Source organism: Corynebacterium maris DSM 45190, assembly GCF_000442645.1.
GTDB lineage: Bacteria > Actinomycetota > Actinomycetes > Mycobacteriales > Mycobacteriaceae > Corynebacterium > Corynebacterium maris.
The window spans coordinates 55,437-111,835 of sequence record NC_021915.1 but is presented as its reverse complement, the minus strand read 5'-3'; the positions used below and the strand labels follow the sequence as shown (position 1 = coordinate 111,835).

52 protein-coding genes and 1 pseudogene (1 of these 53 only partly in view) are annotated in these 56,399 nt (G+C 67.0%); 21 read left to right on the top strand and 32 right to left on the bottom strand.

Features of this window, described 5'->3' with window-relative positions:
• Positions 1–117: 117 nt before the first annotated feature.
• Positions 118–1,041 carry an alpha/beta hydrolase family esterase gene (locus B841_RS00555; protein WP_020933526.1) on the top strand — a complete coding sequence of 308 codons (924 nt, stop codon included), beginning with the start codon at positions 118–120 and terminating at the stop codon, positions 1,039–1,041.
• Positions 1,042–1,119: 78 nt separating this feature from the next.
• Here B841_RS00555 and B841_RS00550 read toward each other — a convergent pair whose 3' ends face one another.
• The 3 genes from B841_RS00550 to B841_RS00540 form a co-directional block, all read right to left on the bottom strand.
• On the bottom strand, positions 1,120–1,353 hold the full coding sequence (locus tag B841_RS00550; protein ID WP_020933525.1) for a heavy-metal-associated domain-containing protein: 234 nt from the start codon (positions 1,351–1,353) through the stop codon (positions 1,120–1,122).
• A gap of 106 nt (positions 1,354–1,459) precedes the next feature.
• A complete protein-coding gene (locus tag B841_RS00545; protein WP_020933524.1) occupies positions 1,460–2,716 on the bottom strand; it encodes a cytochrome P450 in 1,257 nt (418 codons plus the stop codon).
• A gap of 55 nt (positions 2,717–2,771) precedes the next feature.
• On the bottom strand, positions 2,772–3,707 hold the full coding sequence (locus B841_RS00540) for a Sir2 family NAD-dependent protein deacetylase (protein WP_020933523.1): 936 nt from the start codon (positions 3,705–3,707) through the stop codon (positions 2,772–2,774).
• A gap of 89 nt (positions 3,708–3,796) precedes the next feature.
• Between B841_RS00540 and B841_RS00535 the strand changes: the two genes are divergently transcribed.
• Positions 3,797–4,858 carry an NAD(P)-dependent alcohol dehydrogenase gene (locus B841_RS00535; protein WP_020933522.1) on the top strand — a complete coding sequence of 354 codons (1,062 nt, stop codon included), beginning with the start codon at positions 3,797–3,799 and terminating at the stop codon, positions 4,856–4,858.
• Between the two features lie 32 nt (positions 4,859–4,890).
• On the opposite strand, the gene B841_RS00530 is transcribed toward B841_RS00535, so the two are convergent.
• Genes B841_RS00530 through B841_RS00510 form a run of 5 tightly spaced genes read right to left on the bottom strand, consistent with a single transcriptional unit; the run spans position 4,891 to position 9,206 of the window.
• The gene (locus tag B841_RS00530) at positions 4,891–5,574 is read right to left on the bottom strand and encodes a hypothetical protein (protein ID WP_020933521.1); all 684 of its coding nucleotides are present in this window, start codon (positions 5,572–5,574) and stop codon (positions 4,891–4,893) included.
• On the bottom strand, positions 5,571–6,191 hold the full coding sequence (locus B841_RS00525; protein ID WP_020933520.1) for a hypothetical protein: 621 nt from the start codon (positions 6,189–6,191) through the stop codon (positions 5,571–5,573). Before B841_RS00525 ends, B841_RS00530 begins: the two co-directional genes overlap by 4 nt.
• Positions 6,188–6,946: an ABC transporter ATP-binding protein gene (locus B841_RS00520; RefSeq protein ID WP_020933519.1), complete on the bottom strand. Its 759-nt coding sequence runs from the start codon at positions 6,944–6,946 to the stop codon at positions 6,188–6,190. The genes B841_RS00525 and B841_RS00520 overlap by 4 nt, the downstream gene beginning before the upstream one ends.
• On the bottom strand, positions 6,939–8,081 hold the full coding sequence (locus tag B841_RS00515; protein WP_020933518.1) for a FecCD family ABC transporter permease: 1,143 nt from the start codon (positions 8,079–8,081) through the stop codon (positions 6,939–6,941). The genes B841_RS00520 and B841_RS00515 overlap by 8 nt, the downstream gene beginning before the upstream one ends.
• A gap of 9 nt (positions 8,082–8,090) precedes the next feature.
• The gene (locus tag B841_RS00510) at positions 8,091–9,206 is read right to left on the bottom strand and encodes an ABC transporter substrate-binding protein (RefSeq protein ID WP_020933517.1); all 1,116 of its coding nucleotides are present in this window, start codon (positions 9,204–9,206) and stop codon (positions 8,091–8,093) included.
• A gap of 375 nt (positions 9,207–9,581) precedes the next feature.
• On the opposite strand from B841_RS00510, the gene B841_RS00505 reads away from it, so the two are divergent.
• Positions 9,582–10,154 (top strand): TetR/AcrR family transcriptional regulator, encoded by a 573-nt coding sequence (locus B841_RS00505; RefSeq protein ID WP_020933516.1) that lies wholly within the window; start codon positions 9,582–9,584, stop codon positions 10,152–10,154.
• Between the two features lie 60 nt (positions 10,155–10,214).
• Here B841_RS00505 and B841_RS00500 read toward each other — a convergent pair whose 3' ends face one another.
• The 5 genes from B841_RS00500 to B841_RS00480 form a co-directional block, all read right to left on the bottom strand.
• Positions 10,215–11,348, bottom strand: coding sequence for an SMP-30/gluconolactonase/LRE family protein (locus B841_RS00500; RefSeq protein ID WP_020933515.1), 1,134 nt, complete (start codon positions 11,346–11,348; stop codon positions 10,215–10,217).
• A 156-nt stretch (positions 11,349–11,504) separates the two neighbouring features.
• Positions 11,505–13,757 (bottom strand): cytochrome P450, encoded by a 2,253-nt coding sequence (locus B841_RS00495; protein WP_020933514.1) that lies wholly within the window; start codon positions 13,755–13,757, stop codon positions 11,505–11,507.
• A 51-nt stretch (positions 13,758–13,808) separates the two neighbouring features.
• On the bottom strand, positions 13,809–16,055 hold the full coding sequence (locus B841_RS00490) for a cytochrome P450 (protein WP_020933513.1): 2,247 nt from the start codon (positions 16,053–16,055) through the stop codon (positions 13,809–13,811).
• Between the two features lie 43 nt (positions 16,056–16,098).
• The gene (locus B841_RS00485) at positions 16,099–17,253 is read right to left on the bottom strand and encodes a serine hydrolase domain-containing protein (RefSeq protein ID WP_020933512.1); all 1,155 of its coding nucleotides are present in this window, start codon (positions 17,251–17,253) and stop codon (positions 16,099–16,101) included.
• Between the two features lie 42 nt (positions 17,254–17,295).
• Positions 17,296–18,126 (bottom strand): SDR family NAD(P)-dependent oxidoreductase, encoded by an 831-nt coding sequence (locus B841_RS00480; RefSeq protein WP_020933511.1) that lies wholly within the window; start codon positions 18,124–18,126, stop codon positions 17,296–17,298.
• 238 nt (positions 18,127–18,364) lie between these two features.
• On the opposite strand from B841_RS00480, the gene B841_RS00475 reads away from it, so the two are divergent.
• The 4 genes from B841_RS00475 to B841_RS00460 all read left to right on the top strand — a co-directional run bounded on the left by B841_RS00475 (position 18,365) and on the right by B841_RS00460 (position 25,453).
• Positions 18,365–19,843 (top strand): peptide MFS transporter, encoded by a 1,479-nt coding sequence (locus B841_RS00475; RefSeq protein WP_041631668.1) that lies wholly within the window; start codon positions 18,365–18,367, stop codon positions 19,841–19,843.
• Between the two features lie 372 nt (positions 19,844–20,215).
• Positions 20,216–21,217: a pyridoxal-phosphate dependent enzyme gene (locus B841_RS00470; protein ID WP_041631667.1), complete on the top strand. Its 1,002-nt coding sequence runs from the start codon at positions 20,216–20,218 to the stop codon at positions 21,215–21,217.
• On the top strand, positions 21,214–23,970 hold the full coding sequence (locus B841_RS13505; RefSeq protein WP_020933508.1) for an FAD/NAD(P)-binding protein: 2,757 nt from the start codon (positions 21,214–21,216) through the stop codon (positions 23,968–23,970). The genes B841_RS00470 and B841_RS13505 overlap by 4 nt, the downstream gene beginning before the upstream one ends.
• 76 nt (positions 23,971–24,046) lie before the next feature.
• Positions 24,047–25,453 carry an NAD-dependent succinate-semialdehyde dehydrogenase gene (locus B841_RS00460; RefSeq protein ID WP_020933507.1) on the top strand — a complete coding sequence of 469 codons (1,407 nt, stop codon included), beginning with the start codon at positions 24,047–24,049 and terminating at the stop codon, positions 25,451–25,453.
• A 31-nt stretch (positions 25,454–25,484) separates the two neighbouring features.
• On the opposite strand, the gene B841_RS00455 is transcribed toward B841_RS00460, so the two are convergent.
• Together B841_RS00455 and B841_RS13760 are read right to left on the bottom strand one after the other, a co-directional pair.
• Positions 25,485–26,561, bottom strand: a complete 1,077-nt coding sequence (locus B841_RS00455) for a Fic family protein (protein WP_404825454.1) — start codon at positions 26,559–26,561, stop codon at positions 25,485–25,487.
• A 355-nt stretch (positions 26,562–26,916) separates the two neighbouring features.
• Positions 26,917–27,141 (bottom strand): hypothetical protein, encoded by a 225-nt coding sequence (locus tag B841_RS13760; RefSeq protein ID WP_156844646.1) that lies wholly within the window; start codon positions 27,139–27,141, stop codon positions 26,917–26,919.
• A gap of 191 nt (positions 27,142–27,332) precedes the next feature.
• Between B841_RS13760 and B841_RS00450 the strand changes: the two genes are divergently transcribed.
• Positions 27,333–27,986: a GntR family transcriptional regulator gene (locus B841_RS00450; protein ID WP_020933505.1), complete on the top strand. Its 654-nt coding sequence runs from the start codon at positions 27,333–27,335 to the stop codon at positions 27,984–27,986.
• Between the two features lie 137 nt (positions 27,987–28,123).
• Here the strand turns inward: B841_RS00450 and B841_RS00445 are convergent, their stop codons facing one another.
• Entirely contained in the window at positions 28,124–28,675 is a 552-nt protein-coding gene (locus B841_RS00445; protein ID WP_020933504.1) for a MaoC family dehydratase, read from the bottom strand.
• A gap of 36 nt (positions 28,676–28,711) precedes the next feature.
• Entirely contained in the window at positions 28,712–29,959 is a 1,248-nt protein-coding gene (locus tag B841_RS00440; RefSeq protein ID WP_020933503.1) for an acyl-CoA dehydrogenase family protein, read from the bottom strand.
• 146 nt (positions 29,960–30,105) lie between these two features.
• Between B841_RS00440 and B841_RS00435 the strand changes: the two genes are divergently transcribed.
• From B841_RS00435 to B841_RS00425, 3 genes and pseudogenes are all read left to right on the top strand, one after another.
• Positions 30,106–30,969: an HpcH/HpaI aldolase/citrate lyase family protein gene (locus tag B841_RS00435; RefSeq protein ID WP_020933502.1), complete on the top strand. Its 864-nt coding sequence runs from the start codon at positions 30,106–30,108 to the stop codon at positions 30,967–30,969.
• A 132-nt stretch (positions 30,970–31,101) separates the two neighbouring features.
• Positions 31,102–32,172 (top strand): maleylacetate reductase, encoded by a 1,071-nt coding sequence (locus B841_RS00430; protein WP_020933501.1) that lies wholly within the window; start codon positions 31,102–31,104, stop codon positions 32,170–32,172.
• 34 nt (positions 32,173–32,206) lie between these two features.
• Positions 32,207–33,119, top strand: a pseudogene (locus tag B841_RS00425) (dioxygenase family protein).
• 3 nt (positions 33,120–33,122) lie between these two features.
• On the opposite strand, the gene B841_RS00420 reads toward B841_RS00425, so the two are convergent.
• Positions 33,123–33,872: an SDR family oxidoreductase gene (locus tag B841_RS00420; protein ID WP_020933499.1), complete on the bottom strand. Its 750-nt coding sequence runs from the start codon at positions 33,870–33,872 to the stop codon at positions 33,123–33,125.
• Positions 33,873–33,884: 12 nt separating this feature from the next.
• On the opposite strand from B841_RS00420, the gene B841_RS00415 reads away from it, so the two are divergent.
• Together B841_RS00415 and B841_RS00410 are read left to right on the top strand one after the other, a co-directional pair.
• A complete protein-coding gene (locus tag B841_RS00415; RefSeq protein ID WP_020933498.1) occupies positions 33,885–35,363 on the top strand; it encodes a succinic semialdehyde dehydrogenase in 1,479 nt (492 codons plus the stop codon).
• 133 nt (positions 35,364–35,496) lie between these two features.
• Positions 35,497–36,378 (top strand): LysR family transcriptional regulator, encoded by an 882-nt coding sequence (locus tag B841_RS00410; RefSeq protein ID WP_020933497.1) that lies wholly within the window; start codon positions 35,497–35,499, stop codon positions 36,376–36,378.
• An 832-nt stretch (positions 36,379–37,210) separates the two neighbouring features.
• Here the strand turns inward: B841_RS00410 and B841_RS00405 are convergent.
• The 10 genes from B841_RS00405 to B841_RS00360 form a co-directional block, all read right to left on the bottom strand.
• A complete protein-coding gene (locus B841_RS00405; protein WP_020933496.1) occupies positions 37,211–37,510 on the bottom strand; it encodes a muconolactone Delta-isomerase family protein in 300 nt (99 codons plus the stop codon).
• Between the two features lie 85 nt (positions 37,511–37,595).
• Complete coding sequence (locus tag B841_RS00400) at positions 37,596–38,810, bottom strand: acetyl-CoA C-acetyltransferase (protein WP_020933495.1); 1,215 nt, start codon at positions 38,808–38,810, stop codon at positions 37,596–37,598.
• A 35-nt stretch (positions 38,811–38,845) separates the two neighbouring features.
• Positions 38,846–40,213 (bottom strand): MFS transporter, encoded by a 1,368-nt coding sequence (locus tag B841_RS00395; protein WP_020933494.1) that lies wholly within the window; start codon positions 40,211–40,213, stop codon positions 38,846–38,848.
• Between the two features lie 261 nt (positions 40,214–40,474).
• The gene (gene pcaD, locus B841_RS00390; RefSeq protein WP_020933493.1) at positions 40,475–41,272 is read right to left on the bottom strand and encodes a 3-oxoadipate enol-lactonase; all 798 of its coding nucleotides are present in this window, start codon (positions 41,270–41,272) and stop codon (positions 40,475–40,477) included.
• Positions 41,273–41,300: 28 nt separating this feature from the next.
• On the bottom strand, positions 41,301–42,080 hold the full coding sequence (locus B841_RS00385) for a CoA-transferase subunit beta (protein WP_020933492.1): 780 nt from the start codon (positions 42,078–42,080) through the stop codon (positions 41,301–41,303).
• Positions 42,077–43,000 (bottom strand): CoA transferase subunit A, encoded by a 924-nt coding sequence (locus tag B841_RS00380; RefSeq protein WP_020933491.1) that lies wholly within the window; start codon positions 42,998–43,000, stop codon positions 42,077–42,079. The genes B841_RS00385 and B841_RS00380 overlap by 4 nt, the downstream gene beginning before the upstream one ends.
• 101 nt (positions 43,001–43,101) lie before the next feature.
• The gene (locus B841_RS00375; protein WP_020933490.1) at positions 43,102–43,647 is read right to left on the bottom strand and encodes a DUF4334 domain-containing protein; all 546 of its coding nucleotides are present in this window, start codon (positions 43,645–43,647) and stop codon (positions 43,102–43,104) included.
• A gap of 9 nt (positions 43,648–43,656) precedes the next feature.
• Positions 43,657–43,965, bottom strand: coding sequence for a monooxygenase (locus tag B841_RS00370; protein WP_020933489.1), 309 nt, complete (start codon positions 43,963–43,965; stop codon positions 43,657–43,659).
• 2 nt (positions 43,966–43,967) lie between these two features.
• Positions 43,968–44,474 (bottom strand): DinB family protein, encoded by a 507-nt coding sequence (locus tag B841_RS00365; protein WP_020933488.1) that lies wholly within the window; start codon positions 44,472–44,474, stop codon positions 43,968–43,970.
• 9 nt (positions 44,475–44,483) lie between these two features.
• On the bottom strand, positions 44,484–44,993 hold the full coding sequence (locus B841_RS00360; protein ID WP_020933487.1) for a DinB family protein: 510 nt from the start codon (positions 44,991–44,993) through the stop codon (positions 44,484–44,486).
• Positions 44,994–45,120: 127 nt separating this feature from the next.
• On the opposite strand from B841_RS00360, the gene B841_RS00355 reads away from it, so the two are divergent.
• The 5 genes from B841_RS00355 to B841_RS00335 all read left to right on the top strand — a co-directional run bounded on the left by B841_RS00355 (position 45,121) and on the right by B841_RS00335 (position 49,765).
• On the top strand, positions 45,121–45,966 hold the full coding sequence (locus tag B841_RS00355) for a MetQ/NlpA family ABC transporter substrate-binding protein (protein WP_020933486.1): 846 nt from the start codon (positions 45,121–45,123) through the stop codon (positions 45,964–45,966).
• 13 nt (positions 45,967–45,979) lie between these two features.
• Positions 45,980–47,014 (top strand): methionine ABC transporter ATP-binding protein, encoded by a 1,035-nt coding sequence (locus B841_RS00350; protein ID WP_020933485.1) that lies wholly within the window; start codon positions 45,980–45,982, stop codon positions 47,012–47,014.
• Positions 47,011–47,688, top strand: coding sequence for a methionine ABC transporter permease (locus tag B841_RS00345; protein ID WP_020933484.1), 678 nt, complete (start codon positions 47,011–47,013; stop codon positions 47,686–47,688). Before B841_RS00350 ends, B841_RS00345 begins: the two co-directional genes overlap by 4 nt.
• 9 nt (positions 47,689–47,697) lie before the next feature.
• On the top strand, positions 47,698–49,017 hold the full coding sequence (locus B841_RS00340) for a M20/M25/M40 family metallo-hydrolase (RefSeq protein WP_020933483.1): 1,320 nt from the start codon (positions 47,698–47,700) through the stop codon (positions 49,015–49,017).
• 169 nt (positions 49,018–49,186) lie between these two features.
• Complete coding sequence (locus B841_RS00335; RefSeq protein ID WP_020933482.1) at positions 49,187–49,765, top strand: hypothetical protein; 579 nt, start codon at positions 49,187–49,189, stop codon at positions 49,763–49,765.
• Between the two features lie 220 nt (positions 49,766–49,985).
• Here B841_RS00335 and B841_RS00330 read toward each other — a convergent pair whose 3' ends face one another.
• Both B841_RS00330 and B841_RS00325 read right to left on the bottom strand, forming a co-directional pair.
• On the bottom strand, positions 49,986–51,044 hold the full coding sequence (locus B841_RS00330; RefSeq protein WP_020933481.1) for an acyl-CoA dehydrogenase family protein: 1,059 nt from the start codon (positions 51,042–51,044) through the stop codon (positions 49,986–49,988).
• Between the two features lie 36 nt (positions 51,045–51,080).
• Positions 51,081–51,626 (bottom strand): OsmC family protein, encoded by a 546-nt coding sequence (locus B841_RS00325; RefSeq protein WP_020933480.1) that lies wholly within the window; start codon positions 51,624–51,626, stop codon positions 51,081–51,083.
• A gap of 281 nt (positions 51,627–51,907) precedes the next feature.
• On the opposite strand from B841_RS00325, the gene B841_RS00320 reads away from it, so the two are divergent.
• Genes B841_RS00320 through B841_RS00310 form a run of 3 tightly spaced genes read left to right on the top strand, consistent with a single transcriptional unit; the run spans position 51,908 to position 54,575 of the window.
• Positions 51,908–53,071 (top strand): ABC transporter substrate-binding protein, encoded by a 1,164-nt coding sequence (locus B841_RS00320; RefSeq protein ID WP_020933479.1) that lies wholly within the window; start codon positions 51,908–51,910, stop codon positions 53,069–53,071.
• On the top strand, positions 53,072–53,845 hold the full coding sequence (locus tag B841_RS00315; protein WP_020933478.1) for an ABC transporter permease: 774 nt from the start codon (positions 53,072–53,074) through the stop codon (positions 53,843–53,845).
• Positions 53,838–54,575 carry an ABC transporter ATP-binding protein gene (locus tag B841_RS00310; protein WP_020933477.1) on the top strand — a complete coding sequence of 246 codons (738 nt, stop codon included), beginning with the start codon at positions 53,838–53,840 and terminating at the stop codon, positions 54,573–54,575. Before B841_RS00315 ends, B841_RS00310 begins: the two co-directional genes overlap by 8 nt.
• A gap of 79 nt (positions 54,576–54,654) precedes the next feature.
• Here the strand turns inward: B841_RS00310 and B841_RS00305 are convergent, their stop codons facing one another.
• On the bottom strand, positions 54,655–56,061 hold the full coding sequence (locus B841_RS00305) for an MDR family MFS transporter (RefSeq protein WP_020933476.1): 1,407 nt from the start codon (positions 56,059–56,061) through the stop codon (positions 54,655–54,657).
• 128 nt (positions 56,062–56,189) lie between these two features.
• Positions 56,190–56,399, bottom strand: the 3' portion of a protein-coding gene (locus B841_RS00300) for a TetR/AcrR family transcriptional regulator (RefSeq protein WP_084481938.1). It continues 447 nt past the right edge of the window; the window shows 210 of its 657 coding nt (coding positions 448–657); its start codon lies off the right edge, out of view; the stop codon is at positions 56,190–56,192.

Sequence of the window (56,399 nt, the reverse complement as noted above, 5' to 3'; positions counted from 1 at the left end):
TTTCCTTTGACTTCAGTGCTCAAAGGCATTTCCTTTGACACCTATAAAGTTATGAGAATCATTGAATAAGTTCCTTGACCTAGATCAAGAAGCGGAAAGCTGCTTCAATGGGCGGGTATGTCTGCTCTCCGCACCGCCCTCGCCACCGCCGCGGGGCTTGCTGCCCTGACCATCGCCGCCCCCGCCGCCAGCGCCCAGGTCCCCCAGCTGTCCTCCTCCGAACTCGTCTCCGCGTTCGAGTCCTACATTCCCCCGTCCTCCTCGCTTCCCTCCTCGTTCGGCGAGGCGGAAGTGCTCCTGTCCACCGAGCAGCACCACATCGGCGACCGCTCCTACCGGGTCGCGCTGCCGGACGGTTTCGATCCGACGCGTGCTTACCCGGTGATCATGAGCTTCGGCGGCTGGGGCGAGACCGCGGAAAACCATGCCGCTTACGCCCAGTTGCATAACGCCGTCGGCGACGACGCGATCGTCGTCTACGGCCAAGGGGTGGACAACGCCTGGGGCGGTGCGACCTACGCCCAGACCAGCCGGGAAGACGACGTCGCCTACATCCACCGGGTCCTCGACGACCTGGATGAGCGCTACTCCATCGACCGGGAGCAGGTCTTTGCCTCCGGGTTGTCCAATGGCGGCGGCATGGCCGCGGGCCTGGCCTGCCAGAACCCCGGTACGGTCGCGGGCATCGTGGCCGTGGCCGGCGCCTACTACAACCCCACCGTCACCGACTGCGCTAAGGGCCAGGTGCCCACCCTGCTCATCCACGCCGACGATGACCCCGTGGTCGCCTACGAGGGCGGGGTACGCCACGACGCCGACTATCAGTCCGTGGACGCCGTCCTCCACACCTTCGGAGAACGCAACGGCTGCGACATGACCGCCGTCACCGAGCAAGACGACGCAGTCATGAATTCCACGGTGCGCACCCCGGCTGACTGCGACGTGCCCGCCTCCGTCGTAGAAGTCCATAATGGCGGGCACACCTGGTTCCAGGCCCCGAGCGCCACCGCCTTGGCCGTCGAGTTCTTCCGCTCGCTGTAAAACGCCTGCAGGCCTGCGCCGAGGGAGAAGAGTTTTCCCTCTCGGTGCAGGCCTGCTGTGTTACTGCGCTGCGGCGGCTCAGATCGCCGACGGTTTCGCCTGGAAGCCGACCTCGGCGACGGCGTCCACCAAGTCACGAACGGTCGCGACCTGCGGGTCGTGCTTGACCATGATGCGCCCGGAGGAGAACTTCACTTCCGCCTCCTGCACACCTTCCAGGCCGCCGAGCTTGGTTTCAATCTTGTTCACGCACGACGGGCAGGAGAAGTCGTCGGAACGCAGGGTGGTGTTTTTGATGGCCGGAGCAGTCATCGTCATCAGTCCTTGTCTACTGGTGTTTTTCTCTGACGACTCTGACTGTAGGACCACTCCGGCGAAGGTTCCTTGACCTGGATCAAAGACCGGGAAACTACGAAAACTAGGCGCTGACCCGCACCCCGGTCGAGGGGCGGGTGAGCATCTGCGTCCACGGGAAAGTGCGGTCTTCCGTCTCACCGGAGATGTGCACCCCCGGCCGGCACAGCGCCGCCACCGCGGCGGATAAGGCGGTGACCGCGATCTTCTCGCCCGGGCAGCGGTGCCCGGCGCGGACGTCGCCCCCGCCCTGCGGGATGAAGGCGACCAGGTCTTCGGCGTCGTCGACCTCGAGGAAGCGTTCCGGGTTGAAGGAGCCGGCGTCCTCCCATTCCTTCGGGGAGGTCAGGGTGCCGACGAAGTCCAGCAGCACGCGCTGGCCCTTTTTCACCGGGCAGCCGGAGATCTCGGTGTCTTCCTTGGCTTTGGCGGGCAGCATCGGCACGAACGGGTAGGTGCGGCGGACTTCCTGGGCGAAGGCGGTCGCCTCGGGGACGTCGATGAGGTTTTCGCCGGCGGCGGTGCGGATGCGTGCGACCCATTCGGGGTGGTCGACCAGAGCGGTGGCGGCGAAGGCGGCGAAGCGGGCGACGGCGACGGTGGGGCGGGTAAGGTTTTGTAGTTCGACGCCGGCGGTGCGGGCGTCGACGAGTTCCCCGTCGGGTCCGCGCAGGTCGGCCATGTGGGAGAGCACGGAGTCCGGCTCGGCCTGGACCTTGCCGGAGCGCACGTCGGTGATCAGCTGCCCGGCCCACTTGTCGAGGCGGTAGCGCTCGATCCAGCCGATGACGTTGCGCGACGGTTGGCCGAAGTTGTCCAGCAGGCGGTGCATGCGGCGGATCTGGCGGTCCATCTCCTTCGTGGAGATCGGTAGGCCGGCCCAGCGGAGGGCGGCGCGCCCGTAGGCCAGGGCGGTGTCCTCGTGGACGGTGCCGGAGCCGCCGCGCCATCCGGCGAGGATGGTCTCGAGTTCCTCGGCGACGAGTGTCTTGAAGCTTTCGACGCGGTCATCGTCGTAGGCCATGTCGGCCAGCGCGTTTTTGCGCACGGCGTGTTCTTCCCCGTCGAGGCCGTGCACCGCCCCGGGGCCGAAGAGGGGGCCGCGGATGAAGGCGGGCATGGCGCCGTCGCGCTGCATGCGGTCGGTGTCGTAGAAGGCGCGCACGCCTTCTTCCCCGCGGACCAAGACGGCGCGGCTTCCCATCATGCGCAGGGCGACGGGTTCGTGGGAGTCGGGCGCCACGCCGGCGCGGCTGCGGGTGCGGGAGGCGAAAAGGTAGCCGTCGCGGACGAAGTTCACCATCTGTTCGAGGCGGAGCATGGCCAGGGCCTTTCATTGAGGTGTGCGGTGTGCGCCCCAAAGTACGCGAAAACCCTTATAGCTCGAGCGCGTCCAACAGATCGTCGAAGGCCGGACCCACGCGGGTGCGCCACACCGTGTCCGCCTTCGCGTCGCCGCGGCCCGGCCCGCCGTTGATCACGGCGACGCGTTTGCCCGCCTTACGGGCCTCGAGCACGAAGCGGTAGCCGCTCATCACCGCCAACGACGACCCGGCGATCAGCAGCGAGGACGACTCGGCCAGCAGCCGGTCGGCGGCGTGACGACGCCACGCCGGCACCGATTCCCCGAAGTAGACCACGTCCGGCTTCAGCCGCCGCGACCCGCACACGTGGCACCCGGCCATGACGAAACGGTCGATGGTCTTCTGATCCAGGGTGACGTCGCCGTCGGGGTTGACCATGGATTCATCCACGACGATCGACTCCCGGTAGCCGGGGTTGGCGGCGGTGAGGCGGGCGTCGAAAAGCGCGCGGTCCTCGACGGCCCCGCAGTCGAGGCAGACGACGTGCTCCATGTCGCCGTGCAGGTGGATGAGCCGTTCGGTGCCGGCGGCGCGGTGTAAGCCGTCGACGTTTTGGGTGACCACCCCGCGAAGCAGCCCGGCGCGCTCCAGCTCGACGAGTGCGTAGTGGGTGCGGTTCGGGTGGGCGGCGCGCATGGTGCGCCAGCCGATGAAGCCGCGCGCCCAGTAGCGGTGGGAGGCGGCCGGGTCGTGGCGGAATTCCTGGTAGGTCATCGGGCGTCCGGTGCGCAGGCGCCCGCCGGCGGAGCGGTAGTCGGGGATGCCGGAGTCGGTGGAGACCCCGGCGCCGGTCAGCACCAGGGCGGGGCCGGCGCGCAGTTGTGCGGTGATCTGCGCCAGCGCGTCCTTCCCCGGGGTGGGGGCGACGGTTTCGTCGACCACCCGGGCGATGGAGCGCAACGCCGAGGAGTGCACGCGTTGGACGGCCGGGTCGTGGAAAGAGCTCACAAGGGACAATCTAACGCCGCCCTGCCGGGAAGGTGAATCGTGATTATCATCGGAGTCTGGACAATCGTTCACGACTCGAGGAGCTCAGCATGACCACCATGAAAGCCGTCGTCCACACCGCGTACAAGACTTTCCCGTCCCTGAAGGACGTGCCCAAGCCGACCCCGGGCCCCGGCGAGGTGCTGCTCAAGGTCGCCGGCGCCGGCGCCTGCCACTCCGATGTGGCCATCTTCGACGAGTTCGAGGAGGGCCTGAACCCGCAGATGGACCCGGAGTTCACCCTCGGGCACGAGACCTCCGGCTGGGTCGAGGAACTCGGTGAGGGCGTCAAGGGCATCGAGCACGGCGCTGCCTACCTGATCTACGGGCCGGTGGGCTGCGGGGTGTGCCGCGCGTGCACGCGCGGCCAGGACACCTACTGCGAGAACGCCGCGAAGATGGACTACGCGGGCGTCGGCCTGGGACTGGACGGCGGCATGGCGGAATACGTCGTCGCCCCGGCGCGCAACCTGGTCCCGTTGGGTGAGGTCGACCCGATCGACGCGGCCCCGCTGGCCGACGCCGGACTGACCCCGTACCACGCGATCAAGTTGGCGCTGCCGCACTTGAACGGCGGCGGCAAGTTCGCGCTGGTCATCGGCCTGGGCGGTCTGGGCCTGGTGGGCGTGCAGATCCTCAAGGCCCTGACGGGTGCGACGATCATTGCCACGGACATGAAGGAAGACGCCATGGCCGAGGCGGAGAAGCTCGGCGCGATCACCGTGCCGGGCGGCGAGGGCCAGGTCGAGCGCATCCTCGAGATCACCGGCGGCAAGGGCGTGGACGCGGCCTTCGACTTCGTCGGCGTGGGCGCCACCGTCAAGACCGCCATGGACACGGCCGCCCGCCAGTCGCGCGTGACGATCGTGGGCATCGGCAACCTCTCGCCGTACGAGTGGGCGTTTTTGGGCACCCCGTACGAGGCGGAGCTGGTCAGCACCTACTGGGGCACCGTCGAAGAGCTGCATGAGGTCGTCGACATGTACGCCGCGGGCCAGATCTCCCCGCAGGTCACCCGCTACTCGCTCGACGACGCGCTGGAGGCCTACCAGCTGCTGGTCGACGGCAAGCTCTCCGGCCGCGCCGTCATCGTGCCGCACGGCAAAAAGTAGCCTCTCCACTTATCGACGCCCCGGGCCCGCGCCTACTCCCCCAGCCAGCGAAACATCCGGTAGAGCAGTTGGCTGGCCCCGGGCATGAAGCCGGATCCATGGTGGTAGGAGGCGTCCATGGTGCTGACCACCAACTCGGCGGGGAAGGTCTGCTCGTCGTAGTACATCAGGGTGTTGCGGTGCCCCGGGATCGCCCGGTACTCCAGCCCCCACGGATCGGCCGCCGAGTGCTCTGACTGCGGGTCCGCCAGCGCCACCAGCGGCGTCGCGACCGCCGGGTGATCCAGCACGCCGTGGTAGTGCCAGTGCACGGCACGTCCGCTCAACCGCCGCCAGAACGGATGGTCGGTGTTCACCGAGCGCCTGCCGACGTCCTCGCCGACGCGCCAGGCCCAGAAGTTGGTGCCGCGGCGAACCTCGGTGGTGCCGGGCAACCAGTCACCCACCCCGTTCTCCCCGTCGACGTACATCCGCGCGCCGTCGCGGGACAGAAAATCCACCAGCACCGGGGCGATGCGCCGGCGCACCGCGGGGTGCAGTCGGGCGGCGACGTAGACGGCGTCGTAGTCGTCCAGCCCGCCCGGCTGAAGTTCCGGGGCATAGACGTCGGCGACGTCCAGGGCCACCACCGCCGGATCTTTCAGCGTGGCCAAGTGGAAGTGGCTGCCGGTGTGCACGAACGCGATCCGCCGCGGCGGGGTCGTCGACGTCTTCATCGTTTCTCCAGGTAGGTCAGTGTGCGCTCGGCCAGGTGCTCGGTGGTGGCGCCTGGGACGGCGAAGCCGGTCAGGTCGTTGCCGATGTGCAGCACCACCTCGCCGTCGCCTAAGGGCCAGGCGACGTCGACGGGCAGGCGGCCTTGCCCGATGCCGGTGATCGCCGTGGCGCCGTCGGGAAGGTCCACCAGGTAGGCGTGGGCGTAGAACCCGGCGACCCCGATCTCTTGGAGCCGCTGGAAGGAATGGGCGCCGGGTACACCGGTGCGGAAGATCAGGTCACGGCGATCCACCCCGGCCCAGATCGGGTGCTCGGCCAGTTCATGAAGCCACAGGTCGGCCGGGGTGTGGAACTCGAGTGTGCGGTGGGCCGGTATGCCGTCGAGCCAGCGTTCAATGGGGTGGCCGTTGGCCACGGCCCGGCCCCCGGCGTGCACCCAGGTGCTCAGCCGGTCGCGGCGGGCGGCGAGGAAGCGCTGGTCGCAGGAGGCGTCGACAAGCAGCCCGGAGTAGTCGGTGAGTTCGACGGCGTCGAGGTCGTAGACGTCGATCGTGCGCACCCGCCCGTCGGCGGACAGCTCCTCGCCGGGGCGTTGCGAAAGTCGCAGAATAGTCATGGCGTCCTTTCCGGTTCGGACAGCAGGTCCGGGGCCACGACCGGGCGGACGCCGGAGGCGAAGTGCACCGGGGTGGTCAGCACCGGCACCCGGTACATGCCGGTCAGGCTTTCCGCGGTGAGCAGCTGCGCGGTGGGACCTAAAGTGAGCTCGTCTTCCATCCGCAGGGTGCGGTGCGAGAGGTGCAGCGCGTGCGTCGGGTCGTGGGTGGTGAACACGACGCCCATGCCTTCCTCGGCCAGGGAGCGCAGCACCAGCAGCACGCGGCGCTGGTTGCGCAGATCCAGCGCGGAGGTCGGCTCGTCGAGGATGAGCACCGACGGCCGGCAGACCAGGGCGCGGGCCATGAGCACCAGCTGGCGTTGCCCACCGGAGAGGTCCGTGTAGCGCTGGGCGCCGCGGTCCGCCATGCCCACGCGGTGCAGGGCCGCCCAGGCGGCGGCCTGGTCTTCCTCGTCGGGCACCGACCAGGCACGCACCCGGGAGGCCCGGCCCATGAGCACCATCTCCAGGACGGTGAAAGGGTGATCGGCGGCGTGCGACTGCGGGACGAAACCCAGCGTGCCGGTGACCTCGACGCGGCCCTCCCGCGGGGTGCGGAGGCCGGCCAGGCAGGTCAGCAGGGTGGTCTTGCCGCGGGCGTTCGGGCCCAACACGGAGATGACCTCCCCCGGGTGGACGGTCAGGTCCAGGCCGCGGAAGAGCCAGTCGCCCTTGACGTGGTAGCGGTGTCCGACATTGGTGGCCTCAAGCACGGGAGATCCCTCCCTTCGCCTTGCCGACCAGCAGGAACACGAACACCGGCGCGCCGATGATGGCGGTGAGGATGCCCACGGGGATTTCGACCTCCACCACGGAGCGGGCGAGGGTGTCCATCAGCAGCAGGTACAGCCCGCCGAGCAGCGCGGAGGCCGGCAGCAGCACGCGGTTGTCGGAGCCGAGCACCAGGCGCACCAGGTGCGGGATGACCAGGCCGACCCAGCCGATCACGCCGGCGACGGCGACGGTGGCCGCGGTCAGCAGCGAGACGGTCACGATCAGCAGCATGCGCAGCCGCTCCGGGCGGACGCCTAAGGAGCGGGCCTCGTCGTCGCCGAGGGAGAGCAGGTTGACCCGCCAGCGCAGCGCGAAGACGACGAGCAGGCAGGGCAGGATCGGCAGGACGGCGGTGGCCGCGTGCGACCACGTCGTCGAGGCGAAGGAGCCCATCAGCCAGAAGGTGATCGACGGCAGGGTGGTGTACGGGTCCGCCAGGTACGTCACCAGCGAGACCAGCGCGTTGAACAGCGCGGAGATGACGATGCCGCCGAGCACGATCGTCAGGATCGGCGAGCCGGTGCGCAACCGGCCCAGGGCGAGCACCAGCAGCGCGGCGACCAGGCCGGCGACAAACGCCCCGGAGACCAGCCACACGCCGCCGACGCCCAGCAGGATGGTCAACACCCCGCCGAAGGAGGCGGCCGAGGACACACCGATGACGTCCGGGGAGACCAGCGGGTTGCGGAACAGGCTCTGCAGCACCGCCCCGGAGACGGCCAGTGCGGCGCCGACGACGATGGCCAGCACCACCCTTGGTGCACGGATCAGCCAGACGGCGCTGGCCTCGGCGGCGGTGGCCTCAGCGGCCAAGCTGGTGTCCAGGCCGACGAGTCCGGCGAGCTGGTCGACGATGACGGCGGCGGCCGTGCCGAAGGGCACCGCCAGGCGGCCGACGCCCAGCGCCGCGACCGCGGTGAGGGCCAGGGCGACCGCGAAGGCGGTCACGATCAGGACGTTGCGGCGGGCGCGGGCCCGTTCGGCCCGGTCAGCCAGCGTCGACGCCGACGCCGGTACTACGGGCGCCGGGTCCGTGGTCGACGGCGCCGGGGAGGTGAGGTGAGTGACGCTCATGTTCCCGCCTTACTCGGAGACCAGCGCGTAGTCGGCGCTGACGTCGTTGATGTCGCTGCGCAGCTCCAAGTCGACGTCGCCATCGCTGAGCTCGTAGTTGTAGAGGAAGGAGGTCTGCTCGCGCATCTCGGCGGGCAGGTCCACCTCGAACTGCCCCGGGTAGGCCAGGGCGGCGACCCAGTTCCAGTACAGCGGCGACTCCGCGCTGGGCACCTGCCAGCGGTACACGCCCAGCGGGGCCCGGTAGACGCGCTTGTCCTTCACGGCGCTGATCTCCGACAAGCGCGGATCGTCGTAGACGTCCTGCGGGGTGGCCGGGCTAAAGGCGGACAGGAAGATGATCTCCGGATCCCACTCGATGATTTGCTCGGCGTTGACCACCCCGTCGGTGACCGGGGCGTCCTTCGCGACGTTGGTCAGGCCGGTCACGTCGAAGACGTGTTGGGCGTAGTCGCTGGCGGTGTCCACGGACAGCGACTGCTGCGAGTACGACAGCGACAACGCGCGCGGGGACTCGGCGTCGAGGCTCTCGACCTGCGCGGAGACGGCCTCGGCCTCGTCGTGCATCCACGCGATGATCTCGTCGGCGCGCTCGGGTTTACCGATGACGTCGCCGAAGAGGTCGATCCAGGTCTCCAGATCCTCCTGGGTGCCGTACTCCAGGCCGATCACGGGCAGGCCGGCCTGCTCCAGCGGGGAGATGACCTCGTCGCCCATGTCGCCCCACTGGATGACGACGTCTGGGTCGGCGGCCAGCACCTCTTCCATGTTGGGCACGAAGTCCGGCCCGGAGATCACCAGGGTGGTCACGGAGTCGGGGAAGATCTGGCTGATGATGCCCTGTTTGTTGGCGTCCAGCAGCGACTGGTTGATCCCCGAGATCCGGTCCCAGGAGCCGTCGACGGCGGCGAGGATCGCCGGCGCCGGGATGACCGCCGAGGCGATGCTCTCCGCCGGGCCGTCGAGGGTGACCTCGACGCCGCGCTGGTCGGTGACGGTGATCGTCTCCTCCCCTCCCGCGGCGGGGGCCGAGTCCTGCGATTCGGCCGGGGCGGTGCAACCAGTGGCCAGCAGCGCGGCGGCGGTCAGGGACGTGAGGGTGGCGAGCGTGCGGGATCTCCGCATGGGTGTCTCCGTTTTCTGGTGGTGGTGGCGCGCGGGGGTGTGCGGCCGGAAAGTAAATTAAGATAGGCAAGCCTTGCCTTGATTAAATTAAGGTAGCCTAACCTGCCTTAGTGTGCGTAATTCCCAGGCAGACAGCCTTTTCGCGGTGAGAAATGGTTCTCCGTCCCTCAGTGCCCGTCACCCATCCGCGAGGCAGGGAATGCGGCGGGCCGTTCCCACCGGGACCTCGGGAGTGATCAGATATAGACCATGTTCGACTCCAGGCACGCACGCCACTGTGCGGCCGACAACACTGACTTCTCGACCCCCTGTATGACTCGGCCGCCCCGCCGCATTGGCTAGATTGGGGTCACCCAGCGTGAAAGGAGCGTCTGAATGAATCTGCGGGAGCAACAAGCGGCGGAGACCCGTCAGCGATTCATCGACGCCGCCTTCGAGTTGTTCTCGCAACAGGGCTACGGGGCCAGCAGCATGAACCAGATCGCTAAAGCCGCTGGAGGCAGCCGAGCGAACCTCTACCTGCATTTCCGCAATAAGCCTGACTTGGTTCTGGCGAAGATGCAGGCGATAGAGCCGGACATCATCGTTCCTTTTCGTCGACTCTTTGAGTCCGCTCCCCACGACGGGGAGTCCATCCGCGCTTGGTTGGAACAAGTGCGTGACATTTTCTTGGAGTTCAGGGTCGAGTTCGCCGCCGTGGAGCAGGCCATGTCCGAGGACGAGGAGGTGGCCGCCGAGTGGTTGGGCATGATCCGCCGGATGAGCTACTCGTTACCGGGTCTGGCTGAAAACAGGCAACGGCTGCAAGACTTCGTCTCGCTGCTGATGAGCCTGGACCGTAACTATTATTTCCTCTACGTTCGTGGACACCGAGACAACGAAGACTTCGTTCTCGAAGCCCTGACCAGGCAGTGGCTGACTCTGTTTTCGGACCACCGCCCGGCCTGACCGATGGGCGGCGGGTCCGGAAGAATATGGCCGATCCCCGCGGTTACGCCCTCAATTCAGTCAGCTCTGCTCTGAAGGGTCGAGCTGGAGGATCTTATCCCCCGCCACGCTACCGACGAAGATGCGGCCGTCGACGTCCAGCGCCGTCGTGGGGTTGCCGAAGCCTGGGACGTTTCCCTGGGCGATCGGTTCCAGAGTGAACGTGTCCGGGGAGAGCGCGTAGACGTCATAGCGTTCCTCCGGTTCGAGGTCTCCGAACTCGTAGCCCAGGAAAGTGTCGAAGTCGTCGATCACGTGGCCGGTGACCAGAATTCGTCCGTCGTCGGTGTAGCGCAGGTTGTCGGGCATGAGATCTATCGGCGCTGCGCTGAGGCGCTCGCCGGTGACGGCGTCCAGTTCAACGATTTCTCGCCCACCCCAGGACGCGACGTACAACGACGCACCGTCCTCGGAGACCGCGATTCCGTTTGGGGTGGACATCTGCGAGTCGGGCACCTGGTTCCAGCCACCCTCGGGCGTCCAGTGCAGGACCGCGCCGGTGGGTTCGTCGGCGAAGGCGCGTTCAAACTCCCCTTCCATGTCCGCCAGGTCCAGAAAGTCGGTCACGTAGAAACCATCGCTGCGGGGGTCGGCCACCACACCGTTGCCGAAGCTTCCCTCCGGCAGGATCGAACATCCCACCCAGGTCAAGTCAGGGACGCTCCCGGCGGCGGTGACCTCGAAGACCTCGACGCTTTCGCGGCCACCGTGATTGACCACGTACAGGTGCTCGGTGCCGTCCTCGGCGGTCTCGGCGCCAAGTCCATGGGGCGAGGCGATGCTCGTGTCCGGCGGGCCCGGGCATTCACCGAACCGCTCCATATTCTGGGTTTCCTCCACCTCGGGAGCGGGCCAAGCAATCGCCAGCTCTCCAGTGACCGGATCCATGGTGTACAGGCTTCCGGAACCGCCGTCGGCGCTACCGGGATCAGCCGACATGCCGCTGACGAACACCGTGCCGGAAGCCAGCTCGATCAGGTCCTCGGGCTTATGGGGCGCGTCGAGAAGCTGTGCCTGCCAGGCGTTCTCGGTCTCGGCGGAGGCGGGGTCGGCCTCGGTCGCCTCGGTCGGACTGGTGCAGGCGGTGAGGGCGAGCAGTCCAGCGAGGGGAACTGCGAGGAAGGCGCCGCGGTGGGCGGATCGGCCGGGGTGCATGGGACTCCAAATCTGAGAAAGGTCTTTATCGGGCAGAAGCTGCGGGACGAGGTCGTGGGAGGGCGTCTGTTCAGGTAGTCAGGTACTGAGGATCGGGGCGTCGCCCTACGAAACCCCTGGTCTCATGCCCGTGGTGAGCACGAGACCGGGGCATCCTCATCGTTTCAGCAGCAACTTCCCGCAACCACGTGCTGCGCGAGAAACGCAGGTCATCATGGTGTCGTTGGTGGCCTGCTCGTCGGGGGTCAGGATCGAATCGCGGTGATCAACGTCGCCGGAGACCACCGGAGTTTCGCAGGTGCCACAGGTGCCTTCCTTGCAGGAAGAGATCACGGACAGCCCCGCCCTGGCGGCGGCGTCCAGGATGGATGCCTCGGCGCCGACGGTCACCGTCGTGCCGGATTCAGTGAACTCCACCTCGAAGGGTTCGTCATCGTAGTCGCGGGTGATCGGCTTCGGCGAGAAACGCTCCAACCGCAAGCTGTTCTTCGGCCAATGCGCTGAACCCGCCTCGACCGCCTGGAGCAGCCCCTCCGGCCCGCAGCAGTAGATCAAAGTGTCCTCGGCCGGCTCCCCTAACAGGGACGACAAGTCCAGGTGTCCGAACTCATCCTGTGGAACCAACTGCACTCTGTCCCCGTAGGCCGCCAGCTCCTCGGTGAAAGCCATCGACGCCCGAGTGCGCCCACCGTAGACGAGCCGCCACTTTTTGCCTGCCTTCTCCGCCTCCCGGATCATCGCCAAGATAGGAGTGATGCCGATACCCCCGGCGAGAAACAGGTAATTCGAGGACTCCACGAAGCGGAAGTTATTGCGTGGCCACGAGACGGTGAGCGTATCGCCCTCGCGAACCCGGTCGTGGGCCGTCATGGAACCGCCGCGGCCGTCGGCCTCCCGCAGGATCGCCACCCGGTAACTCGAGCGGTCGTGGCTGTCACTCGATAGCGAGTACTGACGCAGCAGCGTCTCTCCGTCCTCGCCCGGCAGATGCAGATCCAGGTGCGCACCGGGTTTCCAGGCGGGCAACTCCCCGCCGTCCGGGTGGCGCAGCGTCAGCGAGATGACGCCGTCAGATTCTTCCCGCCGCTGCGCCACCGTGAGGTTGAGGGTGCGCACGACCTGCTGCTTGGAGCGTTCGATGTCGGCCACATCCCAAGTCACCCACAAGGAACGCCGGGCCGGGAGCAGCGCGAAACGGACGAAGTCGAGGGCCTCCGGATCATCGACGGTGACGGACGGCAGACGCTCAAAGAGCACCTTGAGGCCGGCGGCCCCCTGGACACGCGCCAGCGGGTTGCCCAGGCATTTGTGCCGGCCGGTGGAAAACGCCAGGTGATCTTCTGGGTCCGGACGGTGGATGTCGAAGGCGAAGGGCTCCTCGACATAGTCCGGGTCAGTGTTGGTGGAAGCCAGGGCGATCCAGACCATGTCGCCCTTCTTGATCTTGGCGCCGGAGAGTTCGACGTCGATCATCGACATCCGCGAGGCGAAGGTCGACGATGGACGACGGCGGACGGTCTCCTCGAAGACACGGGTCCACAGCTCCGGCTCGAGGATAGCGTCGTCTTTCGCCTCGGGGTTGTCCTGTAGGAAGAGCAAGGCGTTGGCCATGGCCTGGGCGGTGGTGTCGGTGCCGGCGGCGGCGAACTCCGTCAGATGGATCGCGATCTGGTCCGCTCCTAGGACGTACTGGCCGTCCTCGTTCTTCTGCGAGGCCATGATGGAGATCAGGTCGCGGGCATCCGACTCGCGGCGGGACTCGATGATCTCGCGCAGAGTGAGGTTTGATTCGGTGTATCGCTTCCACACGATGGAGCGCATCGGCTCCTCGAAGGGTTCCTGCGCGGAGGCCAGGACCTGGAAGAAGTCGTCGCGCAGTTGCTTGATGAAGTCGGCGTACTCGTAGCCCAGGCCCATGTGGGCCAGCAGCGTCTGGGTGGTCAGCTCCAGGCAGTAGTCTTCGAGCAGGTTGCCCTTGCCGTTGGCCTCGAAGGAGTCGATGATGCGGTGGGCGCGGGCCTCGATCTCCGGCTCGAGTGCGTCCATGTCCTCTTGGAGGAAGCCGAGCTGGGCCACGCCGCGGGCGATGGTGTGGCCCTGCGGGTCAGAGCCGACGAGCACCCGGGAGATCAGATCCGGGGAGATGATGTGCTGGTGCTCCTCCGGGACCTCGATCATCGCGGAGTTGGCGGCGGAGGAGAACTTCTTCCAGTCCCCGAGCACGGTCAGGGCGTCCTCGCGGCGGGTGATGATCCACGCGTTGAGGTGCGGGTAGAAGAAGGTAGGCGTCTCGTCACGGACGGAGCCGAAATGGGCGGCCGGGTCGGCGAAATAGTCGTCGCCCATGGCGTCGAAGCCGTGGTTGAAGGGGCACTTTCCAGTGGCCGGGGCGGCCGGGGCGCTGGTCATGGCGGGGTCCTTTTACGTGGTTGTAGGGCCGGACTGATCAGGGTGGGACACTTAGCGCTGAAGGGTCAGCTTGGCGCAGCCGCGGGAGGCGCGGGAGACGCAGATCATCATGGTGGCGTTGGCGTCCTGTTCGTTGGCGGTGAGGACCGAATCGCGGTGGTCGACCTCGCCGGAGACCACCGGGGTCTCGCAGGTGCCGCAGGTGCCTTCCTTGCAGGAGGAGATCACCGGCAGGCCGATACGGGCGGCGGCGTCGAGCACGGATTCCTCGGCGCCGACGGTGACGGTCCTGCCCGCCTCGGTGAACTCGACCTCGAAGGGTTCGTCGTCGTAGTCGCGGATGATCGGCTTCGGCGCGAAGCGTTCCAGCCGCAGACTGTTCTTCGGCCAGTGCGCCGAGCCTGCCTCCACCGCCTGGAGCAGGCCCTCGGGTCCGCAGCAGTAGATGAGGGTCTCATCCGCCGTCTCGCCGAGGATGCCGGACAAGTTCAGGTGGCCAAGCTCGTCCTGCGGAACCAGCTGCACCTTGTCGCCGTAGGCCGCCAACTCGTCAATGAAAGCCATCGACGAACGGGTGCGCCCACCGTAAACGAGTCGCCACTGGCTTCCCTGTCGCTCGGCCTCCCGGATCATCGGCAGGATCGGGGTGACGCCGATGCCGCCGGCGAGGAAGAGGTAAGCCGGGGAGTCGGCGAAACGGAAGTTGTTGCGCGGCCAAGACACGGTGATCGCGTCGCCTTCGCGGAGCTCGTGCGCGGCGATGGAGCCGCCGCGGCCGTCGACCTCCCGCAGCACGCCCACTCGGTAGGTGGAACGGTCGTCCGGATTCCCCGACAGGGAGTACTGGCGGATCAGCTCGGCGCCGTCCTCGGTGGGGATGTGCAGGTCAAGGTGGGCGCCCGGTTTCCATTTCGGCAGCTCGCCGCCGTCGGGGTGCGCCAAGGTAAGGGAGATGACGCCGTCGGACTCGTGACGACGCTCGGCCACCACCAGATTCAGGGTGCGCACGGTCCGCTGCTTCGAACGCTCCACGTCGTGGAGGTCCCAGCGCACGTTGAGGGAGCGGCGGGCCGGCATGAGTGCGAAGCGCACGAAGTCAATGGCTTCAGGGTCATCGACGGTGATCGACGGGAGTCGTTCGTAGAGCACCTGCAGGCCGGTCGGTCCTTGGACACGCGCCAGCGGGTTACCCAGGCACTTGTGCCGCCCGGTGGAAAAAGCCAGGTGATCTTCCGGATCCGGGCGGTGGATGTCGAACTCGAAGGGGCGCTCCACGTAATCCGGATCGGTGTTGGCGGAGGTCAAAGCAACGAGGATGCGGTCTCCCGCCGTGATCTCCGCGCCGCCGATCACGGCGTCCACGGTGGCCAGGCGTGAGGTGAAGGTCGAAGAGTTACGGCGACGGATGGTTTCTTCGAACACGCGCGGCCACAACTCGGGCTCGAGCAGGGCGTCGTCCTTCGCCTCCGGGTTGGCCTGCAGGAACAACACCGCATTCGCCATGGCCTGGGCGGTGGTGTCGGTGCCGGCCGCGGCGAACTCCGTCAGATGGATCGCGATCTGGTCGGCCCCCAAGATGTACTCGCCGTGTTCGTTCTTCTGCGAGGCCATGATGGAGATCAGGTCGCGGGCGTCCGAATCGCGGCGGGACTCGATGAGATCCCGTAGCTGCAGGTTGGATTCGACGTACCGGTCCCACACGGTGGAGTGCTCAGGTTCGGAGACCGGTTCGTGGGCCGAAGAGAGCACGTGGAAGAAGTCGTCGCGCAGCTGCTTGATGAAATCGGCGTACTCGTAGCCCAACCCCATGTGCGCGAGCAGGGTCTGGGTGGTCAACTCGATGCCGTAGTCCTCGAGCAGATTGCCGCGGCCGTTGTTTTCGAAGGAGTCGATGATGCGGTGGGCACGGGCCTCGATCTCCGGCTGGAGGGCCTGCATGTCCTCTTGGAGGAAGCCGAGCTGGGCCACGCCGCGGGCGACGGTGTGCCCGTCCGGGTCGGACCCGAGCAGCACGCGCGACATCAGCTCCGAGGAAATCACCCCCTGGTGTTTTTCGGGGACGTCCATGCGATCAGAGTTCGCGGTGGAGGAAAAACTCTTCCAGTCGGAGAGCACGGTGACGGCATCCTCGTGGCGGGTGACGATCCAGGCGTTCATGCGCGGGTAGAAAAACGTTGGGGCGTCTTGGCGGAAATCGGCGAGGTACGCGGCGGGGTCAATGTAGTAGTCGTCGGCCATCGCGTCGAAGGTATGGGCGACGGGGCACTTGCCGACGGGCGGGGTTTGCACGGACGTCATGGTGAAGGGCCTTTCGGGAGCAGCGGAGGGGGAGGTGCCGGGCCTAGACGACCGCGGCGGAGACCATGGTGGAGAGTTTCTGGAAGCGGGCGACGTTGAGCCCTTCGTCCATCACGCCGGCGGAGAGGAACACGAAGGTGACGTCGCGGACCGGGTCAACCCAAAAGAGGGTGGATCCGGCGCCGTTGTTGCCGAACGAACCGGCGGAGGTGAAGGGGCCGAAGAAGTTGGGGGCAGTGCCGGCGTCGGAGAGGATGAAGCCGAGGCCGATGTTGCCCTTCGGCGCCTCCCAGCCGCGCTCGTTGTTGACCATGCTGTACAGGTCGTTCATCATGTCCCCAGTCTGCAGGGAGGTGGCCTGTTCGAGGACGGCCGGGGCGATCAGCTGTTCGCCGTCGACCTCGCCCTTCCGGCGCAGCATCTCCGCGAACTTGAACACATCCTCGGCCGTGGAGGTGGCGCCTACCCACGGCATTTCCGCGTCTTCGGTGATGTAGTCGTTGAGGCATTCGATGTCCTCGGGCGCCAGGAAGCCACCCTCGGGGACATAGACCTTGATCGGCACGGCCCGATCTTGGCGCTCGGCGGGCAGGCCGAAGGCGGTGTCTTTCATTCCGAGGGGCTCGAAGATCATTTCCCGGGCCAGGTCGCGGAAGTGCTCGTAGCCGTAGACACGACGGACCATCTCCCCGATCAGGGCGTGGTTGATAGACGGCGAGTAGTTAACCTGGGAGCCGGGGTCATGGATGACGTCGACGGAGCCGAGCGCCTGGATGACGTCGGCCAGCACGCCAAACTTGTCGGGGCCCAGGCCGGGGTTCGGGGTGGCGGGCATGCCGGAGCGGTGCGTCAGCAGGTGGCCCAGGTTGACCTGGTCCTTGCGCAGCATGTGGAACGGGTCGGTGCCTAGGAACTCGGGGATCACGTCGATGACTCGGGTGGACAGGGCGAGTTTGCCTTCGCCGAGGGCACGGTAGGCCAGGGCGTTGGTGAAACCCTTGGTCAGCGAGAGGATGCGGTAGACGTCGTCGGGGCGGGAAGAACGTTCGGTGGCACGTTCGGCGAAGCCATAGGTGCCTTGGAGGGCGATGTCGCCGCCTTGGGCGACGATGACGTTGACGCCGTCGTAGTCGCCGTTGTCGATGTCACGGTTAATTTCGTCTTCGAGGCGCTGCAGGGCGGTGGGGTTGAACGGCATGGTGTTGTTTCCTTCTTTCGTCGTTGCGGTGTTGTGGGGCGGTCAGGCGAGGTGGGCGCCGCCGGAGGGCGAGAGGACCTGGCCGGTGTAGTGGGCGCCAGCGGCGGAGGACAGGAAGACGAGGGTTTCGGCTACCTCTTCCGGCTCGGCGAGGCGCTTGAGCGGCTGCAGGGCCAGCAGCGCCTGCACGTGGTCGTCGCCGGACTGGGTGAGCATCCCGGTGTTGATGCCGGCCGGGGCCAGCGCGTTGACGCGGATGTGGAAGGGGGCCAGTTCGCCGGCCAAGGCGCGGGTCATGCCGACGACGGCGGCCTTCGAGGCCGGGTAGTAGGAGGGCATGGGCAGGGCAAGAAAACCCGCGACCGAAGCGAAGTTAGTCACCGCTCCCCCGCCGGCGGCCTTGAGCAGGGGCGTGGCCGCGCGGATGGCGTAGAAGGCGCCGTAGAGGTTGATCTTCATCACCCGATCGAAGTCTTCGTCGGGGATGTCGGTGAGAAACTCCGGCGCGAACTCTTCGCCCTTTTTCATCGCGTCGGTCATCCGATGATTGATGTCGTCGACCCATTCGGTGGCGCGGCGGTTGGGGGTACTCACGCCCGCGGCGTTAACCAGCGCGTCCAGTCGGCCGTGATCATCGCGCACGCGGGTGAAGGCGTCGTTGACGGCCGCGGAGTCGGCGATGTCCAGGGCGATGAGGGTGACGTCGTCCTCCGACCCGAGTTCCCGGTCGAGGTTGTCCTGCGAGATATCCAGGGCGTAGACGGTGGCGCCCTCGCGGAGGAAGGCCCGGACGGTGGCCAGGCCCATGCCGGAGCCAGCTCCGGTGACGACGGCGATCTTGCCCTGAAGGGCGGGGGTCGAGGTGAGATTCATGCCATTCCTTTCGGATTCCTGTGTGGTGAAACACATCCTGCCCGTCGACTAGACACCTGTCTAGTGAATTTTTCAATCTTCCCCCGCACGGGTGTAGTCCCGGCCCATTCACCACTGCTGACCAGGGTCTCGGAGTGAGCCCGCCCGTCGGCATTCAACCCCGTGCACTTTGCCCGCAACCGCTCAGCTGGGCAGCATCATTTCGAATCACTCCAGAGACAGGGGCACAATTACCCTCATGACAACTCCCTCCACCACGGCGCTCCCACCCACAGAGCGCACCTTCTTGGGCCAACCCTGGGGCCTAGCCAACCTCTTCGGCATCGAGCTGTGGGAGCGTTTCAGCTTCTACGGCATGCAGTCGCTGCTGGCTTTCTACCTGTACTACTCGGTCACCGACGGCGGCCTGGGCATGGATCAGGGCGCGGCCCTGTCCATCGTCGGCGCCTACGGCGGCTTCGTGTACATGACCGCGCTGATCGCGTCGTTTGTCTCCGACCGCATCCTGGGTTCGGAGCGCACGCTGTTCTACTCGGCGATCCTGGTCATGTTCGGGCACATCGCCCTGGCCCTGATCCCCGGCTACCCGGGCCTGGCCATCGGCCTGGTCGCCATCGCCGTCGGCTCCGGCGGCGTGAAAACCGCCTCGCAGGTGGTGCTCGGCCAGCTGTACTCGAAGCAGGATCCGCGCCGCGACGCCGGTTTCTCCATCTTCTACATGGCTATCAACATCGGCGGGCTGCTCGGCCCGATCATCTCCGGCTGGCTTTGGGGCTGGCAGAACTTCCATTGGGGCTTCGGCGCCGCGGCCGTGGGCATGGCCATCGGCCTGATCCAGTACACCGCGGGCCGGAAGACCACGATCGCGGCCGCCGGCGGCGAGGCGCCCAACCCGCTGCCGCGTTCGCAGTACCTGCGGTGGGCCGTCGGCGCCTTGGTCGCCGCCGCCGTCATCGTCGCCTTGATCGCCACCGGCGTGGTGCGCCTGGAGTGGTTGTCGAACATCATCGCGGTCATCGCGCTGATCGCGGCGGTGACCCTGCTGTGGCAGATGCATTCCTCCCCGCTGACCAGCGCGACCGAGAAGTCCCGCATCATCGGCTACCTGCCGATGCTGCTGGTCTCCGTGGTGTTCTTCGCCATCTTCCAGTCGCAGTTCACCGTGCTGGCCGTGTACGCGGACCAGCGCACCAACCTGGACTTCTTCGGCCTGACGCTGACTCCGGGACAGGTGACCTCCTTCAACCCGGTGTTCATCATCATCTTCTCCGGGGTGTTCGCCGCACTGTGGACCAAGCTGGGCAAGCGCCAGCCGTCCTCGCCGGTGAAGTTCGGCATTGCGAGCATCATCATCGGCGTCTCCCTGTTCTTCTTCCTGCCCTTCGCCGGCGGGGCGGAGAACTCCACGCCGCTGTTGGTGATCGTGTGGATCCTCTTCCTGTTCACGATGGGTGAGCTCATGCTGTCGCCGGTGGGCAACTCCCTGGCCACCAAGGTCGCCCCGGACGCGTTCCAGTCCCGCATGATGGCGGTGTGGCTGATGTCGCTGTCGATGGGCACCGCGCTGTCCGGCACCCTCGGCGGGTTCTACGACCCGACCAGCGCGGACGCCGAGCGCAGCTTCTTCATCACCGTCGGCGTCGCCGCCATCGTCGTGGGCCTGATCATCATCGCCCTGAAGAACTGGGTGCTGAACAAGTTCGTCGACGTGCGCTGACCCGCCCGCTTCCCCGCCCTGCGTGTCGACGAGAAGCGGCGGGAAAGCTCCCCGAGTCGCCTGCCAGAGACTCTGGGAAGGCCTAAACAATCGACTCCCGACGGGAGTCGATTTTTATTGTTTTACATCTTTTTTATTCTTTTTTAAAACCCTCTCACCAGCGGTTCTCTCAGCCCTGCCGGAGTCTGACCCCACCCGCGGCTGGACCAGAGCACCTCCGGGCGTCGACATCCGTGGGCGACCCGCGCGCACCCCGCAGCACATGCCCGGACCAGCGCACGCCCGCCCTTCACGGCCCTCTGAGCTGGCCCTTCAGGACATCACGCCCACAATCGCCGTCACGGCGGGAAACACAAAGCTATCGTGGCATTCATGCCCAATAACTCATATGTCTGTGACAGCATCATGGACGCCACGGGCAGGACCCCGCTGGTGGCCCTGAAAGATCTGGGCGCCGACAGTGGCGTCCACGCCTACGCAAAACTGGAGAGCTTCAACCCCGGCGGCAGCGCCAAGGACCGCACGGCCACGGCGATGGTCGAAGACGCCCGCCGGGCCGGCCTGCTGGGCCCCGGCGCCGTCGCGGTGGAGTCGAGTTCCGGCAACCTGGGCGTGGCGCTGGCCCGCCAGGCCGTCGTCGGCGGGTGGGACTTCCACTGCGTGGTCGACCCGCGCGTCAACTCCGCCACGGCCACCTACATGCGCGCACTCGGCACGACGGTGCACATGGTCACCGACCCCGACCCGGAGACCGGCGACTGGCTCATCGCCCGCCGGGCCCGCGTGGCGGAGCTGATCGAGGAACTCGGCGGGGCGGTGAACTTCGACCAGTACTCCAACCAGGCCGCCTTCCGCGCCCACGACGAGGGGACGATGGCGGAGATCGTCGCCACGCTCGACGCCGCCCCTGACTACCTGTTCGTGGCGGTGAGCACGACCGGCACCCTCGGCGGCTGCCAGCGCTACCTCGCCGACCGTGGCATGGACACCACCGTCATCGCGGTCGACGCGGTCGGCTCCGCCCTCTTCGGCGGCGAGCGCGGCGACCGGGTGCTGCCCGGTTACGGCGCGGGCGTGGCCACCGAGCTCTCCCATGCGGTGCACCCCGACGAGATCGTGCGCGTCGAGGCGCTCGACGCCATCATCGGCGCCCGCCGCCTGGCGCGCACCGAGGCCATCCTCCCGGGCGCCTCCGGCGGGGCGGTCGTCGCCGCCTTCGAGCAGTTCGCGCCCCGCATGGCCCCCGGGGAGACCGCCGTGCTGATCTTCCACGACGACGGCCGCCCCTACCTGGACACCGTCTACAGCGACGAGTGGGTGTGCGCCACCCTCGGCGTCGAACTTCCCCAGCTCAACGAAAGGATCATGCAATGACGTTGACTGTCGCCATCGTCGGAGGCGGGCCCCGCGGCCTGTGGGCCGCCGAAGAACTGACCCGGCTGGCCCGTGAGCGCGGCGTCGACCTCGCCCTCGACGTCTACGACGACGTCCGCCCCGGCCCCTACGACGGGGATCAGCCGGACTACTGGCTGGTCAACGTCCGCTCCGCGATCATCCGCAGTGGCATCGGCACTTTCGACGACTGGCGCGCCGCCCGCGGCGAAGCCCAGCCGCTGGCGCAGTTCCCGCCGCGCCGGCTCGTCGGCGAGTTCCTGCGCGACAGCTGGGCTGCCCTCGACGGCGTCCACCACATCAACGCCCGCGTCGAGTCCGTGGAACCCGGCGCTCAGGGCGGCTGGCTCATCGACGCCCGCCGCTACGACGAGGTGCTCATCGCCACCGGGCACGCCGACGACTGGCCCGGCGCGCTGCCCGAGGCGATCTCGCCCTACCCGATGGCCAATCTGGAGGACATCGTCGCCGGTTCCACCGTCGCGGTGCGCGGGGCGTCGTTGACGTTCCTCGACGCGGCCCTCGCCCTGACCCTGGGCCGCGGCGGGCGCTTCACCGAAGGCGCCGACGGCTTCCTGGAGTACGTGCCCAGCGGCCAAGAACCCGCCGCGATCGTGCCGTACACCCGCTCCGGGCGCCTCATGGAGGTCAAGCCCGACCCGCCGACGGCCGAGGAGACCGCCCAGATCGTGGCCCCGGCGCGCCCGCGCATCCTCGCCGCGGAGACGACCGCCGAGCTGCTGGCGGTGCTCGGCGACGTCGCGCTCACCTTCGCCGACGAGCACGTCACCCGAGAAGAGATCGACGCCGTGCTGGCCGGCGAAGACTCCGTGGGCCCGCAGGACGAGATGCTGCGCAGCGGACTGCGCGGCGAACGCTCCGCCCGCATCGGCGCCGGCCTGGCGTGGCGGGAGCTGTACCCGGAAATCGTCGAGATCGCCTCCTACGGCGGACGCCTGCGCTTCGACGGCTTCACCGAGCTGGCCGCCCGCTTAGAGCGCCTGGCTTTCGGCCCGCCGCAGATCAACTCCGCGCGCCTGCTCGCACTCATTGAGGCGGGCGTGGTCACGCTGACCCACCTGGCCGCCGGCGCCCCGCCCGAAGACGCCGACACGATCATCGACGCCGTGCTCGCCCCGCCACGGGTGCTGCCCGGCACCCTCGAACACGCGCTGGTGCAATCCGGCGTGGCACAGCTGTGGCCCGGCACCCAGTCGCTGGCGGTGGAACCCGACGCGACGCTAGTCGGCCAACGACACATCGCCGCCGTCGGCCGCATGACCGAAGAAGTCGTGCTCGGCAACGACACGCTCTCGCGCACGCTGCACGACGTGATCCCCACCTGGGCGCGCCGGGTGATGGCCGAGCACGGCCCGGACACGGCGGTGCACGGCACCCCGCCGATGACCGCCCGCCTGGAGCCGTGGGCGCGCGAGCTCAGCCAAGACCCCGCCCGCGCCCGGGACCTGCTGGAGCGTTTCGGCAGCCCCGTCAACGTGCTGCACACCGCCGCGATGCGCCGCAACGCCGCCGAACTCGTCGACGCGGGCACCGCCGCCGGGGTAGATCTGCGGGTCTTTTATGCGCGCAAGGCGAATAAGGCCTTGGCGTTCGTCGACACCGCCCGCGACGCCGGTCACGGGGTGGACGTGGCCAGCCACCGCGAACTCGCCCAAACCCTGGAGGCCGGGATGCCGGGCGAGCGGCTGATCCTCAGCGCCGCCATCAAGCCCGACGAGCTGCTGCGCCTGGCGGTGGACAACGGGGTGGCGATCTCCGCGGACACCGTCGCCGAGCTGCACCGCATCTCCTCCGTGGCGGGTGAGGCGGGCCGCCGGGCCCGGGTCGCGCCGCGCCTGGCGCCGGATCCGCGGTCGTTGCCGCCGACCCGCTTCGGCGAGTTATCCGGCGTCTGGGCCGAGGCTTTGGCCGAGACCGTCGACGATGTCGACGTCGTTGGCGTGCACGTGCATCTGCACGGCTACGGCGCCGACGACCGGGTCACCGCCCTGACCGAGGCGATGGGGCTGATCGACGGGCTGCGCCCGACCCACGAGACGATCGAGTTCATTGACCTCGGCGGCGGGGTGCCGATGAGCTACCTCGACGACGCGCAGCAGTGGCGCCGCTACCAGGACCTGCGCGCCGACATGGTCGCCGGGCGGACGGAGCCGTTCACCTGGAAGGCCGACCCGCTGAACAACACCTACCCGTTTCACCAGGCGCCGGTGCGTGGCGAGTGGCTCGGTCAGATCCTGCACGCCGAACACCCCGACGGCACGATCGCCTCCGCGCTCACCAAACGCGGGCTGCGCCTGCATCTAGAGCCGGGGCGCTCGCTTCTCGACGGCTGCGGCATGACGCTGATGGACGTCGCCTTCCTCAAACAACGCAGCGACGGGGTTCCGCTGATCGGGGTGGCCGTCAACCGCACCCAGGTGCGCACCACCTCCGACGACTACCTCGTCGACCCGCTGCTGATCCGCACCCAGCCCGCCCCGGGCGGGGAGTACGAGGGTTACCTGGTCGGCGCCTACTGCATCGAAGACGAGGTCATCCTGCGTCGCCGGATGCGCTTCCCGCAGTCCCTGGCCCCGGGCGATGTCATCGCCGTGCCGAACACCGCCGGGTATTTCATGCACATCCTGGAGAGCGCCTCACACCAGATCCCGTTGGCCGCCAACGTCGTCGTCGACGACGAGGGCAACGCGGAACAAGACCGGATCGACAAGTAGCGATAATGGGGCCGGCGGCGACGTCCCGCCCGCCGGTTTCATTGCGCAGCTCTGACTGCATGGTTACAAAGGGGCCATGAGCGATTTTGCACTGGAAAACCCGAACACCGGACAATCAGAAGAGACTTTCACCCGCATCACCGACGCCGAGCGGGACGACATCCTCGACCGTTCGACGGCCGCGTTTTCCGACTGGCGCGCCACCAGCATCGACGAACGCGCCGCCGTCCTGCGCCGTACCGCAGACCTCTACGACGAGCGCGCCGACGAATTAGCCGACCACATCGGCCGCGAGATGGGCAAGCTGACCCGCTGGGCCAAGGCCGAGATCGGCATCGTCTCCGACATTTACCGCTGGTACGCCGAGCACGCCCACGAGCTGCTCGCCGACGAGCAGCTGCCCGCCCAGGGCGTGCACCGCTCCTTCGTGCGCAAGGAGCCGCTGGGGCCGCTGTTGGGCATCATGCCCTGGAACTTCCCCTACTACCAGGTCGCCCGCTTCGCGGCCCCGAACCTGCTGCTGGGCAACACGATCGTGCTCAAGCACGCCTCCATCTGCCCGCTGTCCTCCCAGGCCTGCCAGGACCTGCTCGAAGAGGCGGGCCTGCCGAAGGACGTCTACCTCAACGTCTACGCCTCCGGCTCCCAGATGGACGACTTCGTCGCCGACCCCCGCATCCAAGGCGTCTCCCTGACCGGTTCCGAGGGCGCCGGCGCCGCCGTGGCCAAGACCGCCGGCGAGAACTACAAGAAGTCCGTGCTCGAGCTCGGCGGCAACGACCCCTTCTTGGTCATCGACGACGAGAACCTCGACTGGGTGCTCGACCAGTTCCTGCCCATCCGCATGTACAACACCGGCCAGGCCTGCAACGCCCCGAAGCGCCTCATCGTGCTCGAGGACTTCTACGACCGCACCGTGGACACGCTGGAGAAGAAGATCGGTGAGCTCAAGGTCGGCGCCTACGACGACGAGAACGCCGACGTCGGCCCGCTGTCGTCGATCCAGGCCCGCGACGAGATCGTCGAACGCCTGGAGAAGGCACGCGAAAACGGCGACGCCAGGGTGCGCGTCGGCGGGGCGAAGATCGACCGCGACGGCGCCTACATGGAACCGGCCCTGCTCACCGACGTCGACCCGAAGTCGGACGTCGGTTGCAACGAGATCTTCGGCCCCGTCGCCATCGTCTATAAGGCCAAGGACGTCGACGAGGCCATCCGCCTCGCCAACGACTCCGACTACGGACTGTCCAGCTCCGTGTGGGGCGCGGACCTGGACAAGGCCAGCGAGGTCGCGGCCCAGCTCAAGGACGGCATGACGTTTGTCAACGAACACGCCGTCACGCTGGCCGGCCTGCCCTTCGGCGGCGTCGGGCGCTCCGGCTACGGACGCGAACTCGCCCGCTGGGGCGTCGGCGAATTCGTCAACGACCACCTCTACCGCGTCAACGGACAGGAACACGCCGGCGAGTCCCCGGTTATCTAACGTCCTGGCTGGGCGGATGCCCCGCCACAGATCAGCGGTCAGGAAGTTCCGGCACCGCCCGTGCGGTCGGCGGGGCCACCGCGGTATCGAACCTGGTGCTGGCTAGCCGACGCTCCGCTATGGTGATCAGGTCGAAGACCTCGTCAGCGAGATAGCCGGTGACGCCTCGATCGATAGACTTTTTGCGCAACACTCCCGCTTCCACAAGGCTCTCCAGAGCCTTCCCTGCCGAGGTCCGAGACGTGCCGAACACCTCCGCTGCCACTGGCCCGGTCAGAAGGGGGTGATCAGGTAAGTTCTCCAGGATCTTCCACCCCATGGAGTCCGTCCGCAGACCTCTGGTTTTTCCCTGCTGACGACGGTGATCAGCGACCCTCTCCCGCCATTCCTGCCGGAGAGATTCCAACTCCCCAGCCATTCGTTGGGCATGATCTGCCGCCTCAGCGGTCGCCTGGACAAATATGTCAATCCACTCGAGAACACCCGTGGAATCCGGCGTCGTGTCGCGGAAGCGTGTTAAACCGTGCACGTACCGGTCCGACCACGTCCCTAAAATCATGCTGATGGGAAGAACCGGCGAATCCACCAGCCCCCTTCGTTGCAGGACCGCGTGGATCAGGGCGCGTCCGACCCTGCCGTTACCGTCGGCGAAAGGATGGATCGTTTCAAATTGGGCGTGGACCATCGCCGCCTGGATGACCGCACCGTGTGTGGCCCCATTGAGATAGTCGACGAGGTCATCCATCAATTCCGTAACGCGTTCAGGTGGCGGCGGAACGAACTCCGCCTCCAACGGGGAGTAGGAGGACCCGCCGATCCAATTCTGCTTTTCCCGCAGGCCACTGTTATCGAGATCCCCTAATAGCAGCGCTTGTGCAGCGACAATGTCCTCCACAGTCATCTCATCCGCCTCATGGAGTTGACCGCTCATCTGCTGAAGGACAGAGACGTTGTTGGCGACTAACTGAGGCACGCTGGCCACACGGGCTCCTGTGTCTTTGGCCGTCAATTCCGCAATGGCAACCTTGTCCGGGCCGGGGGCCATTCCCTCGATTCTCGACGAAGAAATCGCTTCCGAACGCAGTAAAAATCTGGCGATGCCCTCCAAGCCTGCACCTGAATCGGACTGGCGACGTGTTCCCCGGTCCGATAATTCCAAGATTTTCTGCTCGGTTCGACTCGCGGATCTAGACAGTTCAGTAGGCAGGCTGAGACCCCGGCTTCCCAGTGGGTCAGGGCAAAAAGCCTGATACTTCCCTCCCACCCGAGCTCTCCTGCCCAGTCCTGATCCGCCAATTGGGATCCACTGCCGTTCCACCCATTCAGCCATGAATTCCTCCCCCATCCGCAGTGCCAAGGATAACTCTTACCCTTGGCACTGCGGCGCTTGTTGTAAAGGATAAGCCTTATCCTTTACAACTTTGCGCCTAAGGGAGCAGCTAACCCTTAACCTTGCCCCCGTCTCAGCTGACGGGCACCAGCGCGGACACCATCCTCGTGCGAGTGTCCAATGCCTGGCCGCGGGCGTGTTCCGCGCGTTCGCAGGTTCGGCCCTCCCCGGCCAGCGAGGCGACCTTATCCTGGATCTGCTCCCAGGTTGCGCGCTTGGTGGCGGAGAGGAGAATGCCGCCGATCATGCCGAGGTATGTGTAATTTCGTTGGCCGCGCGAGATTCTCTTGTCGGACAAGCCCGGGGAAATGTCGAGCGGGAGAGTCGTACCAGCGCCAGCCAATTCAGTCCGGCAGCGGGCCTCAAGTCACGATTTGCGTCAACGATATATTGGTAATTACTCGATATCCCTGGAATACCCCTATTCACCACCTCGACCCTAGGGTGGATATAGTCGCCGTGCACCACCCCGACCCCCAGGAGCGCCCCATGCCCGACCAGACCGCCGCCACCAAGCGTGGCTCGCTCGCCGCGAAGGCCGCGGCCCGCGTACGTGAGGACATCCTGTCTAAGAAACTCGTGCCCGGCACCACGGTCCGTCCGGAGGACGTGGGCCGGGAACTGGGCATTTCCCAGACCCCGGCGCGGGAGGCGCTGCAGGCGCTGCGCACCGAGGGCTTCCTGAACCGCACGCAGGGGGTGGGTTTCGTCGTGGCCCCGTTGACGGCCGACGACCTGCGCGACATTTTCACCGCACATGCCTTTCTCGCGGGGGAACTGACTTTCCGGGCGGTGCGCAACGCCACCGAGACAGACGTCGACGAACTGGAGGCCGTGCATTACGAGCTGATGGCGGCAGAGCGTCGGAAAGACCGGGACCGCGCCGAGGAACGTAACCACGCCTTCCACCGGCTGATCACGCAGTTGGGCGACTCCCCGAAGCTCGCGCAGATCTTAGGGATTGTGGCTCGGTATATACCGCGTTCGTTCTACGTGGAAGTCGAAGGCTGGGACGCGGCGTCCGCCCAAGATCACGAGGCGATCCTGGCGGCGTTTCGGGCGCGCGACGCCGACGCCGCCCGGGAGGCCATGGCGGAGCACATGACCAACGCGGGGCGGCTGCTAGCGCAGGCCTTCGAATAGCCGACCGGGAGAAACACCACGGGAGGCGCGGGTACAGAAATCTCCCCTACTGCCGGGAAATGCAGGGGGAATCACAGGAAAGGTGCGGTACGGGAACCCACCTCCCCGTGCCGCACCTACGCGCAAGCAACGCCGACCTACTCCTCGATGCCGGCGGCCTTCCGGGCGCGCTCGTCCCACTTCGGCTCCACCGAAGCGTGCCCCGGACCCTGGCCGCGCTTATACACCATGATGGTGCGCTCGAAGGTGATCACGATGGTGCCCTCCTGGTTGAAACCGATGGTGCGCACGGTGACCAAGCCGACGTTCGGGCGCGACTTCGACTCGCGCTTACTCAAGACCTCAGTCTCGGAGTAGATGGTGTCGCCCTCGTAGACGGGGTTGGGCAGGCGTACCCGGTCCCAGCCGAGGTTGGCCATCACGTTCATGGAGATGTCCGTGACGGACTGGCCGGTGACCAGCGCCAGGGTGAACGTGGAGTCCACCAACGGTTGGCCGAACTCGGTCTGCGAGGAGTAGTGCCGGTCGAAGTGGATGGGCGCGGTGTTTTGCGTCAACAGCGTCATCCAACTGTTGTCGACGTCCATCACGGTGCGACCCAACGGGTGGCGGTAGACGTCGCCGACGTCGAAGTCCTCGAAGAAGCGTCCGCGCCAGCCCTCCACGGGCACCTTGTTCTGATCGGTCATGGGAGAAATGTCCTTTCGTCGATAAGCCTGAGGTTCCTAGTAGCTGCGCGGCATGCGCAGGACCTTGGTGCCGATGAACGCCTTGATCAGGTTATTGTTCACCGGCGCGACCTGGTACATCCGGTTTTCGCGGAATTTGCGCTCCACGTTGTAGGTGTCGACGAAGCCGTAGCCGCCGAAGGTGTTGAGGCAGACGTTCGCGGCCTCCCAGCTGACCTCGGAGGCGACGTGCTTGGCCATGTTCGCCTCGGCTCCGCAGGGGGCGTCCTTGTCGGCGAGCTCGCAGGCCTCCCAGCGCAGGGCGTCGGCGGCGCGGATCTTCATGTAGGCATCGGCGATCGGGAACTGCACGCCCTGGTTCTTGCCGATCTGCTGGCCGAAGACCTCGCGGTTATTCGCGTAGGCGGTGGCCTGGTCGATGAACCAGTAGCCGTCACCGAGAGCCTCGGCGGCCAGCAGGATGCGCTCCATGTTCCAGCCGTCGATGACGTAACGGAACCCCTTGCCCACCTCGCCGACCACGGCGGAATCCGGGACGCGCACGCCGTGGTAGTGAGCCTGGTTGGTGGCGTAGTTGAACATGGTGCGCACCTTGCGGGCCTCAAAGGCGCCCGGCTGGTTCGCGCGGATCTCGCGCAGGTCGATCAGGAAAAGCGTCAGGCCGCCGGTGCGGTCGGACTCGTCGTAGTCGGAGGTGCGGGTCAGCACCAGCGCGAGGTCAGATTCATCCAGGCGGCTGGTCCAGTTCTTCCACCCGGTGATGACCCACTCGTCGCCGTCGCGCACGGCGCGGGTCTCGATCTCCGAGGTGTTGGAACCGGCGTTTTCCTCGGTGATGGAAAACGCCTGCAGGCGGATCGAGCCATCGGCGATGCGCGGCAGGTAGGTGTCCTTCTGCCACTGGGAACCGTGGTTGAGCACGGCCTTCATGGTGTAGAGCTGCGCGTGGCAGGCCGCGGCGTGACCACCGGAGCGGTTGATCTCTTCCATGATGATCGACGCTTCCGTGATCCCCCAGCCCAGGCCGCCGTACTCGACGGGGATCAGGGCGGCGAGGTAGCGCTCCCGGGTCATGCGGTCGACGAACTCCTGCGGGTAGCGACGCTCGATGTCGGCCTCACGCCAGTACTCGTTGGGAAACTCGGCGCAGATCTTGCGCAGCTGTTCACGCAGCTGCTGCAGGTCGGGGCGGTCGTCCTGGGTGAAACCGGGCACCTTGCGGGCGTTCTGCGCGGCCTCGTCGGCGGTGGCGGCGGTCTCCGGCTTATTGACTGCGGCGGTCATGGCGTCGTCCTTACTCTGGGTACAGGATGTGATGGGGGTGATGGCGATCACCGTGGGGTATGACCTAATATATTGGCACCACCCCAACCCCGCAAGCAGTTCGTGGGAATCGCGCCGATACCCTAAAAATATATTTCAGGAGAATCATGACTGACCAGCACTTTCGCCACATGTTGAATATCGCACAAACAGCATTATTTTCCCCCGGCGACCGCCCCGACCGCGTGCGGAAGTCACTGGCCGGCGACGCAGACCTCGTCATCGCCGACCTCGAGGACGCCGTCGCCGCCGACGCCAAGGAGCAGGCACGCGTGAACGTGGCCGATATTTTGGAGGATGACGCCGCCTTCACCGACCGTTCCGGGATGGTGGTGCGCATCAGCGAGCCCCGCTCCCCCGCCGGCGAGGCGGACCTGGCGGCGCTGGCCGATCTCAGCGAGGCCGCCCGCGCCCGCCTGGCCGTCATGACCGCCAAGACGCAGTCGGCGGACGACGTAGCCGCCGTCTTCGCACAGCTGGGCGAGGACGTGCCGGTCATTGCGCTGATCGAGTCCGCCCGCGGCGTGCTCAATGCCGTGGAGATCGCCGAGCACGCCAGCGTCGTGCGGCTGGCGCTCGGCGGCATCGACCTGGCCGCCGACCTGGGGTGCGACGTCGATTCGGCCACCACGGCCCACGCCCGCGCCCAGCTGGTGCTGGCCTCCGCGGCGGCGGGCCTCGCCGGGCCGATCGCCTCGCCGTGCCCGAATTTCCGGGATCCGGAGGTCGTGGCGGACGCCGCACGCTCGGCACGAAGCAACGGGTTAAGTGGCATCCTGTGCATCCACCCCGCCCAGTTGGATCCGGCCACGCAGGCCTTCGCGCCCAGCGAAGAGGACGTGGCGTGGGCCCGCAAGGTCGTCGAGGCCGCTGACGGCGCCACCGCGCTCGACGGGCAGATGATCGACCGGCCGGTGATACTCAAGGCCCAGGCGGTGCTGGCGGCGGTCGGGCAGACTGAGCGTCACTGACGGCCATCCGGGCCACCGCCGTCAACGTCGGAAACGCCGCGGGCGCCGTCGACGTCGTGGATACTGAAGGCGCCTGCACCTGCCCCCGGTAACCGACCTTGCGCAGCTCATCGCAACTAACAAGGAAAACACATGGCACTGAACTTTGAACACGTGACCCTGGGCCAGCGGGTCCGCTTCGGCGCCGGCCAGGCCGCGGAGAACCTGGCCGCCGAAGTCGACCGCCTCAACGCGAACAATGTGATGGTCATCGCCGGGGAACGCACCCTGGACCTGGCCCGTCAGGTGGCCGCGGACATCGAGGTCGCCGTCTGGCACTCTGACGTGGTGATGCACGTGCCGGGCGAGACCGCCGAGAAGGCCCGTGCCGTGGCAGCCGAGTACGACGTGGACCTGCTGGTCAGCGTCGGCGGCGGCTCCACCACCGGACTGGCCAAGGCGGTGGCGTTGACCACGGGCATTTCCATCGTGGCGGTGCCCACCACCTACGCCGGCTCCGAGGCCACCGACGTCTGGGGACTGACCGAAGCCGGGCGCAAGACCACCGGCGTGGACGCCCGCGTGCTCCCGGAGACCGTGATCTACGATTCCGAGCTCATGCTTTCCCTGCCGGTGGAGATGTCCGTGGCCTCCGGGCTCAACGGCATGGCCCACTGCATCGACTCGCTGTGGGCGCCGAAGGCCAACCCCATCAACGCGGCGCTGGCGGCCGAAGGCATCCGGGCGCTGAGCAACGGCCTGCCCAAGATCGTCGCCGATCCCCGGGACGTCGACGGGCGCGATGAGGCGCTGTACGGCGCGTATCTCTCGGCGGTGTCTTTCGCCTCCGCCAGCTCCGGTTTGCACCACAAGATCTGTCATGTGCTCGGCGGCACCTTCGACCTGCCGCACGCCCAGACCCACGCCACGGTGCTGCCTTATGTGCTGGCCTTCAACGCGCCGTACGCCTCGGAGGCAGAAACTCGCGCGGCAGCCGCTTTCGGCGCCGACACCGCGCTCGAGGGTTTGCAGCGACTGCGCGGCCAGGTCGACGCCCCGCAGAAACTGTCCGACTACGGCTTCACCGCCGAGGGCGTCCCGCACGCCGTGGAGATCATCCTGGAAAAAGTACCCGCGAACAACCCCCGCAAGGTCACCGCCGAAAACCTCACCGCCTTGCTCACCGCCGCCCTGAACGGCGACGACCCCGCCACCATCCACTGACCCCGCCTCGTCCATCCACCAGGAGGAACCCGTCATGACCGCCACCACCGACCCCACCGCCCCCGTCTCCGAGGCGCAGCGCCAGGTCGAACAAGACCTCGTCGATCGGGTCGTCGCGTCCTTTCGACGACTGCGACGACCCGCGACTGAAGCAGATCATGCAGTCGCTGACCGTGCATCTACACGACTTCATCCGCGACGTGCGCCTGACCGAAGAGGAATGGAACACCGCGATCGAGTTTTTGACCCGGGTCGGGCACATCACCGACGACAAACGCCAGGAATTCGTCCTGCTCTCCGACACCCTCGGTGCCTCGATGCAGACCATCGCGGTCAACAACGAGGCCTACAAAGACGCCACCGAAGCCACCGTCTTCGGCCCCTTCTTCGTCGACGACGCACCCGAGGTGGAGCTCGGCGGCGACATCTCCTTTGGTGCCAAGGGCCAGCCCGCCTGGATCGAAGGCACCGTCACCGACACCGACGGCCGACCCGTGCCGAATGCGCGGATCGAGGTGTGGGAATGCGACGAAGACGGCTTCTACGACGTCCAATACGACGACGACCGCACCATGGCGCGTGCCCACCTGTACACCGATGAACACGGCGAGTACCGGTTCTGGGGGTTGACCCCGGTGCCGTACCCGATCCCGCACGACGGGCCGGTGGGTAAGATGCTCGCCGCCACGGGGCGTTCCCCGATCCGTGCCGCGCATCTGCATTTCATGGTCACCGCCCCGGAACACCGCACCTTGGTCACCCATATCTTCGTCGAGGGTGATCCGCAGCTGGAGATCGGTGACTCCGTGTTCGGGGTCAAGGATTCGCTGATCAAACGCTTCGACGAGCAACCCGCCGACACCCCGACCCCGGACGGCCGTGATCTGGGTGATGAGACCTGGGCGAAGGCCCGCTTCGACATCGTCCTCGCCCCCGCCGACGCCTGACGCTCAGCCCGCGAGCAGCCGCGTCAGGTTCTTCGCCATCCGGTCCGTGGCCAATGACCGGCCCAGGTACATAAGCCTGTCCAGCCTGGACACCCCGTAGTGCACCTTGCCGCGCGCCCACCGGGTCGGCGGATTCACGGCCGCCCACACGACCTCGGCGACGTCCTCCGGGGTGATGTGCACGCCGAGCTTTTTCACGCTGGCGGCGCCGTTGTCCGCCAACGTCGTCTTCGCCCACAAGGGCCAGACGTCGACGACGCGGACCTTGTCCTTCTTCCACTCCAGGTTCAGCGCCTCCGTGAGGCCGGCCACGTAGAACTTCGTCGCCGAATACGCCGCGATGCCGGGCTGGCCGTAGATCGCGGAGGCCGAGGCCATGTTCACCAGCGTGCCGCGGGTGGCGCGCAGGTACTCGAAGGAGGCCCGCGCGCCGAGGGTGACGCCGGTGGCGTTGACCTCGATGAGCTGACGGATCTTCTCCGGGTCGGCGTCGGGTAGCGGGCCGTCGATGAGCAGGCCGGCGTTGTTGTCCACGGCGTCGATGCGCCCGGCGCGGGCGTGGAAGTCCGCAAGTGCGGCGTCCCAGGCGTCCGGGTCGGTGACGTCCAACCGGCCGGTGATCAGGTTAGGGTGCTCGGCCACGTCCGGTTCCTCGAGGTCGTAGGCCCCGACGAGCCAACCGCGGTCGAGGAACTCATCGACGACCGCCCGTCCCAGCCCGCCGGCCGCCCCCGTCACCACAATGCTCTGCATAGACTTGATCCTATGCCGACGATCCACGTGACCAACCCCGCCACCGGCGAGTCACTCGGCGAGGTGCCCGCCCACACCGCCGCCGACACCCGCAAGGCCTTCGCCTTCGCCCGCCGGGTCCAGAAGACCTGGGCGGCGACCGGCGTCCACGAACGCAAGGCGGTCATGCTGCGCTACCACGACTTGTTGCTGGACAAGCAGGATGAGCTCATGGACGTCATCCAGGACGAGTCCGGCAAGAACCGCGCCGGCGCGCACGAGGAGATCCTGGAGGCGGCGATCACCGCGCGCCACTACGGCTACGCGGCCGGAAAACTGCTGCGTCCCACCCGGGTACGCGGCGCGCTGCCCCTGCTCACCGAGACCTACGTCGAGCACCCGCCCATCGGGGTGGTCGGCGTGATCGCGCCGTGGAACTACCCGCTGACGTTGGCCGTCTCCGATGCGGTGGCCGCGCTCATGGCCGGCAACGCGGTAGTGCTCAAGCCGGATGCGCAGACGCCGTTGACGGCGTTGAAGGCCGCCGAGATCCTCGCCGACGCCGGGTTGCCGGAGGGCCTGTTTCAGGTGGTGACCGGCTCCGGCAAGCAAGTCGGCCAGGAGATCGTGGCGCAGTGCGACTACCTGATGTTCACCGGCTCGACGGCAACGGGCCGAACGCTTGCGGCGCAGGCCTCGGAGCGGTTGACGGGTTTTTCCGCGGAGCTGGGCGGGAAGAACGCGATGATCGTGGCGGCGGACGCCAACGTGGCCAAGGCCGCCGCGGGTGCGGTGACGGCGTGTTTCTCCAACTCCGGTCAGCTGTGCATCTCCATTGAGCGGATCTACGTCCACGATTCCGTCGTCAAGGAATTCACCGAGCAGTTCGTCGCCGCGACCAAGGCCATGAAGGTCGGCGGCGGCCACGACTGGACCCTGGACATGGGCTCGTTGATCTCCGCGGAGCACCGCGAGGGCGTCCACGAGATGGTGCGCGACGCGGTGAACAAGGGCGCGACGGTGCTGACCGGCGGGAAGGCGTTGCCAGAGTTGGGTGAGGCCTTCTACTCCCCCACCGTGCTCGTCGACGTGCCCGTCACCGCCCGGCTGCACCGCGAGGAGGTCTTCGGCCCGGTGGTCTACATCGAGGCCGTCTCTTCCCACGACGAGGCCGTGGCCAGGGCCAACGACACCGACTACGGACTCAACGCCTCCGTGTGGGCCCGGCCGACGACGGGCAAGGTGATCGCCGCACAGCTGCAGGTGGGCACCGTCAACGTCAACGACGGCTACGCCGCCGCATGGAGTTCCATGGACGCCCCGATGGGCGGCTGGAAGGCTTCGGGCGTGGGGCGTCGGCACGGCGAGGAGGGACTGTTGAAGTACACCGAGCCGCGCACCGTCGCCGTGCAACGCGTCATGCCTCTCACCGGCCCGCCGGGACTGGATCGCGGCACCGTCGCCGAGGTCTACCGCGCGGCGTTGAAGCTGGGCAAACGCATTCTGCGTTAAGGCCGGGCCGACTATGCGCGCGCATAGTGATTCTGCCGGTGCATGTTTTCCCGCCTGCCCTGCGACGACGCTATATCGTGTGATGCGTTCCCATCCCACGCATTGAAGACCTTCCACGGAAAGGATGCCCACCATGGAGCTGCGCCTCTTGCAGTCGTTTCTGGTGCTGTCGGAGGAGCTGCACTTCGGGCGGGCGGCGGCCCGACTGTTCATCGCGCAGCCCCCGCTGACCAAGCAGATCCACCGGTTGGAGAAAGAACTCGGCGTCCAGCTCTTTGAACGCCACCCGCGGGGCGCGCGTCTGACCCCGGCCGGTGAGGTGCTCGCCGAGGAGGCGCGGGCGATCTTCGCCAAGGTCGAAGAAGCCGAGCACAATGTGCGCAACGCGGACTTGAGCGGAGTGGGCCACCTGGTGCTGGGTGCCTCGGGCACCACGGGCGCCGCCCTGCTGCCGGGCATGCTGCGTGACATCTCCGCTGCGGCGCCGGGAGTCGATCTGGGCGTGCGGCAGTTCGAGAATTCCGCGCAGGTCGCGGGCGCGATCATCGACGGCGATCTGGACGCCGGCCTGATCCAGTACCCGCTGGAGCACGCGGAGTTGAGCACCCGGCTGGTGTCCACCCATCACCCCGTCCTGTTGGCCCCCGAAAGCCACCGCCTAGCCGAGCACGACAGCGTCCGGGTCGCGGAGCTCGTCGACGAGGATTTCATCATCCCGCGCCGCTACAGCGGCTCCGCCCAAGGCAAGCTCATCGAAGAGGTCTGCGCCACCGCCGACTTCAGTCCCCGGGTGGTCCAGGAGGCGGCCGACGCGTATTCGGTGCTCGTGCTCGTCGCCGGCAACCAGGGCGTGTCCATCTCCGTCAGCGGCGTCGACGCGATCACCCAGGGAGTGCGTGCCGTCCCCTTCGCGGACGAGGGCTTGCCGACGCTGCGCCTGGCCATCGCCTGGCGCAAGAAGAACCCGTCGGTGCTGCTGCAGACCGCGATCGACGCGGTGGCCGCAGACGTATAACGGACCTACCTGCACCTGAAAGAAGGACACGCAATGGATCCATTGTTCGTCGGACTGGTTGTCTTTGTGGGCGGCATCGTCGGCTACGCCTGGGGCCGCCACAAGCGTAATAAGCGTAAATGACCTCCGACACACCGCACCCCCGCTCAGGAGGCGCAGGCGGGTACCCCACATTGAGATTGTGGACACCGGTCTGAACACACTCGTAGCAACCACTTTATGTATTTTACCGTTGCTGAGTTCTGAAATTGACATGGCCGTCGACGGTCGCCTGGTGGTCATCTACTGAGCGTGTCCGGTCAAATATGGCCGTTGTGCGACTGCGGTCGGGCTCGGAATACACACTGACGGGGGTAAGATTTGCCGGTTAGCGGGCGTGGTTGCCCTGATTCTCAGGGTTCCGGTGGCAGGACCGACCTCGCGGGGATACATTAAGGCCGTTGTCGGAAGATATACAGGCTATTCGGAGGTTTCCTACATGTTTAACGTTCGTCGGGCGTGCATTGCCATCGTGAGCGCCCTATCTGTTGCGATGTTGGCTCCCAGTGTCGCACAGGCTGAAACAGCTTCTCTGTCCAGCACCTCGAGTGAGGCAGGTCTGCCGATGCCCGGCGGCCCATACAAGACTCATTTTGCATGCCAGTACGCTAACAATGACAACCTCGTCACCATCGTCAGCGGAGCCGGGGATGACTGTGTCCGCTTCGGGGGACCGAATTACTTCTACGTCCCGATCCTTGGTCGTTTCCTCGACAGCTAGGTACACGCACCACACCCCCGATCCGGGCCACCAGATGGCCCGGGTCGGGGGTGTGTCAGTTCACCGCCGCGGTCAGGACGCGTAGGCGTACATCTCCGGCAGTCCGGAGGGGTGTTCAGCCAGCGGGGTGACTTTGACGTCCATGTACGGGAACAGCGGCAGGTTCTGCAGGATGTCGTGCAGCTCGGCGTGGGTGTCGACGTCGAAGATGCTGACGTTGGACACGTCGCCGACGACGCGCCAGACGTGGCGGAACTTGCCTTCGCGCATGAGGTCCTGGGCGTAGTTCATTTCGGCGGTGCGCAGCTCGGCCCACTTCTCGTCGCTGACGGACTCGGGGCGGTTGACGAACATCTGAACCATGTAGAACATGACTTTTCTCCTTATATAGAGGTGAGGGGGATAGCGATGAAGACGAGTATGAAGTTGTGATTCGTCGCAATAAAGCGGCGAAGTTTTAGGTGGCCGCGTTCTTGAACACCGCCGCGATGCCCTGCCCGCCGCCGATGCACATCGTCTCCAGCCCGTAGGCGGCGTCGCGCCGGCCCAGTTCCCGGCTGAGGTTGGCCAGGATGCGGGCGCCGGTGGCGCCGACCGGATGCCCCAACGAGATGCCGGAGCCGTTGACGTTGATGCGGTCGTGGTCGTCGTCGCCGAGCCCCAGGGCGCGGGTGCAGGCCAGCACCTGGGCGGCGAAGGCCTCGTTGAGTTCGATGAGGTCCATGTCCGCCAGCCCCAGCCCGGCGCGCGCCAGTGCTTTGCGGGAGGATTCCACCGGGCCCAGGCCCATGCGGTGGCCCGCCAGTCCGGCGAGTGCCCAGGAGACCAGTTCCACGCGCGGGGTCAGGCCCAGTTCGGCGGCTTTTTCCGGGGTGGTGACCACCAGCATGGCGGCGGCGTCGTTTTGGCCGGAGGAGTTGCCCGCGGTGACGGTGGCGTCCGGGTCCTCGGTCAGGCGCATCGGGGTCAGTCCGGCGAGTTTCTCCGTCGTGGAGTCGGGGCGCAGGTGTTCGTCGCGCTCGAAGAGTACCGTTTCTTTACGCTTTTTCACGGGCACGGGCACGATTTCGTCGTCGAATTTCCCGGCCGCCATGGCGGAGGCGGCGCGGCGGTGGCTGCGCACCGCCAACTCGTCCTGGTCATCGCGGCTGATCTCGAATTCACGGCGGAGGTTCTCCGCGGTTTCGATCATGCCGCCGGCGATCGGCTTGCTCGCGCCACCGGCGTGGATGCGGCCATGGACCAGGGAGTCCTTGAAATCGAGGCCGTGGCGGTTCGCTCCCCAGCGGGCGGTGGTGCTGTAGAAGGACGCCTGGCTCATCGACTCCACCCCGCCGGCGAGGATGAGGTCGGCGACGCCGGTCTGGATCTGCATGGCCGCATCGATGACGGCTTGCAGGCCGGAGCCGCAGCGACGGTCGATCTGCAGGCCGGTCACCGAATCCGGGAGGCCGGCGTCCTGGGCGACGGCGCGCCCGATGCACGGGGCGTCCATGGAGTTGTAGCCCTGGCCGAGGATGACTTCGTCGATCTCTTCGGCGGCGAACCCGCCACGCTCAAGGAGCGCCTGGGCGGTGATCACGCCGAGGTCCAGAGCGGGGACCGTTTTCAGGCTGCCGCCGAAGCGGCCGATGGGGGTTCGAACGGAGTCGCAGATGACGACGGTGCGCATGAGGGGTTCCTTTGTGCTGCTGGGGATGCTGCGGGTTAGACGGTCGCCATGACCTTGGCGATCTCGTGGTCCTTGATCTGGTTGCCGCGGTAGTAGCGGCGGATGCCGGCCAGGGCGACGATGACGCCCAGGACGCTTAAGACGATGAGGTAGTACGCCGGGGCGGCGCCGTTGTCGGTTTCGGAGACCATCCAGGTCGCCAGGTAGGGGGCGGTGCCGCCGAAGACCGCGTAGGCGAGGTTGTAGGACACGGCGCTGGCGGTGTAGCGGATGCGCGCCGGGAAGAGGTCGACCATCAGCAGCGGAGTCAGCGTGGCGATGACCGCCACGACGACGCCGTAGATCGACAGCCCGAAGATCGCGGAGGTGATCACGCCGGTTTCCATGAGCCCGAAGGCGGGGACGACGACCACGCCGAGGACGACGGCGGAGAGGGTGGCCACCGCGGCGGGCCCGTATTTGTCGATCAGTATGCCGGCGATCGGCGAGGCGACCGTGAAGGCGATCAGCCCGACGATGTAGACCGTGAGGGCTTCCGCCTGGGAGAAGCCGAGCCGCTGGGTCAGGTAGGCGACCGTGTAGCTGGTGAGGATGTAGAAGGCTACGGCGTTGAGGGCGGCCCAGCCGAAGATGACGAACATGCGGGCCTTGGCGGTGCGGAAGGCCTCGACGACCGGGGCGCTCTTCTCCTGGTTCTTTTCCTCGGCGGCGAGGACGGCGGTAAATTCCGGCGTCTCCTCCACCTTGGAGCGCAGGTACAGCCCGACCAGGCCGAGCGGGCCGGCGAGGATGAACGGGATGCGCCAGGCCCAGTCATGCAGGGCCTGCTCCGGGACGATGAAAGTGACGGCCAGGCCGACCAGGGCGCCGCCGATGGTGCCCAGCGCCGTGGAGACGGGGTTGATGCTGGCGAACAGGGCGCGCTTGCCGACGGGGGCGTGTTCGACGACAAAGCTGCCGGAGCCCGCGTATTCGCCGCCGGCGGAGAGTCCCTGGAGGATGCGCCAGGCCAGCAGCAGGACCGGGGCCATGACGCCGATGGTGGCGAACGTCGGGGTCAGGCCGATGCCGAGGGTGGCCGCGCTCATGAGGATCACGGCCGCGGACAGGGCGGCCTTACGACCCTTGCGGTCGCCGTATTGGCCGAACAGCAGGCCGCCGATGGGGCGGGCGAGGAAGCCGACGGCGAAGATGGCGAAGGTCGCCAGCAGGCTCGCGGTGGGGTCGTCGGACGGGAAGAAGTGGAAGCCGATGATGGTGGCGAACTGTGCGTAGAGGGCGAAGTCGAACCATTCGACGAAGTTGCCGATGCCGCCGGCCATGATGGCCTTGCGGCGGGTGTCGCGCAGCTGCGGGGTTTCTTTCGCCGGCTGCGGCTGCGAGGGGCCTGTGGTGACGCTCATGGGGTGTTCCTCCGTTTCTGTGGGCAGATGCTTTCCCAGACCACATGACATGCACCATTGCGGGGTGCTATTTGTGATCCGTTTAACATCTGAAAACCACTCAACCACCGCCGCCGGACCCCGTCCAATACCTGATGGATAAGGCCGCGATACCCCACGAGCTGCGGAAACAACCGCAACAAGGCATGCCGCCCCGCCCGCCGTCCCCGAGAATTCGGGGACGGCGGGCGGGGCATGGGTGCGGCGTGTCGTCAGCCGCCGTCAGACGCGGGCCTTGCTGGTCTCGTGCTGCAGGAAGGAGCCGATGATGCGGCCGAACTCCTCCGGCGCCTCCAGGTTGCCCAGGTGGCCGGCGCCCTCGACGACGTGGTACTGCGCGTTCGGGATGCCTTGGGCCAGCACCTCGACGACGGCCGGCGGGGTGGAGGCGTCGTCGGCGCCGGCGATGACCACGGTCGGGACGGTGATCTCACCGAGCCGATCGGTGAGATCGAAACGGGAGACCGCGTCGCAGGCCGCGGCGTAGCCGTGCGGGTTCGATTCCGTCAGGGCGTCGAGCAGGCCCTGCGCCTCGGCGCTGTCGTCGGCGAAGCCCTCGGTGAACCACTTGCCGGCGGAGGGCTCACGCAACGGGGTCATGCCGTTTTCGCGTACGCCGCGGGCCCGGTCGTGCCAGACCTGCGGCTGGCCGAACTTGGCGGCGGTGCACGTCAGGATGAGCTTGTCGAGGCGCTCCGGGGCGTCCAGGGCCAGCTGCTGGCCGATCGCACCGCCGAGCGAGAGCCCGACATAGGAGAAGGTCTCCAGGCCGAGATGGTCGGCCAGCTCGAGGACCTGGGCGGCGAAGTTCTCGACGGTGGCGTCGGACAGCTCGCCGGGGGCCTTTTCCTCGACGCCGTCCTGGGACTGGCCGTGGCCCGGGGCGTCGAAACGCACGACCTGGAAGTGCTCCTCCAAGTAGGGAAGCTGGTTGTCCCACATGCGGTGGGAGGTGCCCAGGGAGCTGCCCATGAGGACAGCCGGGCCGTGAGGGTTTCCGGAGATGACGTGGTGCAGCATGGCAGTGCCTTTCTAGTGGTGTGAGTGGTTAGCGCAGGTAGATGCGGGTCGGGTCGATCTCGTTGCGCAGCAGGTCGATCTCGACGTCGGTGGGACTGGGGATTACCTCCAGGTCGTCGCTGACCTGCAAGTCCCAGCCGGTGGCGGCGACCGCCTCGGCCGGATCCACGCCCGGGTGAACGGCGGTGAGCGTGAGCTCTTCGCCGATCCCGGCGCGGCTGAGCACGCCGAGTTCGGTGATCACCTTGGTCACCCCCAGGCCGCGCGGGGTGAAGCCGGCGGCCAGGGCGCGGTCCGGACCGGGCGAGGTGCAAAAGTCGAGCTTCTCTACGAAGGAGCGCTTCTGGTGTCGGCGCATCACGACGTAGACCTCCTTGGAGTTGGCCATGACTTCGGCGGCCCCGCCCGAGCCGGGCAGGCGCACCTTCGGGGATTCCCAGTCGCCGATGACGGAGCTGTTGAGGTTGCCCCACTTGTCGATCTGGGCGGCGCCCAAGAAACCGACGTCGATGTGGCCGCGCTGCAGCACGTAGTTGAACAGCGCGTTCATGTCGAGCACCGCTTCGGAGCCGGTGATGAGCACGGAGTCGGCGACGGTTTCCGGCAGGCTCGCCGGGTGGGCCCCGCACACCCCGGATTCATAGATGATCTCGACGTCCGGGGCGGTGGTCTTGTGCGCCAGCGAGGTCGCCAGCGTCGGCAAGCCGATGCCGGCGAACACCGTGCGCGCCCCCGCCAGTTCGCGGGAGGCGACGACGGACAAGAGTTCGGAGGTGGTGACCTGCAGGTCTGTGATGATCTGGGTCATGAGTTCCTGCTTCCGTAGTTGACGGGCAGCGACGGGACGTACGGGGATTCGAGCTGTTCCCAAAACGCCCGGCCCTGCTTGTTCACGTAGTCGTGGTGGCCGTCCAGCTCGTGGATCCACTCGTTCAGCCAGTCGGCCAGGACCTCGGGGTCTTTGCTGATGTCGTTCCACCGGCGGTAGAAATCGCCGTCGCGGTCGTAGTAGCCCTGAACGAACGAGGGGTGCGCGCCCTTGGGGACCTCGACGACGGCGTCGACCACGTGGCTCGGCAGCAGCGTGCGGTTCGGGTCCGAGGTGACGATCTCGTCGGCGACGAGCTCTTCGACGGTGACGATGACCTTGTCGGCGGCGTAGGCGACCTGCTGCTGGATGCCGGTCAGCCCCCAGATCTGGACGTTGCCTTTGGCGTCGGCGCGCTGGGCGTGGAGGATGGCCACGTCCGGGTTGATCGGCGGGACGACGTAGATCTTCTCGCCGCCGTAGGGCGATTCGATGACGCGGATGTCTTCGTTGACCTCCGGCAGATCGGAGCCGGCGTAGGACAGCAGCGGGTAGAACGGCAGCCCGGAGGCGCCGGCGTTGTAGCGGGCGATCATGCCGCCGTGGCTGTATTCGTGGTAGTCCAACGGCCCGCGGCCCTTGCCTTCGATGCGGCGGCGCAGTTCGTGCAGGGAGCCGACGGAGCTGTTGCCGATGAACGAAGAGGTCAGCGATTTCACGCAGTCGCCGGCGAGCAGTTGGTCGACGACGATGTCGGCGGTCATGCGGTAGACCGTCAGGTCACGTTTGCGCTGGCGGATGATCTCATGCGCCGCCGCGTACGGGATGATGTGGGTGAATCCCTCGATCGCGACGGAGGAGCCGTCGTGAACGAATTCGGCGATGGCGTCGCGCAAGGTCATCGTCTTGGTGTGTGCCATGGCGTCCCTTTCTCTGGTGCGTGACCACCAGTGTGATCGCAGACACGAAAGGGTTCCAATACCGGGATAGTATCGCCGAGATTCACCGCCTTAAGCGGCGGTTACGCGTGCTCGCGGCGCAGCAGGAAAAAGAAAGGCTCGGGCACGCCACGCAGATCCATGGCGCCGAGGAGCGTGTCGCCGTCGAGGCGGCGGAAATGGTCGTTGATGGGTTGCGCGTCGTAGATCATCGTGGCGGTGGGCACGCCGCGGTAGTCGACCACGTGCAGGCGGGCCTGCGGTCGACGGGTGGACAGCAGCGGCAGAAGCCACCGGCCCACCGAGGCGATCGCCCGCTGGCGCACCAGGCGGGGGAATTTCACCGCCAGGCTAAGAGGAACAAGGGAAGGTTTCACGTGAAACATCGCGTTGCCCCGAGCAAAAATGAGCGGGTCCGCCTCGTTGTCCGCGTAGAAACACTTGCCGTGCCAGCCGTAGGCGCCGAGCAGCCCGTCGAGGACGTGTCCGGTGGGAACCTCGGAGCCGACCCAGCGCCCGGCCATGTCCTTCAGCGGCACGGCGGGCAGGGAGTCGAAGATGGCCAGGGCGCGGAACGTGCTCACCCCGCCCGCCAGCTCCGCGGCGAGGGCCGCTGGATCGGCGCCCATGACTGTGCGTCAGCGCTCGAGGGTCGCGTGGTCGATCGCGGACAGGTCTTCGTTGACCTCATAGGAGGTGACGGAGACGTCCGTGATCCCGAACCCAGCGAGGCGCCGCGTGTGCATCTCGACGTAGGCGTCGGCCGTGGCCTGACCCGTGAAGAGGTAGACGCCGCCGGCGACGTTGCGCTCCGGCGCCTCGGTCCACACCTTCCAGATCAGCCCCTCCTGCTCCGCGATGTCGCGGGCCAGGGCGTCGTAGGCGGTCGCGGCCTCGGCGCCGAAGGGGCCGGCGGAGGGGAACTCGACGACGAGTAGAACGGCCATGACTACAGCTCCGACATTCCGGCGACGTACAGCGCCTGGTCGATGTGGCGCAGGGCGTCGACGATGATCAGCGTCAGCCGCGCCTGCCGGCTCTCCGGGGCGTCCTGGGATTCGCTGATGATCTCGTCGAAGACGGCGTTGTCCTCCAAGCTGGCCACGTAATCGCGGTAGGCCTGCAGGTTCTCGGCGACGTACTCGATGAGCAGGTCGAGGTCGTCGACCTTGACCTGCGCGGCCTCCTCGGTGGAGTGGCCGACGCCGGTGCCGTCGCCCAGCTCGCCGAGTCCGAAGCGGGACTTGAAGCCACGTGTCTCCCACAGCTGCTCTGTGCCCGCAAGCGATGAGCCGAGGACGTCGAGCACGCGGCCGGCGTGCCACAGCAACCAGGCGATGGAGTTCGGGTGCCCGCCCGGGTGGGCGTTGATCTGGTCGGCCGTCAAAGACGGGAGGGACTTGACGTTGACCTCGGCACGGTCGGCCAGGTCGAGGAAAGTCTCGTTGAGTTTCATGCCCCCAGGTTAGGTAAGTTCCGGGGCACCGGCCACGTACTGCGCCTGCGCGAGGTGCTGGATGGCGTCGATGAGCATGGAGACCACCCGGGTGCCCCGGTCCACCGGCGGGTCCCAGTTGTCGTCGATGACGTCGTCCCACTCATGGCCCTGGCCGCCGCCCACCCAGTCGGCGTACTCGCGGAGAGTCGTCAGCGTCGCCGCCACGTAGGCCGTGAGCCCCTCCTGGTCGTCGGTGCGGATGGCGGCGGCCTCGTCCGCGGTGTGGCCGTAACCGAAGCCGTCGCCGGCCTCCCCCAGGTTCAGGCGGTCGCGGTGGCCCGCGGCGGTCCAGATCTGTTCCTCGCCGGTGAGGTCGGCCAGCTGCACGTCGATCTCGCGGCCGGTGTGCCACAGCAGCCAGGCGATCGAGTTCGGGTGCCCGGCCGGGTGGGCGTTCAGGGCGTCGGGGTTCAGGTCCGGGAGCGCCTGCAGGACTTCGTCGGTGCGGTCGATGAGGTCGTTGATGTGTGCGTTCATGGGGCCCACGGTAGATAACTGCGCCGTATGCCGCCCCACCCCTTGCAGACAATGCGGTCTATGTGGTTAGGTCAATACAGTCTATTTTTCTGACAAACACACTGCTGAGCACCAAGGAGTTTCCGCCATGCCCCTCCGCCGCACCGTCCTGCGCCCCCTCGCCACAGCCGCCGCCGTACTGACCGCCGGCGTCGGCCTGGTCGCCTGCGGGACCGACTCCGGCGCCGACGACGACGCCATCCACGTCGGCACCTCCCCCGGCCCGTACTCCGTCCTCTTCCAGGAGGGCATCGACCCCATCCTCACCGACGCCGGCTACACCGTCGAATACACCGACTTCACCGACCTGCAGCAGGCCGACGTCGCCGTGGCCGAGGGCTCCGTCGACCTCAACGTCGACCAGCACACCTCCTACATGGAAAACTTCAACAACGAGACCGGCTCCGACCTCGCAGCGATCACCCCGATCCCGACCGTCCCGGCCGGCCTGTACTCCGAGCGCCACGACGGGCTCGACGCCGTGGCCGACGGGCACACCGTCGGCATCCCGGCGGACGCCTCCAACCAGGCGCGCGCTTTCCTCATGCTCGCCGACGCCGGCTGGATCACCCTCGACCCGGACGCCAACCCGGGCCTGCTGACCAGCGCGGACATCCAGGACAACCCGAATAACCTGGACATCCAGACCATGGACTCGGCCACCATCCCGCGCTCGCTGGCCGACCTGGACTGGGGCGTGATCCCGGGTTCGATCTCGTACTCCTCCGGCGTCGACCCGCAGCTGCAGCACTTCCAGGAGGAGCTGCGCCCCGAGTTGATCCTGCAGGCCGTCGTGCGTTCCGAGGACGCCGACTCCGAGTGGGCCCAGGCCGTCGTCGACGCCTACAACGACCCCGCCTTCCACGACTTCCTCGCCGAGGAAAACGAGAACGACTACTGGTTCGTCCCGGAAGAAATCACCCCGGCCGACTAAGGAGCTTACATTCATGACACCCGCCCCACCGGCGGTGTCGTTTCATGACGTGACCAAGGCCTTCGGTACCGGACCGGGGGCCGTTCACGCGTTGGACGGCATCACCTTCGATATCCCGGAAGGCAGCGTCTACGGCGTCGTCGGCACCTCCGGCGCCGGCAAATCCACCCTGCTGCGCACCGTCAACGGACTGGAGTCCGTCACCGGCGGCACCGTCACGACGCTCGGCCAGCGCCCGGCGACGCTCAAGGCCGGCGGGCTGCGCGCCCTGCGCCGCGAAGTGGCGATGGTCTTCCAGCACTACAACCTCATCGGCTCCAAGACCGTCGCCGAGAACGTGGCCATGCCGCTGGTGCTGTCCAAGGTGCCCACAGCGGAGATCACCGCCCGCGTCACCGACGTGCTGGAGCTGGTGGGCCTGGCCGAGCGCGCCGAGCACCGCCCGGCGCAGCTCTCCGGCGGACAACGCCAGCGTGTCGGCATCGCCCGCGCTCTGGTCACCGACCCGAAGATCCTGCTGTGCGACGAACCGACCAGCGCGCTGGACCCGATCACCACCGCCCAGATCCTGGAGCTGCTGGTGCGCATCAACGAAGATCTGGGCCTGACCGTGCTCATCATCACCCACCAGATGAACGTCATCGCCCGCATCGCGGACCGGGTCGCGGTGCTGGAAGACGGCCGGCTCATCGAAAACGGCCCCGTCGACCACGTCTTCGCCCACCCCGAACAACCCTTGACCCGCAGCTTCGTCGAAACCGTCGTCCCGCAGAAGCTGCCCGACTCCGTCGTCGAGGACCTGCAGTCCCGCCCGCCGCATACGCTCGTGCGCGTCGTGCACACCGGCGGCGCCGCCCGCGATCTGATCAGCGGGATCTCCTCGCAGTTTTCCGTGACCGCCGCGCTACTGCACGCGGCGGACGCCCCGCTGCGACGCTCGACCGTCGGCACGCTGGTGTTAGGCCTCGACGGCGAGGCCGCCGAGGTGTCCCGGGCCCTGCAGTGGGCCGATCAACAGGACGGATTGACCGTGGAGATTGTGCGATGAACGACTGGATGGACGTCTTCGACACCCGCGTCAGCGGAGACATGTACGCCGACGCATTCGGGGAGACGCTGTACATGGTCGGCGTCTCGCTGTTTCTCGGCGCGCTGCTGGGCATTCCCCTCGCGCTGGTGCTCGTGCTGCACCGGCCCGGCGGGCTACTGCCGAACAAGGCCCTGCACGGGGTGACCAACTTCGTGGTCAACATCGTGCGCTCGGTGCCCTTCATCATCCTGATGGTGGCCATCCTGCCGTTCACCCGGCTGCTGGTGGGCTCCTCTATCGGCACGACCGCGGCGCTGGTGCCGCTGACCATCTACATCGCGCCGTTTATCGCGCGCCTGATCGAGGCGGCGCTGCTGGACGTGGACCCCGGCATCGTGGAGGCCGCCGAATCGATGGGCGCAACCACCTGGCAGACGGTGCGCCACTTCATGCTCCCGGAGGCCAAGCCCGCCATCATCCTGGCGTTGACCACCTCCACCGTGGGGCTGATCAGCGCGACCGCGATGGCCGGCACCGTCGGCGGCGGCGGCGTGGGCGATCTGGCCATCTCCTACGGTTATCAGCAGTTCGACAGCTTCGCCATCCTCGCCACCGTCATCATCCTGGTGATCGTGGTCCAAGCCATCCAATCGCTCGGCAACTGGTTGGCACGTCGAGCCCGCTACAACTAGGAATGATGCATGAGCCTTTACGATGACACCCTCGCCCTGCTGCAGCGCATGGTGCGCAACGCCTGCGTCAACGACCTGACGCCCGATTCCGGGCAGGAGGTGCGCAACGCAGACACCCTCGAGGAGTTCTTCTCCGGCACGGACGTGGAGGTCCAGCGCATCGAGCCGCACCCGGGCCGCGTCAGCGTGGTGTTCACGGTGCCGGGCACCGATCCGGCGGCGGAGCCGCTGACGCTGCTCGGCCACACGGACGTGGTGCCGGTGGATTCGGCGAAGTGGACCGTCGACCCCTTCGGCGCCGAGATCATCGACGGCAAGCTCTACGGCCGCGGCACCGTCGACATGCTGTTCATCACCGCCACCATGGCCGCCGTCACCCGCGAGGTCGCCCGTAACGGCCGCCCGCGCGGCACGCTGACCTTCGTCGGGCTCGCCGACGAGGAGGCCCGCGGCGGCCTGGGCGCGAAGTGGATCTCCGAGAACCTGCCCGACGCGTTCTCCTGGAAGAACATGCTGTCGGAGACCGGCGGCTCCCACTTGCCGACGACCGACGGCTCCGACGCCATCGCCTTCAACGTCGGCGAAAAGGGCGCCGCCCAGCGCCGCCTGGTCGTCTCCGGGGACGCGGGCCACGGCTCCACCCCCTTCGGCAAAGACTTCGCCGTGGTTAAGATCGCCGAAGTCGCCCGCCGCATCGCCGACGCAAAGATCCCGGTGACCTCAGATAAGACGTGGGAAGGCTTCGTCCAGGCCTTCCGCTTCGACCCGGCCACGGAGCAGGCCCTGATTGAGGGCACCGGCGACTACCACGCCTTCGGCGACCTGGCGGCCTACGCGCACGCCGCCTCGCACACCACGATCTCCCAGACCGTGCTGCACGCCGGCGGGGCAATCAACGTGCTGCCCTCGACCGCCTGGCTGGAGATGGACGTCCGCCCCGCGCCGGGCACCAGCCAAGAAGACGTGGACGCGCTGCTGCGCGACGCCCTGGGCGATCTGGCCGAGGAGGTCGACATCCAATACCTGATCTCCGAGCCGCCGGCCGTCTCTCCCGCGTCCGGCCCGCTGTGGGAGGCCATCGTGGAGACCGCCGGGGAATTCTTCCCCGCCGCCGCGATCGTCCCCGTCTACGCCACCGGCGGCTCCGACCTGCGCTTCGGCCGTCGCCTCGGCGGGGTCGGCTACGGCTTCGCGCTGCACGCCAAGGAGCGCACCATGGCGGAAGCCAACGGCCAGCTGCACTCCCACGACGAGCACCTGCACCTCGAGGATCTGGCGCTGACCGTGGCGGCGTATGAGTCGCTGGTGACGAAGTTTGTGGGGGCGTAACGGACCGGTCCCCCATCAACCTGGCCGCCGTCTCTCCTTGACGTTCTCCGTGGCCGTCAGCATGGTCACCGGCCTGCTCGCCGACGTCGCCGGCAGGAAGAGGACCACAAGCTAAATGTATTCGACGCTCCCGTTATCGCGGGCCGGCTTTTCATGGCATTATGAGCGCATGAAGATCTCGATGAAGACGGCCGTGGCCTCCGTAGTCGCGGCCGGCGCTGTCACCGCGCTGTCCCCCGCCCTGGCCTCCGCCGACATTGTCGACGACGCCCTCAGCCGCCTTCCTTCCGGCGAAATCACCTGCGATCAGGCCCGCAGCTACTGGACCACCGAAGCCGAGTACAACTCCATCCGGGCCTCCGCACGGGCTTTCGCACGCTTCGATTCGCGTGGCGCAGAGATCAACGCCGCCCTCGCCCGCGTCGAGGAAGCCGCCAACCGCTGCGGACTCAAGGGCGGCGGTGGCGGCCAGTCGGCGCCGGGCAACAACAACCCGGGAAACAGCAATCCGGGCAACCGCACGCCGAACAACCCCGCCCCGGGTGCCCCGGCGCCGGACCGCGGCAACGTCATCACGGTGCCGGTCGCCCCGGGCACCCCGACCTTCGACCTGCCGATCGGCGACGTCGCCACCGTCGAGCTGCCGGATCTGGCCGTCATTTTCCGCGACTTCCTGAACTCGGTGAACATCCCGCTGCCGGACGTGCAGATGTCGCAGCTGCCGCAGGTCGCTGGCTCCAGCTTCTAAACCCGCAAAAGTTTCCGCCCCGTTTTTCTGCACGTGCAGAAAAACGGGGCGTTATTTTTGGGCTGACACGGGATCAACCCGGCGAGGATGTTGTGGACCGCGCTGCGCCACGGATTCTGCAGCCGCAGAAAAACAAGGACCCACTATGCGCGCGCATAGTGAGCCTGCCGCGGAGGGGTGTCATCTCTGGGCACAGAGGAAGCGCGTCACGGCCGTTGCCTTAAGCGGCGGCCTTCGCCTGCTGCAACTGAAAACGCAGCTGCGCTTCCGACGGGGACTGCACCGGAATGAAAGAAGCCTCGCGGTAGCGGCGCGAGGCGCTGGACGAGCTCGCATAACCCGCACCGCCGGCCACGCGCACCTCGATGTTCGCGGCCGAGACGGCGGCCTCGGAGGCGTCGAGTCGCAACTCGAGCAACTCCACGAGGTTGAGCTCCTCACCGGCGATGACCTGCTCGATGAGGGCGTTCCAACGGCGCAGCACATCGGCGGTGAACGCCTGCGCGTCGACGAGATCCTCGGCGAAAGTCTCCTTGACGCCGGTGAGCTTCGGCTCGGCCTGGGCGGCGGCAGCTTCGGCGACGCCGAGGCATTCCGCGATCTGACTGAGCACGAACACCGGGCGCACCGCGGTCATGAACGGCACGAAGTCCTCGGTGAGCACCTGGGACTGCGGGATCTTGACGTCGTCGAAAGACGCCCAGGCGGACTGGGTGGCGTTCAGGCCGAGCAGGCCGAAAGGCGTGCCGAAGGTGACGCCCTCGTGGCCGGCCTCGAAGGCGAAGATGATCTTGTGGCCGTCGTCGGTCTTGGCGCCGGTGACGACAATGGCGTCGTCATAGAGGTTGGAGGCCCAGCCGAGCTTGCCGGTGATGACGTAACCGTCGTCGGTTTTCTTGGCGTGCAGGTCAATCTCGCCCGCGCCGGCGAGCTCCTTGAAGGAACCGGCCATGCCGGTCACGCCGGGGTGGGTGCCGGCGGCGATCTTGTCCGCCAGGCCCTCGGCGTAGTCGGTGCCGGCCTGCTTGAGGAAGCCGTAGGTCATGCGCGTGGCCCAGGTCGTGAACCCGACGGACAGATCCTCCGCGGAGAGCTCGCGGATGACCTCGAGGGTCATGCGCACGTCCGTGCCGATCAGTCCGGCCTCACCCAACAACGGAAGAATGTAGCGCGCGTCCTTCTCGTTCTTGTCCACGGCTTTGGCGTTCTCGGCGACCGTCAGACGCAACTGGGGATCCAGGATGATGGCGTCGGTGGTCGGGGTCACTTGCTTGCTCATGCGGGGAGTTCGTTCCTCTAGATGGCTGACGTGGATTTAGACCAGTTCGGAGGTCAGGTTGGCCGGGCGGGTGTAGGTGTTGACGACCGGGGACCACTTGATGGCGTCCTTCTGGATCTGATCCAGGGTCTCGCGGTCGGCGTCGCCCTCGAGGTCGAGCTTGACGCGGACGTCGGACACGCCCGGGCGCTTGTCCTCGGAGAGGTCGCCCACGCCCCAGGTCGGGGAGATGTCGATGTCGGACTCGATGTCGATGTCGAGCTTGGTCAGGGTGACGCCGCGGTGCTGGGCGATGGCCTGGACGCCGACGGCAATGCAGGCGGCGAGGCCGGCCTGGGCGACCTCGGTCGGGTTCGGGGCGGAGTCGTCACCGAGGAGCGGCTTCGGCTCGCCGACCTTGATCACGTGGTCGCGGACCGCGGTGTTGTTGCGGAACAGGCCGTCCGCCTCGGTGTGGGTGCGGATCTTCTTGTTGCCGCCCTCGGGGTTGTCGATGTTCTTCTGCGCCAGGTCCTTCAGGGCCTGGGTATCGATCGGCTCAATGGGCTCGCCGGCGGTGTGGTTCGGGGTGAGGTCAGACATTGCGGACTCCTTCTCAGTGGGCGTCTTTTACTGGGAACCATACTATAAGGAAAGCAAGATCTATACAATGCTGTCTATTGAGCGGGCAACGAGCGGTCAGGCAACTTTCAGCTCGGCGTATATAATGACAAGCTGCGCATAACCCACTGAGAAGGGCCAACTTGGGCTGGAAGACCACACATTACCCACCCCGGGGTCGACAGCATTACAGACCACTCAGTATGGTTTTGCATTGTGTATTTAGACCCGGCAGTCTGCCCATCAGAAGTCACCGCCCATCCATGAACATTCTTCCTCCTGCGCCCCACTTCACCAGGCGGAGCATCCTCACAGCCGCCGGCCTGGCCGGTGCCACAGGAGCCGCCGGCGCCCTGGCCGCCTGCGCACCCGGTTCCGCGACCCCGGGCAGCGGCGCCGCCGACGCCCTGACGGTCGGGTTCGTCCCCATCGCCTGCTCCGCACCGCTGCTGATCGCCGACGCCGAAGATCTCTTCACCCGCCACGGCGTCACCGTGCAGCTGCGAAAGTACTCCGGTTGGGCGGACCTGTGGACGGCCTACGCCACCGGTGAACTCGACGTCGCCCACATGCTCTCCCCCATGCCGGTGGCCATCAACGCCGGCGCCACGGACGCGACCCGCCCCACCGAGCTCGCCTTCACCCAAAACACCAACGGCCAGGCCCTGACCCTGGCGTCCCGGCACGTCGACACGGTGCGGGAGATCGCCGACCTCAAGGGCATGGTGCTGGGCATCCCCTTCGAGTACTCCGTCCACGCCTTGTTGCTGCGCGACTACCTGGTCGCCGGCGGCCTGGACCCGGTCGCCGACGTGGAGCTGCGGTTGCTGCGCCCGGCCGACATGGTCGCCCAGCTGGAAGTGAAGACGATCGACGGTTTCATCGGCCCCGAGCCCTTCAACCAGCGTGCCCTGCAGTCCGGCGCGGGGCGCATGTTCGAGCTCACCAAGGACATGTGGGACGGGCATCCGTGCTGCTCGGTGGCCCTGGCCAAGGACTTTCGCGACGCCCGCCCGGAGCACGCCGCGGGTCTGGTCGCCGCCCTCGACGAGGCGGCCCGGCTCATCGACGACCCGGCCAACGCCGAGCGGCTCTCCCCCGTCCTGGCACAAGAAAAATACCTCAACCAGGCCGAGCACCTGATCACGCCGGGACTGACCGGGCACTACACCGACTGGGACGGACGACAGCGGCAGGACCCGGACTACTTGAGCTACGGCGACCCGACGGATCCGACGGCGATCACCTGGATGAGCGCGCAGATCGCCCGCTGGGAACTCGGCGGCGACGCGATCGTCGCCCGGGACGCGGATTCGGTGATCACGGCGGCGCGCGAGGTGCTGCCCGCGGGCCTGGACACCCCCGCCCGGCCGGTGACCGTCAACGGCGCCACCTTCGACCCCGCTCACCCCACGGAAGGATTTTAGATGAAAACGAAACTGCAGTCTGCGGGCGTGGGCGTCGCGTTCTTCGCGCTGTTCATCGCCGTCTGGCAGCTCGCCGTCGGCGCGGGCTGGCTCTCCGACATCGCGCCGACCCCGCTCGGCGTGCTGAACAGCGGCGCAGAGATCCTCTCCGACCCCTTCTACCGCGACGGCCCCGCCTCAGTGGGAATCTTCTGGCACCTGCTCGCCTCCCTCCGGCGAGTGGTCATCGGCTTCGCCATCGCCACCGCCATCGCCGTGCCGTTGGGCTTTATCCTCGGCGCCTCCCCGGTGCTGCGCCGCGCGATCGACCCCTTCGTGCAGGTCCTGCGGCCGGTGTCCCCGCTGGCATGGCTGCCGATCGGCCTGGCGTTGCTGCGCGACGCAGAGAACACCGCCGTGTTCGTCATCATCCTCTCCGCGCTGTGGCCGACGCTGATCAACACCATCGACGCCGTGCGCCACATCCACCCCACCTACCTGAACCTCTCGGCGACGCTGGGCACCAACTGGTGGCTGCGCATCACCCGGGTGTGGCTGCCGGCGGCGCTGCCGGGCATCATCACCGGCGCCCGCCTGTCGCTGTCCACCTCCTGGCTGGTCATCGTCGCCGCGGAGATGCTCGTCGGCGGCCAGGGCATCGGCTTCTTCGTGTGGAACATGTGGAACCGCCTCGACATCAACGCCATCGTCGTCGCCATCGTCCTGATCGGAGTGATCGGCCTGATCCTCGATCACCTGGTCGCCGCCCTGCAGAAGGTTGTGCGCTATGACTAACTCCCACATCGTCATCGACGAGATCACCAAGTCCTACGGCGAGACCACCATCATCGCCCCGACCTCGCTGCGCGTCGACCGCGGCGAGTTCGTCTCCGTGCTGGGCCCGTCCGGCTCCGGCAAATCCACGATCTTAAACATGATCGCCGGACTGAGCTTTCCGACGTCCGGCGCCCTCTTTGCCCGCGGCGAGAAGATCACCGGCCCCGGCCCCGACCGCGGCATGGTCTTCCAGCACCATGCCCTACTGCCGTGGATGACGGCCCGCGGCAACATCGAGTTCGGCCTGCAGTCCGCCCGCCCCGAACTGGACAAAGACGCCCGGCGCGCCCGGGCCGAGGAATACCTCGGGCACGTGGGCCTGACGCACGCCGCCGACCGCCGCCCGGCGCGCCTGTCCGGCGGCATGCAGCAGCGCGTGGGGCTGGCCCGCTCGTTTGCCATCGACCCCGACATTTTGCTGCTCGATGAGCCGTTCGGCGCCCTCGACGCCCTGACCCGACGTCAGCTGCAGCTGCTGTTGCTGGAGATCTGGGAGGCGAACCGCCGCACCGTGGTGATGGTCACCCACGACGTGGATGAGGCGATCCTGCTCTCCGACCGCATCGTGGTCATGTCCGCCGGCCCGGAGGCCACCATCATCGAGGACCTCACCGTGGACATGGGCCGCCCCCGCGAAGGCACGGGCGCCGACGAGCTGCGCGCCCATCTGTTGGGGTTGCTGAGTTAGGCGGCGCCGGCCACGAAAAACGCGACACAGCACGTTTTTCGTGCTGTGCCGCGCCTGCTTTCACAGCGGGGATCGGGTCTTACTTCGCGTCCACCACGGTGGGGCCGCGGCCCTCGGTTTCCTCGCCGTGGGAATTGCGGAGGAAGAACGCTCCGACCAGGCCGATCGCGCTGATTATCGTGGCGACCAGGAAGGAGATGTTCGCGCCGTGGACCAGCCCCTGCATGCCGTGGACGGCCGGGTCACGGGTGGCCATGGACATGACGGTGACCAGGACGGCGGTGCCGACGGAGCCGGCCACCTGTCGCAGCGTGTTGTTGACGGCCGTGCCGTGCGGGATCAGGCGCGGCGGCAGCTGGTTCAACGCCGCGGTGGTCACGGGCATCATCACCATGGAAGTGCCCAGCATGCGCAGGGCGTTGACCGTGGCCAAGTAGGCGTAGGTGGTGTCCGGGGTCAGCTGGGTGAACGCCACACCGGTCAGGGTGACCAGGGAGAAGCCGACGACGGCGAGCCACTTGCCGCCGTATTTGTCGAAGAGTCGGCCGGTGACCGGGGACATCAGGCCCATGACCACGGCGCCCGGCAGCAGCGCCAGGCCGGAGGCCACGGCGGAGAATCCGGCCATGGTCTGCATGTAGACCGGCAGGATGAGCATGCCGCCGACCATGGAGATGAACACGACCATGCCCAGGACGGTGTTGAGCGTGTACATCGGGAAGCGCAGGACGCGCAGTTCCAGCATCGGATCTTCCAGCCGCAGTTGGCGGCGGATGAACCAGACCAGGGCGATGGCGCCGACGATCAGGGAGACGATGACTTGTGCGCTGCCCCAACCGGCGGTGCCGGCCATGCTGAAGCCGAAGAGTAGGCCACCGAAACCGAACGTGGACAAGACGATGGAGAACATGTCCAGGCTCGGGTCGGTGTTTTCGCCGACGTTCTTGAGCATGAAAAAGGCGATCGCCATGGAGATCAGCGCGAACGGCAGCATCATCCAGAACAGCGTCTGCCACGGGAAGCGGTCGACGATCCAGCCGGAGAGGCTGGGGCCGATCGCGGGGGCGAAGCCGATGATCAGGCCGAAGAAGCCCATCGCGGTGCCGCGCTGGTGGCGGGGGAAGATGGCGAAGAGGATGGTCTGCATCAGCGGCATGATCATGCCGCCGCCGGCGGCCTGCAGCACGCGGGCGAGCAGGAGCACCCAGTATTGGGGCGCGAGCGCGGCCACCAGGGTGCCGAGGGCGAAGAACCCCATCGCGGCCATGAACATCTGCCGCGTGGTGAAACGCTGGATCAGATAAGCCGTCACCGGAATCATGATGCCGTTGACCAGCATAAATAGCGTCGTCACCCACTGCGCCTCGGCGGCGGTGACGTCGAAGAACTCCATGAACGCGGGCAGCGCCGTGTTCAGCAGCGTCTGGTTCAGGATGATGACGAAGGCGCCGACCATGAGCACGAACAACAAGATGTTGCGCTCCATGGGGTTTTTATACACTTGCCCCTGTGCGTGGTTGTCCGGGTGTTTCTCCTCCCCGGAGTCGTGCGGTGTTGCTGTCAAGGCATTGCCCCTTTCTACGGTTGCGCGGTGTTGTTGCGGTAACAGAAAATTCAGTCGGCCGACGCCGCCAGGGGCGGGGCGGTCAGATCGCCGCGCTCGAGATGCTCGAAGGCGGCGTCGATGAGCTCGACCAGGCTCTGCGGGGCGCCGGCGCTCCAGCGGCGCACGGCCACGTGAATGATGCCGCCGGTGATGCTGGCCAGCAGGGCGGGACGCAAGTCCTCGTCCGGATCCACGCCGAAGCGCTCGGCGAGCAGCTC

Excerpts from the sequence above, each read along its gene's own strand:
- B841_RS00555 (WP_020933526.1), top strand. The coding sequence starts at position 118 with ATGTCTGCTCTCCGCACCGCCCTCGCCACCGCCGCGGGGCTTGCTGCC.
- B841_RS00550 (WP_020933525.1), bottom strand. The coding sequence starts at position 1,353 with ATGACTGCTCCGGCCATCAAAAACACCACCCTGCGTTCCGACGACTTC.
- B841_RS00545 (WP_020933524.1), bottom strand. The coding sequence starts at position 2,716 with ATGCTCCGCCTCGAACAGATGGTGAACTTCGTCCGCGACGGCTACCTT.
- B841_RS00535 (WP_020933522.1), top strand. The coding sequence starts at position 3,797 with ATGACCACCATGAAAGCCGTCGTCCACACCGCGTACAAGACTTTCCCG.
- B841_RS00530 (WP_020933521.1), bottom strand. The coding sequence starts at position 5,574 with ATGAAGACGTCGACGACCCCGCCGCGGCGGATCGCGTTCGTGCACACC.
- B841_RS00525 (WP_020933520.1), bottom strand. The coding sequence starts at position 6,191 with ATGACTATTCTGCGACTTTCGCAACGCCCCGGCGAGGAGCTGTCCGCC.
- B841_RS00515 (WP_020933518.1), bottom strand. The coding sequence starts at position 8,081 with ATGAGCGTCACTCACCTCACCTCCCCGGCGCCGTCGACCACGGACCCG.
- B841_RS00510 (WP_020933517.1), bottom strand. The coding sequence starts at position 9,206 with ATGCGGAGATCCCGCACGCTCGCCACCCTCACGTCCCTGACCGCCGCC.
- B841_RS00505 (WP_020933516.1), top strand. The coding sequence starts at position 9,582 with ATGAATCTGCGGGAGCAACAAGCGGCGGAGACCCGTCAGCGATTCATC.
- B841_RS00500 (WP_020933515.1), bottom strand. The coding sequence starts at position 11,348 with ATGCACCCCGGCCGATCCGCCCACCGCGGCGCCTTCCTCGCAGTTCCC.
- B841_RS00495 (WP_020933514.1), bottom strand. The coding sequence starts at position 13,757 with ATGACCAGCGCCCCGGCCGCCCCGGCCACTGGAAAGTGCCCCTTCAAC.
- B841_RS00490 (WP_020933513.1), bottom strand. The coding sequence starts at position 16,055 with ATGACGTCCGTGCAAACCCCGCCCGTCGGCAAGTGCCCCGTCGCCCAT.
- B841_RS00485 (WP_020933512.1), bottom strand. The coding sequence starts at position 17,253 with ATGCCGTTCAACCCCACCGCCCTGCAGCGCCTCGAAGACGAAATTAAC.
- B841_RS00480 (WP_020933511.1), bottom strand. The coding sequence starts at position 18,126 with ATGAATCTCACCTCGACCCCCGCCCTTCAGGGCAAGATCGCCGTCGTC.
- B841_RS00475 (WP_041631668.1), top strand. The coding sequence starts at position 18,365 with ATGACAACTCCCTCCACCACGGCGCTCCCACCCACAGAGCGCACCTTC.
- B841_RS00470 (WP_041631667.1), top strand. The coding sequence starts at position 20,216 with ATGCCCAATAACTCATATGTCTGTGACAGCATCATGGACGCCACGGGC.
- B841_RS13505 (WP_020933508.1), top strand. The coding sequence starts at position 21,214 with ATGACGTTGACTGTCGCCATCGTCGGAGGCGGGCCCCGCGGCCTGTGG.
- B841_RS00460 (WP_020933507.1), top strand. The coding sequence starts at position 24,047 with ATGAGCGATTTTGCACTGGAAAACCCGAACACCGGACAATCAGAAGAG.
- B841_RS00450 (WP_020933505.1), top strand. The coding sequence starts at position 27,333 with ATGCCCGACCAGACCGCCGCCACCAAGCGTGGCTCGCTCGCCGCGAAG.
- B841_RS00445 (WP_020933504.1), bottom strand. The coding sequence starts at position 28,675 with ATGACCGATCAGAACAAGGTGCCCGTGGAGGGCTGGCGCGGACGCTTC.
- B841_RS00440 (WP_020933503.1), bottom strand. The coding sequence starts at position 29,959 with ATGACCGCCGCAGTCAATAAGCCGGAGACCGCCGCCACCGCCGACGAG.
- B841_RS00435 (WP_020933502.1), top strand. The coding sequence starts at position 30,106 with ATGACTGACCAGCACTTTCGCCACATGTTGAATATCGCACAAACAGCA.
- B841_RS00430 (WP_020933501.1), top strand. The coding sequence starts at position 31,102 with ATGGCACTGAACTTTGAACACGTGACCCTGGGCCAGCGGGTCCGCTTC.
- B841_RS00420 (WP_020933499.1), bottom strand. The coding sequence starts at position 33,872 with ATGCAGAGCATTGTGGTGACGGGGGCGGCCGGCGGGCTGGGACGGGCG.
- B841_RS00415 (WP_020933498.1), top strand. The coding sequence starts at position 33,885 with ATGCCGACGATCCACGTGACCAACCCCGCCACCGGCGAGTCACTCGGC.
- B841_RS00410 (WP_020933497.1), top strand. The coding sequence starts at position 35,497 with ATGGAGCTGCGCCTCTTGCAGTCGTTTCTGGTGCTGTCGGAGGAGCTG.
- B841_RS00405 (WP_020933496.1), bottom strand. The coding sequence starts at position 37,510 with ATGTTCTACATGGTTCAGATGTTCGTCAACCGCCCCGAGTCCGTCAGC.
- B841_RS00400 (WP_020933495.1), bottom strand. The coding sequence starts at position 38,810 with ATGCGCACCGTCGTCATCTGCGACTCCGTTCGAACCCCCATCGGCCGC.
- B841_RS00395 (WP_020933494.1), bottom strand. The coding sequence starts at position 40,213 with ATGAGCGTCACCACAGGCCCCTCGCAGCCGCAGCCGGCGAAAGAAACC.
- pcaD (WP_020933493.1), bottom strand. The coding sequence starts at position 41,272 with ATGCTGCACCACGTCATCTCCGGAAACCCTCACGGCCCGGCTGTCCTC.
- B841_RS00385 (WP_020933492.1), bottom strand. The coding sequence starts at position 42,080 with ATGACCCAGATCATCACAGACCTGCAGGTCACCACCTCCGAACTCTTG.
- B841_RS00380 (WP_020933491.1), bottom strand. The coding sequence starts at position 43,000 with ATGGCACACACCAAGACGATGACCTTGCGCGACGCCATCGCCGAATTC.
- B841_RS00375 (WP_020933490.1), bottom strand. The coding sequence starts at position 43,647 with ATGGGCGCCGATCCAGCGGCCCTCGCCGCGGAGCTGGCGGGCGGGGTG.
- B841_RS00370 (WP_020933489.1), bottom strand. The coding sequence starts at position 43,965 with ATGGCCGTTCTACTCGTCGTCGAGTTCCCCTCCGCCGGCCCCTTCGGC.
- B841_RS00365 (WP_020933488.1), bottom strand. The coding sequence starts at position 44,474 with ATGAAACTCAACGAGACTTTCCTCGACCTGGCCGACCGTGCCGAGGTC.
- B841_RS00360 (WP_020933487.1), bottom strand. The coding sequence starts at position 44,993 with ATGAACGCACACATCAACGACCTCATCGACCGCACCGACGAAGTCCTG.
- B841_RS00355 (WP_020933486.1), top strand. The coding sequence starts at position 45,121 with ATGCCCCTCCGCCGCACCGTCCTGCGCCCCCTCGCCACAGCCGCCGCC.
- B841_RS00350 (WP_020933485.1), top strand. The coding sequence starts at position 45,980 with ATGACACCCGCCCCACCGGCGGTGTCGTTTCATGACGTGACCAAGGCC.
- B841_RS00345 (WP_020933484.1), top strand. The coding sequence starts at position 47,011 with ATGAACGACTGGATGGACGTCTTCGACACCCGCGTCAGCGGAGACATG.
- B841_RS00340 (WP_020933483.1), top strand. The coding sequence starts at position 47,698 with ATGAGCCTTTACGATGACACCCTCGCCCTGCTGCAGCGCATGGTGCGC.
- B841_RS00335 (WP_020933482.1), top strand. The coding sequence starts at position 49,187 with ATGAAGATCTCGATGAAGACGGCCGTGGCCTCCGTAGTCGCGGCCGGC.
- B841_RS00330 (WP_020933481.1), bottom strand. The coding sequence starts at position 51,044 with ATGAGCAAGCAAGTGACCCCGACCACCGACGCCATCATCCTGGATCCC.
- B841_RS00325 (WP_020933480.1), bottom strand. The coding sequence starts at position 51,626 with ATGTCTGACCTCACCCCGAACCACACCGCCGGCGAGCCCATTGAGCCG.
- B841_RS00320 (WP_020933479.1), top strand. The coding sequence starts at position 51,908 with ATGAACATTCTTCCTCCTGCGCCCCACTTCACCAGGCGGAGCATCCTC.
- B841_RS00315 (WP_020933478.1), top strand. The coding sequence starts at position 53,072 with ATGAAAACGAAACTGCAGTCTGCGGGCGTGGGCGTCGCGTTCTTCGCG.
- B841_RS00310 (WP_020933477.1), top strand. The coding sequence starts at position 53,838 with ATGACTAACTCCCACATCGTCATCGACGAGATCACCAAGTCCTACGGC.
- B841_RS00305 (WP_020933476.1), bottom strand. The coding sequence starts at position 56,061 with ATGGAGCGCAACATCTTGTTGTTCGTGCTCATGGTCGGCGCCTTCGTC.